Annotated in this window: 57 protein-coding genes and 1 riboswitch (1 of these 58 cut by a window edge); of the genes, 19 read left to right on the top strand and 38 right to left on the bottom strand. The window is 53.9% G+C overall.

The features are described 5' to 3' along the window. Positions 1–91: 91 nt before the first annotated feature. The 18 genes from A6R74_RS11195 to A6R74_RS11110 form a co-directional block, all read right to left on the bottom strand. Positions 92–493 (bottom strand): DUF6968 family protein, encoded by a 402-nt coding sequence (locus A6R74_RS11195; protein WP_064234570.1) that lies wholly within the window; start codon positions 491–493, stop codon positions 92–94. A 332-nt stretch (positions 494–825) separates the two neighbouring features. Then, complete coding sequence (locus A6R74_RS11190) at positions 826–1,212, bottom strand: DUF6559 family protein (RefSeq protein ID WP_064234569.1); 387 nt, start codon at positions 1,210–1,212, stop codon at positions 826–828. 275 nt (positions 1,213–1,487) lie between these two features. Beyond that, the gene (locus A6R74_RS11185) at positions 1,488–2,081 is read right to left on the bottom strand and encodes a hypothetical protein (protein ID WP_064234568.1); all 594 of its coding nucleotides are present in this window, start codon (positions 2,079–2,081) and stop codon (positions 1,488–1,490) included. A gap of 160 nt (positions 2,082–2,241) precedes the next feature. Next, positions 2,242–2,580: a low molecular weight protein tyrosine phosphatase family protein gene (locus A6R74_RS11180; RefSeq protein WP_064234567.1), complete on the bottom strand. Its 339-nt coding sequence runs from the start codon at positions 2,578–2,580 to the stop codon at positions 2,242–2,244. Positions 2,581–2,667: 87 nt separating this feature from the next. Next, positions 2,668–3,168: a hypothetical protein gene (locus tag A6R74_RS11175; RefSeq protein WP_064234566.1), complete on the bottom strand. Its 501-nt coding sequence runs from the start codon at positions 3,166–3,168 to the stop codon at positions 2,668–2,670. 10 nt (positions 3,169–3,178) lie between these two features. After that, positions 3,179–3,562, bottom strand: coding sequence for a hypothetical protein (locus tag A6R74_RS11170; RefSeq protein ID WP_064234565.1), 384 nt, complete (start codon positions 3,560–3,562; stop codon positions 3,179–3,181). Positions 3,563–3,629: 67 nt separating this feature from the next. After that, positions 3,630–4,097 (bottom strand): RDD family protein, encoded by a 468-nt coding sequence (locus A6R74_RS11165; RefSeq protein ID WP_064234564.1) that lies wholly within the window; start codon positions 4,095–4,097, stop codon positions 3,630–3,632. 228 nt (positions 4,098–4,325) lie between these two features. Further along, on the bottom strand, positions 4,326–5,339 hold the full coding sequence (locus A6R74_RS11160; protein ID WP_064234563.1) for an aromatic ring-hydroxylating oxygenase subunit alpha: 1,014 nt from the start codon (positions 5,337–5,339) through the stop codon (positions 4,326–4,328). Continuing rightward, positions 5,339–6,499 (bottom strand): ATP-grasp domain-containing protein, encoded by a 1,161-nt coding sequence (locus A6R74_RS11155; protein ID WP_064234562.1) that lies wholly within the window; start codon positions 6,497–6,499, stop codon positions 5,339–5,341. Before A6R74_RS11155 ends, A6R74_RS11160 begins: the two co-directional genes overlap by 1 nt. Then, a complete protein-coding gene (locus tag A6R74_RS11150; RefSeq protein WP_125410297.1) occupies positions 6,492–7,637 on the bottom strand; it encodes a cell division protein FtsA in 1,146 nt (381 codons plus the stop codon). Before A6R74_RS11150 ends, A6R74_RS11155 begins: the two co-directional genes overlap by 8 nt. Before the next feature lie 79 nt (positions 7,638–7,716). After that, positions 7,717–8,565 (bottom strand): MBL fold metallo-hydrolase, encoded by an 849-nt coding sequence (locus A6R74_RS11145; RefSeq protein ID WP_064234560.1) that lies wholly within the window; start codon positions 8,563–8,565, stop codon positions 7,717–7,719. Then, positions 8,562–9,572 (bottom strand): NAD-dependent epimerase/dehydratase family protein, encoded by a 1,011-nt coding sequence (locus A6R74_RS11140; RefSeq protein ID WP_064234559.1) that lies wholly within the window; start codon positions 9,570–9,572, stop codon positions 8,562–8,564. The genes A6R74_RS11145 and A6R74_RS11140 overlap by 4 nt, the downstream gene beginning before the upstream one ends. Beyond that, the gene (locus A6R74_RS11135) at positions 9,569–10,564 is read right to left on the bottom strand and encodes a 3-oxoacyl-[acyl-carrier-protein] synthase III C-terminal domain-containing protein (RefSeq protein WP_064234558.1); all 996 of its coding nucleotides are present in this window, start codon (positions 10,562–10,564) and stop codon (positions 9,569–9,571) included. The genes A6R74_RS11140 and A6R74_RS11135 overlap by 4 nt, the downstream gene beginning before the upstream one ends. Before the next feature lie 152 nt (positions 10,565–10,716). Continuing rightward, positions 10,717–11,004: a hypothetical protein gene (locus tag A6R74_RS11130; RefSeq protein WP_064234557.1), complete on the bottom strand. Its 288-nt coding sequence runs from the start codon at positions 11,002–11,004 to the stop codon at positions 10,717–10,719. Positions 11,005–11,258: 254 nt separating this feature from the next. Then, positions 11,259–11,681, bottom strand: a complete 423-nt coding sequence (locus A6R74_RS11125; RefSeq protein WP_064234556.1) for a hypothetical protein — start codon at positions 11,679–11,681, stop codon at positions 11,259–11,261. 327 nt (positions 11,682–12,008) lie between these two features. Further along, positions 12,009–13,514, bottom strand: a complete 1,506-nt coding sequence (locus tag A6R74_RS11120) for an FAD-binding oxidoreductase (RefSeq protein WP_165603376.1) — start codon at positions 13,512–13,514, stop codon at positions 12,009–12,011. A gap of 201 nt (positions 13,515–13,715) precedes the next feature. Then, positions 13,716–14,516 carry a signal peptidase I gene (gene lepB, locus A6R74_RS11115; protein ID WP_165603375.1) on the bottom strand — a complete coding sequence of 267 codons (801 nt, stop codon included), beginning with the start codon at positions 14,514–14,516 and terminating at the stop codon, positions 13,716–13,718. Positions 14,517–15,211: 695 nt separating this feature from the next. Beyond that, positions 15,212–15,739, bottom strand: coding sequence for a hypothetical protein (locus A6R74_RS11110; protein WP_125410296.1), 528 nt, complete (start codon positions 15,737–15,739; stop codon positions 15,212–15,214). A gap of 664 nt (positions 15,740–16,403) precedes the next feature. Between A6R74_RS11110 and A6R74_RS11105 the strand changes: the two genes are divergently transcribed. Genes A6R74_RS11105 through A6R74_RS22945 form a run of 3 tightly spaced genes read left to right on the top strand, consistent with a single transcriptional unit; the run spans position 16,404 to position 17,859 of the window. Further along, positions 16,404–17,225 carry an aldo/keto reductase gene (locus A6R74_RS11105; RefSeq protein WP_064234553.1) on the top strand — a complete coding sequence of 274 codons (822 nt, stop codon included), beginning with the start codon at positions 16,404–16,406 and terminating at the stop codon, positions 17,223–17,225. 38 nt (positions 17,226–17,263) lie between these two features. Continuing rightward, positions 17,264–17,677 (top strand): hypothetical protein, encoded by a 414-nt coding sequence (locus tag A6R74_RS11100; protein ID WP_064234552.1) that lies wholly within the window; start codon positions 17,264–17,266, stop codon positions 17,675–17,677. Then, positions 17,674–17,859 (top strand): hypothetical protein, encoded by a 186-nt coding sequence (locus A6R74_RS22945; RefSeq protein ID WP_064234551.1) that lies wholly within the window; start codon positions 17,674–17,676, stop codon positions 17,857–17,859. The genes A6R74_RS11100 and A6R74_RS22945 overlap by 4 nt, the downstream gene beginning before the upstream one ends. Positions 17,860–17,863: 4 nt before the next feature. Here A6R74_RS22945 and A6R74_RS11090 read toward each other — a convergent pair whose 3' ends face one another. Both A6R74_RS11090 and A6R74_RS11080 read right to left on the bottom strand, forming a co-directional pair. Continuing rightward, positions 17,864–18,346: a GNAT family N-acetyltransferase gene (locus tag A6R74_RS11090; protein ID WP_064234550.1), complete on the bottom strand. Its 483-nt coding sequence runs from the start codon at positions 18,344–18,346 to the stop codon at positions 17,864–17,866. Between the two features lie 942 nt (positions 18,347–19,288). Next, positions 19,289–19,882: a TetR/AcrR family transcriptional regulator gene (locus A6R74_RS11080; RefSeq protein WP_205634181.1), complete on the bottom strand. Its 594-nt coding sequence runs from the start codon at positions 19,880–19,882 to the stop codon at positions 19,289–19,291. Between the two features lie 161 nt (positions 19,883–20,043). Here A6R74_RS11080 and A6R74_RS11075 point away from each other — a divergent pair, with 161 nt between their 5' ends. Beyond that, complete coding sequence (locus A6R74_RS11075; RefSeq protein WP_064234549.1) at positions 20,044–21,072, top strand: aldo/keto reductase; 1,029 nt, start codon at positions 20,044–20,046, stop codon at positions 21,070–21,072. Positions 21,073–21,348: 276 nt separating this feature from the next. Here the strand turns inward: A6R74_RS11075 and A6R74_RS11070 are convergent, their stop codons facing one another. After that, on the bottom strand, positions 21,349–22,245 hold the full coding sequence (locus A6R74_RS11070; RefSeq protein WP_064234548.1) for a DMT family transporter: 897 nt from the start codon (positions 22,243–22,245) through the stop codon (positions 21,349–21,351). Positions 22,246–22,413: 168 nt separating this feature from the next. Between A6R74_RS11070 and A6R74_RS11065 the strand changes: the two genes are divergently transcribed. Continuing rightward, positions 22,414–23,295: a helix-turn-helix domain-containing protein gene (locus A6R74_RS11065; protein WP_165603374.1), complete on the top strand. Its 882-nt coding sequence runs from the start codon at positions 22,414–22,416 to the stop codon at positions 23,293–23,295. A gap of 33 nt (positions 23,296–23,328) precedes the next feature. Here A6R74_RS11065 and A6R74_RS11060 read toward each other — a convergent pair whose 3' ends face one another. Then, a complete protein-coding gene (locus A6R74_RS11060) occupies positions 23,329–24,537 on the bottom strand; it encodes an MFS transporter (RefSeq protein ID WP_240488214.1) in 1,209 nt (402 codons plus the stop codon). A 151-nt stretch (positions 24,538–24,688) separates the two neighbouring features. On the opposite strand from A6R74_RS11060, the gene A6R74_RS11055 reads away from it, so the two are divergent. Next, the gene (locus A6R74_RS11055) at positions 24,689–25,618 is read left to right on the top strand and encodes a LysR family transcriptional regulator (RefSeq protein ID WP_064234547.1); all 930 of its coding nucleotides are present in this window, start codon (positions 24,689–24,691) and stop codon (positions 25,616–25,618) included. Positions 25,619–25,937: 319 nt separating this feature from the next. On the opposite strand, the gene A6R74_RS22640 is transcribed toward A6R74_RS11055, so the two are convergent. Further along, positions 25,938–26,222 carry a hypothetical protein gene (locus A6R74_RS22640; RefSeq protein WP_125410295.1) on the bottom strand — a complete coding sequence of 95 codons (285 nt, stop codon included), beginning with the start codon at positions 26,220–26,222 and terminating at the stop codon, positions 25,938–25,940. 361 nt (positions 26,223–26,583) lie between these two features. Next, positions 26,584–26,743: riboswitch (TPP riboswitch) on the top strand. A gap of 90 nt (positions 26,744–26,833) precedes the next feature. Between A6R74_RS22640 and tenA the strand changes: the two genes are divergently transcribed. The 3 genes from tenA (at position 26,834) to A6R74_RS11040 (ending at position 31,421) form a co-directional block, all read left to right on the top strand. Then, positions 26,834–27,517 (top strand): thiaminase II, encoded by a 684-nt coding sequence (gene tenA / locus A6R74_RS11050; RefSeq protein ID WP_064234546.1) that lies wholly within the window; start codon positions 26,834–26,836, stop codon positions 27,515–27,517. A gap of 32 nt (positions 27,518–27,549) precedes the next feature. Continuing rightward, a complete protein-coding gene (thiC, locus tag A6R74_RS11045) occupies positions 27,550–29,439 on the top strand; it encodes a phosphomethylpyrimidine synthase ThiC (protein ID WP_064234545.1) in 1,890 nt (629 codons plus the stop codon). A 272-nt stretch (positions 29,440–29,711) separates the two neighbouring features. After that, positions 29,712–31,421: a hypothetical protein gene (locus tag A6R74_RS11040; RefSeq protein ID WP_064234544.1), complete on the top strand. Its 1,710-nt coding sequence runs from the start codon at positions 29,712–29,714 to the stop codon at positions 31,419–31,421. A 127-nt stretch (positions 31,422–31,548) separates the two neighbouring features. Here A6R74_RS11040 and A6R74_RS11035 read toward each other — a convergent pair whose 3' ends face one another. The 5 genes from A6R74_RS11035 to A6R74_RS11015 all read right to left on the bottom strand — a co-directional run bounded on the left by A6R74_RS11035 (position 31,549) and on the right by A6R74_RS11015 (position 35,863). Continuing rightward, positions 31,549–31,734, bottom strand: a complete 186-nt coding sequence (locus A6R74_RS11035) for a CsbD family protein (RefSeq protein WP_064234543.1) — start codon at positions 31,732–31,734, stop codon at positions 31,549–31,551. Positions 31,735–31,886: 152 nt separating this feature from the next. Continuing rightward, on the bottom strand, positions 31,887–32,930 hold the full coding sequence (locus tag A6R74_RS11030; protein WP_064234657.1) for a DUF2955 domain-containing protein: 1,044 nt from the start codon (positions 32,928–32,930) through the stop codon (positions 31,887–31,889). Between the two features lie 106 nt (positions 32,931–33,036). After that, positions 33,037–34,098, bottom strand: coding sequence for an HlyD family secretion protein (locus tag A6R74_RS11025; protein ID WP_064234542.1), 1,062 nt, complete (start codon positions 34,096–34,098; stop codon positions 33,037–33,039). A 193-nt stretch (positions 34,099–34,291) separates the two neighbouring features. Then, entirely contained in the window at positions 34,292–34,804 is a 513-nt protein-coding gene (locus A6R74_RS11020; protein ID WP_064234541.1) for a porin family protein, read from the bottom strand. Between the two features lie 138 nt (positions 34,805–34,942). Next, positions 34,943–35,863, bottom strand: coding sequence for an EamA family transporter (locus tag A6R74_RS11015; protein ID WP_064234540.1), 921 nt, complete (start codon positions 35,861–35,863; stop codon positions 34,943–34,945). A gap of 188 nt (positions 35,864–36,051) precedes the next feature. On the opposite strand from A6R74_RS11015, the gene A6R74_RS11010 reads away from it, so the two are divergent. Together A6R74_RS11010 and pta are read left to right on the top strand one after the other, a co-directional pair. After that, a complete protein-coding gene (locus A6R74_RS11010; RefSeq protein WP_064234539.1) occupies positions 36,052–37,236 on the top strand; it encodes an acetate/propionate family kinase in 1,185 nt (394 codons plus the stop codon). After that, entirely contained in the window at positions 37,233–39,416 is a 2,184-nt protein-coding gene (gene pta, locus A6R74_RS11005) for a phosphate acetyltransferase (RefSeq protein WP_064234538.1), read from the top strand. Before A6R74_RS11010 ends, pta begins: the two co-directional genes overlap by 4 nt. Positions 39,417–39,501: 85 nt before the next feature. Here pta and cyoE read toward each other — a convergent pair whose 3' ends face one another. The 6 genes from cyoE to A6R74_RS10975 all read right to left on the bottom strand — a co-directional run bounded on the left by cyoE (position 39,502) and on the right by A6R74_RS10975 (position 45,396). Continuing rightward, positions 39,502–40,425, bottom strand: coding sequence for a heme o synthase (cyoE, locus tag A6R74_RS11000; protein ID WP_064234537.1), 924 nt, complete (start codon positions 40,423–40,425; stop codon positions 39,502–39,504). Next, a complete protein-coding gene (gene cyoD / locus A6R74_RS10995; protein WP_064234536.1) occupies positions 40,383–40,703 on the bottom strand; it encodes a cytochrome o ubiquinol oxidase subunit IV in 321 nt (106 codons plus the stop codon). The genes cyoE and cyoD overlap by 43 nt, the downstream gene beginning before the upstream one ends. Position 40,704: 1 nt before the next feature. Next, positions 40,705–41,316: a cytochrome o ubiquinol oxidase subunit III gene (gene cyoC / locus A6R74_RS10990; protein WP_064234535.1), complete on the bottom strand. Its 612-nt coding sequence runs from the start codon at positions 41,314–41,316 to the stop codon at positions 40,705–40,707. Continuing rightward, positions 41,316–43,328, bottom strand: a complete 2,013-nt coding sequence (gene cyoB, locus A6R74_RS10985; protein WP_064234534.1) for a cytochrome o ubiquinol oxidase subunit I — start codon at positions 43,326–43,328, stop codon at positions 41,316–41,318. Before cyoB ends, cyoC begins: the two co-directional genes overlap by 1 nt. A 3-nt stretch (positions 43,329–43,331) precedes the next feature. Further along, positions 43,332–44,357, bottom strand: a complete 1,026-nt coding sequence (gene cyoA, locus A6R74_RS10980; protein ID WP_064234533.1) for a ubiquinol oxidase subunit II — start codon at positions 44,355–44,357, stop codon at positions 43,332–43,334. Positions 44,358–44,634: 277 nt separating this feature from the next. Next, positions 44,635–45,396: a DeoR/GlpR family DNA-binding transcription regulator gene (locus A6R74_RS10975; protein WP_064234532.1), complete on the bottom strand. Its 762-nt coding sequence runs from the start codon at positions 45,394–45,396 to the stop codon at positions 44,635–44,637. A 305-nt stretch (positions 45,397–45,701) separates the two neighbouring features. On the opposite strand from A6R74_RS10975, the gene A6R74_RS10970 reads away from it, so the two are divergent. The 7 genes from A6R74_RS10970 (at position 45,702) to cdd (ending at position 52,565) form a co-directional block, all read left to right on the top strand. Next, positions 45,702–46,565 (top strand): outer membrane protein OmpK, encoded by an 864-nt coding sequence (locus A6R74_RS10970; protein WP_082906651.1) that lies wholly within the window; start codon positions 45,702–45,704, stop codon positions 46,563–46,565. 53 nt (positions 46,566–46,618) lie between these two features. After that, positions 46,619–47,902 (top strand): NupC/NupG family nucleoside CNT transporter, encoded by a 1,284-nt coding sequence (locus A6R74_RS10965; RefSeq protein ID WP_064234530.1) that lies wholly within the window; start codon positions 46,619–46,621, stop codon positions 47,900–47,902. 85 nt (positions 47,903–47,987) lie between these two features. After that, on the top strand, positions 47,988–48,782 hold the full coding sequence (gene deoC, locus A6R74_RS10960) for a deoxyribose-phosphate aldolase (protein ID WP_064234529.1): 795 nt from the start codon (positions 47,988–47,990) through the stop codon (positions 48,780–48,782). Beyond that, complete coding sequence (gene deoA / locus A6R74_RS10955; protein WP_064234528.1) at positions 48,782–50,137, top strand: thymidine phosphorylase; 1,356 nt, start codon at positions 48,782–48,784, stop codon at positions 50,135–50,137. The genes deoC and deoA overlap by 1 nt, the downstream gene beginning before the upstream one ends. Next, entirely contained in the window at positions 50,134–51,378 is a 1,245-nt protein-coding gene (locus tag A6R74_RS10950) for a phosphopentomutase (protein ID WP_064234527.1), read from the top strand. The genes deoA and A6R74_RS10950 overlap by 4 nt, the downstream gene beginning before the upstream one ends. 29 nt (positions 51,379–51,407) lie before the next feature. Further along, positions 51,408–52,133 (top strand): purine-nucleoside phosphorylase, encoded by a 726-nt coding sequence (gene deoD / locus A6R74_RS10945; protein ID WP_064234526.1) that lies wholly within the window; start codon positions 51,408–51,410, stop codon positions 52,131–52,133. 12 nt (positions 52,134–52,145) lie between these two features. Next, positions 52,146–52,565, top strand: coding sequence for a cytidine deaminase (cdd, locus tag A6R74_RS10940; RefSeq protein ID WP_064234525.1), 420 nt, complete (start codon positions 52,146–52,148; stop codon positions 52,563–52,565). Here the strand turns inward: cdd and A6R74_RS10935 are convergent. The 3 genes from A6R74_RS10935 to A6R74_RS10925 form a co-directional block, all read right to left on the bottom strand. Then, the gene (locus A6R74_RS10935) at positions 52,562–53,551 is read right to left on the bottom strand and encodes a LacI family DNA-binding transcriptional regulator (RefSeq protein WP_064234524.1); all 990 of its coding nucleotides are present in this window, start codon (positions 53,549–53,551) and stop codon (positions 52,562–52,564) included. The two genes, cdd and A6R74_RS10935, sit on opposite strands and share 4 nt — an antisense overlap. 74 nt (positions 53,552–53,625) lie before the next feature. Beyond that, positions 53,626–54,675 (bottom strand): Gfo/Idh/MocA family protein, encoded by a 1,050-nt coding sequence (locus A6R74_RS10930; protein ID WP_064234523.1) that lies wholly within the window; start codon positions 54,673–54,675, stop codon positions 53,626–53,628. Then, the gene (locus A6R74_RS10925; RefSeq protein WP_064234522.1) at positions 54,672–55,451 is read right to left on the bottom strand and encodes a ThuA domain-containing protein; all 780 of its coding nucleotides are present in this window, start codon (positions 55,449–55,451) and stop codon (positions 54,672–54,674) included. Before A6R74_RS10925 ends, A6R74_RS10930 begins: the two co-directional genes overlap by 4 nt. Before the next feature lie 233 nt (positions 55,452–55,684). Here A6R74_RS10925 and A6R74_RS10920 point away from each other — a divergent pair, with 233 nt between their 5' ends. Beyond that, complete coding sequence (locus tag A6R74_RS10920) at positions 55,685–56,809, top strand: aminotransferase class V-fold PLP-dependent enzyme (protein ID WP_064234521.1); 1,125 nt, start codon at positions 55,685–55,687, stop codon at positions 56,807–56,809. 58 nt (positions 56,810–56,867) lie between these two features. On the opposite strand, the gene A6R74_RS10915 is transcribed toward A6R74_RS10920, so the two are convergent. Further along, positions 56,868–57,279: the 3' portion of a CBS domain-containing protein gene (locus A6R74_RS10915; RefSeq protein ID WP_064234520.1), read on the bottom strand. 278 nt of this gene lie beyond the right edge of the window; 412 of the gene's 690 nt are visible here — the last part of the coding sequence; the start codon falls outside the window, past its right edge; it ends in the stop codon at positions 56,868–56,870.

Below are 57,279 nucleotides of genomic sequence, written 5' to 3'. Positions count from 1 at the left end.
TAGCGGCTGTCTCCGCCAGCAGCGTAGGCAAAAGGAAATTGCTTACCCAATTTCCTCTCATCTATGTTTTACGATGAATTGCATACTCACCTCAACTATTTTTATAGTCATTGAGTACACCAACGCCCGTCAGGACGTCCGGTGCAGTACCTTGGTGGGTAATTTGTAGCAATGATTCAATCTTTATGGACTGCCCAAGAAACTCCAATATTTGACACCCAGATGCTGCCCGGTGAAGAGCAAAACCAGACAGCTGGTTGATTGCCAAAGCCAGCGCCTGGTAAGAATCTACTCCACATGCATTTTGAATATACACTTGGCTCTCGTTAATTAGTAAGCGAACAGGGCATCGCCAGTCTGTACCGCCGACTGTCTCAACATCCTGAATAGGCTGGCCAATTTCGAGGCGTATTTGTTGCCGTGAGCCATCAAAGACGGCATCAAATACACGCGAAGCAATTGTTTCGGTGTATGACGTTGAAATAGGATCCATACGCTTCCTTTACTCAGTACTGAAACCATGCGCTTAGTTAGACTATAATGTTAAGTACCCACTTTGATAACCAAGCATAAATCAATTCAGCTTGAAAAAAACACACTGTAAAAACTGCCTAAGTCCAAAAACGGCCAACCTTCTACCTAGAATCGAACAAAAAGGCCAAGCTCATCGAGAAAATAGCGCTCGGTGCTGGCGGTGACGTCGAGTACACACGTTTTTTCATTCGATTTTAGCTAGTTAAATGGTTATCGACTTGCTGGCGCAATCCATTGGCCGTCTTTATATATTGAGGGAATTCCATGGTCTTGCCATGGGCTGTTGCTGACTCAATTACTGCCACCATCTCCTCCGCCTCCCGAGCAATCGATGCTAGACGAGTCACCTCCAAAACTCGCTGACGCCGCGATTACGCTTGAACAGTTGAAATCTGTGCTACCAGAAAAGTAGGCACCGCCGACCTCTTCACGCAGCTCTTCATAGCTGAAATTTTCATGTATTTCGCTCTGATAAGCGATAAACTCTGGATGATTGGTATACATCGCCAGCGCGTAATGTTGATGCTGGCTATTTAGCCCCGCGCGCTCAATACTCCGCCTTACCTGCAGCTGCGTGTAATATTCCTGGCGGCCATAATCGTTTACCAAAACGTTAGGTAGTTTTTCTATGTAGCCTTTAATGGCACGCTTCTTCTTGAAGTTATCGAATAGTCCCACCCTTAACCTCCGTTCTTTAATAAATACCAGGGAACCTCTGGTTAATTATTACGCTTGGCCATACAGCGATAAGAATCGGTTCGTGCACGAGTCCAATCAAAGAACTCATTGACAATCCATAAACTCGCACGCGAATCCGATTCTTTTTAATAGATTGTGGCCTTGCCTGGCCTGCGCACACCGACTTTTCAGAAAAAGCCTAGGCATATTAGTCTGTCTCTACAGACAACTGTTTTTAAACTTTCCCTGTGCGCTCGTTAAGATCCTCTGCTTGCTCATGGTCCGGTCAAACCATAAGAGACTATAAAGAGTGCGAAGAGAGGAATCGCCACGACCGTCGCGGCTGCATCAAACGTAATGGCAACAGGCGTTGCGATAACACGCCCGGCTGTATCGATGGGGCCCCTGGGCATGCTCATACTGACTTGGTACTCGTTTTCTAGCTTTTCAAGCGGCAAACTTCCTTCAATGGTATATCGCTCACCCCTAATCTCGCGTATCAACAGGAAGTTATTCGTGACAGGATTTTTCGTAAAGCCCAATGCGGTTAATTGACTGACAAGCTCGGCTGAAGGGTTCTGTTCATGCAATGTGAGCTTAATGCTGCCGGTCACCACATTGGAGCTAGATAGCGAGAAGCCGCTAAATTCGGGAAGAAACTCAACTTCTCGGCTAAGCATCAGCGCCTGACCAAGTTGCTGCTGAGAGGGAAATAAAAAAGCTTCACGCCGCGTGGTGACCACTAAATCGTTCGTTTCTTTATTAACGTAGAAACCATTAACGGCCATCACTCTCTCAGGCTTGGGCTCCCACAGCTTTGTGGTGCAGCCTGCTAAAAAAATACATAGAACAATCAATATTCGATACATGCTTCTCTCCCGGTTATGGCTCTGGTTAATCAAGTAAACTTTACCTTACCATAGCTTTAAAAAACCAGGATTTTTATAAGTATAATTTCATATAAACCTGAAGTGAACGGTGTGCGACTCGTCGGCGCTACTATCAATCCTAAGGCGCACCGGCTCCTGGCTATGTCTCGACAGACGACAACCCCACATACTCCGGAACCCTTTCTTTGAGCAAGGTGATCAGTTCAGGCTGCATCAACTCGTAGTGGTCGGGAATATCCAGGCAGACTAGTCTCTTCCCCTTGAGTAACTCCCCGTACGTCTTGGCGACTTCATCCCGGTGGCTCTTTTCCATCACCAGGACGATATCAGCCCACTCAATTAAGCGCCAAGAAACGGGCGTTTTAGCACTCGAACTTGTTCCAGCTCCGATTGCTTGAATACCAGGATAAGCTGAAAAGACACGTTCAGCCGTCGGGCTCCGTAGCCTATTTTCGCTGCAAATAAACAGAAGATTCATAGATTTTCCTTGGTTTTCAGTGCCTCAGCTTTTAAGCCAACTAAACCATATCCATTTATTTTTTATCAACCACTTCTGCTCGCCGCTTTATTTTAACTTAGGCATAAAGTTCGCAACAGGAGATAGCAACCTCTTTTGATAATCAATATCATGTATAGCCATATACCTCCCCCCCTGACGATAGGAATTTAAAAACACTCCATATTGATCAGGATAAAAAACGATCCCTACAAACATCGCAAGAGCCGAATAAATGCTGCGCTTACCGTTACCCCAGAGCCAATATTGCATCGCAATTTCTTGAGCCACATCTGTAGAAAAACCAGTCAAAACATGAAAAACGTCATGATCCTCACAACGTGGCTGTGGCTCAAATTTGTTTTTCAATAAAAAACTCCCCAAATGAAAACCTAAACTATTTTTGGGATATAAGATCAATTGCCTTGCATGAACATTCCACACTGGCTCACTCTTAAAAAAGATATAAAATTGACTAGATAACTTAAACCCTACTCCTACAAATTGCTCCCTGGCCTTATAAAGAACCCCTTGCAACTCAAAGAAAAAAGATAAAAAAACACTTCTCATAGATACGACCTTAATTTTTCATTTTGACCAATAATTTAATAATAACAAGCAGCAACCACACTCCTAAAAAATAAAATATAGAAAATACTGCGCCGGTTATTGGTGCAAATGTTCTGCCTGTATCCGCTATCACCCGATGCATTGCTTTTTCTTGCTCTGGTGTTATCTCACTACCAGAGAAAACTCCATCCCCATTGATATCGAAAGCTGTCAGTTCGGCATCAAGCTTTAATTCAATGAATGTAACGCTACCGAGAATAAACAGATAAACAAATACTGCCGATATGGCAGATACTGACACACTTCTTAGCCTTCCAGAATAGAGATTATTACTCATTACGCAAATAATCACTGGAACCAAGAACAAGACAATCACAAAAACAACGATACTCATAGGCATAAAACTCAGCTACTTGTTTATAAATCCTCACATGTTACAACCATTATTAAATCATACTCGCTTAACGATCCACTTCATCACAGGCCATATCCTTAGATGCCGCTTGGCGTATAACCATCGTACCAGACAATTTGTCATGCCAGCCTTGTTTTCGCTCGTCACAAGCTACCCACAAAAATCCAAGGCCAAATGGAATACCTGAAATGGTGTAGGCAAAATACCTACCGAACAATTGTCCGCGACCTGCTGGTTCCCCTGAAGAAGCGTCAACTATTTTACAAGATACAGCCATTTTCCCTGGCGTCGCTTGCTTAGCACACCAGAAAACGATTACACCAACTGCAGGTAAAATCCACGATATAAAAATATCGGCTGTTATCAGATACAGGCTGTTCTGACTAACATTAGCAGTACCACTATAAAGAAAAGCTAACAGAGGATAAGTTATTAGCATTAATAAAATAGCATCAATGATGGATGCACCGACACGAGCCCAAAACCCTACATACTCAAAACTCTCTTTTTTCACTCTTTACTCCTCCCTTAAAAATCGACAGCTCATCTTCTTGACGAAGCATCTCTAATAAATTTGCTATATTTTATACAAAACAAACATTAAATCAAAGAAAAATTAGCACCATTATTCCCTTCTTAACTTCTTATATCGAGAACATTGAGTCTGAAGCACCGTTACATGCGAACTTGCAGACAAAAGCTTATGATAAAAATCCAACAACGGACTTCCATTGCGATCAAGCTAAAGCCTTACTTCAACGATTGGATCGATGCCAGGCTCTAACTGCTCGCCCACCCAAAGGCGATGTAATCGGGTTTTGAGAATGTCGCCAGGCCCAGAGATGAATTTAGGCTGGCCGAAGTGAGTCATCACTTCGTGCTGGCGCTCTAGTGCGCGACGATCTTGCGAGACCACTGGGGCCAGGAACAACCGAATGGCCGCCTGTTTAAGCCAGCTTGGCGCCATGCCTTTGGGTGTCGAAAAGCGCGCGAAAGGCGTGAAGCTGCTTCCCGTCGCTGGCGTAAAAATGGCGGTGACACACAGGGTCAGCTTGGTCTCACCTTCCCACCGCGCTTGAACCATAGTGGGCGGATAATAGCGCGAGACACTGCGCGAGCGATCACGCTCCAAAAAGCGCGACATCAGGCCATAATCGGGCTGGGTTTGCTCAATTGCCATATCGATTCCGTCACCGTAGCTGGTAACAATCAGCTCCACTGGCAAGCGTCGATCCCGGCGACGAATAAAACCATGATGCAGATGATTAGTGTGGAACGGATCCATCACGTTTTCGACCGCATCGTAGGCGCGTCCCACCCAGGTGCCTTGTTGCCACCAGAAATGATCGAGTTCAGGGTTACCGAAGTCAGGAGGTAACGCTGGCTCGGCGGGTGCCGCGTCAGAAAGCGCCACAAAGATTCCCCCGTGCCGCTCGACCACGCGCATTGCATCGGCCTTGAGCCGTTGATCATGGGTCGTATCGACCAGACAGCCGGGCACCTCGGTGCAGGTTCCATCGCTTGCGAAACGCCAGCCGTGGTATGGGCACTCGAGAGCCCCTTTGTGCACACGCCCTTCGGAAAGCGGGTAATTGCGGTGCGGGCAGCGATCGACCAAGGCACCAATCCCCTCTTCACTGCGAAAGAGCGCAATCGGTGTGCCGCAACACATGACTTTTTGCGCTTTGCCGCGTTTCAGATTTTTCGATAAGGCAACCAAGTGCCAGGCATCGCGGACTGACTGGGGAAATGTCATCAAGGCAGCTCCTCACCATTCCACTCAAGATCGTAAGTGGTAGCGGCGTTTGTCGAAATATTGTGTGTAAGGCCCGTCAGGGCAAAGGAGGCGGCATCGCAAAGCGCACCGACCAGCGGCCAACGATCGCCGGGGCGAGACACCACATCACGACCAGTAGCAACGCAGCGCCACCAATCACGCACTCGCGCCCCGCACAACGCCTGCGGCAGGCCAAATACGACCATCGCTGGGCCAAGATAAAGAGTGCCTGGCGTAGCCTCAGGTGCGGCTACACCGTCCCCTATGGCATGAGCAAGATGACCTGCGCCCGTAAGCAGATGCACACCGCTGGTCGCGCGTGGATTGCATTCGAGCAAGTAGGCAGCACCCGCTTCATCGAACATTGCATCGCAGGCAAACTGCCCGTGAATATTGGCACACTGCGCCAAGCGGGCGGCCATTTTGCGCAGCGTTTCGCGACGGTGGTCAGCGACAGGGTCGAAAGCATAGCCAGCTCCCCCGCTCAAGCGCCAGCTGGAGCGGTAGGCAGCAAAGGCGACCAACGCTCCCCGATGCGCCACGCCATGAAAGCAGACTTCTTCACCATGGATACGCGCTTGTGCCATCCAGGGTGCGTCGGGGCTGGGTGTAATAGCGGCTAACGCACACCGGTCAGGGGCGACCAGTGCGCTATCACCAAATCGGCTGAAGCGCGGTTTGAATACCCACTCGCGACTTCTGCTAGCGAAGCGTTCCAGCTCTTCTATGCAATCTATCGGATGGCTTTCCGGCACAGGTAGGCCCCATTCGCCGCAGTGGCGTGCAAAGGCGAACTTGTCGTGCAGTTGGCGCAGCGTGACAAGGTTAGGCACAAACAGGCGCTCACCCAATCGGCGCTGAAGGGCGGGCGCCGCAAGATGGAAAACCTCCTCACAGGTCGGCACTACCCGCTCGAAACCGAAGGTATCGACTAGCTCGACAATACGCGCGCGAAAGGCGGTACCCTGCTGTCGGGGCGCAGGATAGCGATGCACCTGGGCAGGGGTTTTCGACCAGCGCGCCATGCGCACCGGTACGCTGTCCGCCAGATGAGGCTCCCATCCCGCAGCGGCGAAATCACGGGCAAGATCCAACGCGGCAACCGCCCGAGCACCGGTAATAAGCACGCGTCTAGCCATCGCGCCACACCACTTTACGGCGTTTGGGGCCACTCCACGCGCTTAGATCATGGGCGACTTCAACCGGCACCGGCAAATCGCATGCCTGGCTCAGTGCCCGTGCAGCCATCGTCGAAGTGGTTGTTGAACAAAGCGGCGACAAATGCAGCACGACCCGCTCTGGCCCTGCTTCGGCCTGCCATATTTTGTCGCCCCCCAGCACCGCCTCAAGCGATGCAACTACCTCGGGCGGGGTGACGGTGCCATCGGCAAAGCGCCAGATATCGTTCACCCGGCCTTGTGGCGCATGGATAACCCGGCCCGCGAAACCGCACGGGCAGGGACAAGAGTCGAGCTCAAGATAATCGTCGCCGCGAATGCGAACAATCGGTTGGCTAGTGCGGCGAAGATCGGTAATGATCGGTCGATAGCCGGGCGTGCCGGGAACCGGCTCAAGCTCGATAGCCATCGCATGATCATTAAGATGCAGCCGGCCGTTCGCACACTCAGCGGCCAGAAACCCTTCAGTCGCTTGATATATTTGGCGTGGCCTTACCCCCAACCGCTCAGTAAAGAAGTGACGCTCAGCTTCACCGGCGGGTTCGCTGCCGCAAAACAGATGCTGAAGCGAGGGGAAATGCGCCCCTGCTGCTGCGAAAGCGGCCAGCCGATGCGGCGGTGCGATCAGGATCGTCGGCTCGAATTGCGCCAATTCTGCAACGCTCTGTTCAATCGACGCTTCGAGGGGGAAATGGGCAAACGTAAACCGCCCTCGCCCAACATCGCTGTAGAGCGCATTACTGGCGCGCAAATGCAGGGCGAGCCGTTGGCGCTTGAGCAAGGCACGCGCCGGTAGCAGTTGGGCCAGGCTCTGGCCGATGTAGTCGGCACGCTCTGCGGGGCTGGCGAGAAAGAGCCCTCGCGCACCGCCTCCCGTTCCGGTCGACCAGCCTGCCGACAATTCGCTAACGACTGTGCCTTGCTCCGCGGCAGCGGCCAACCCGCGCAGTTCCTCATCGCGCATGCCTAGGCTGTTCCAGGCGCCGTAATCAGCACGAAGATCCGCGATGTCAGTGACCGGAAACTCCGCCAGATCACGACCGTCATAGCGTGCTAGTGCGGGCGTACGGGCGATGACAGGCTGCAGCTTGCGCCACATGTTGGTTCGCCGCGTAGCCAGTTGCCCCGGCGGCATGCTCAGCGCACGCCGCGTTCGTATCCACGCGGCTAAGACCCGGTCAGCTCGCATCATGGCCGCCAAAACGCTTGGCGCTGGCAGCACAATGCGAAGGCAGGATCACCAAGTCGCCATTGCAGCACGCCGCCTCGCTCAACAGGTTGAGAGTTGCGCGGTAACGCTGGGTATTGCCGAGAAGTGCAGTGGTAAGCCGCGGCGGTGGCCGGCGTTGCGTGATTGACTTGCCAAGCCACACCGCATCGGCAGCCAGCAAGACCTGGCGATCGTCGCTGGTGCGCAGTGCCAGCCCCCAATGACCGACGCAATGGCCGGGCAGTTCGACGGCGATCAGACTACCGTCACCCAGGATGTCACGACCTTCGCTGAAGGGCGCAAATCCGCTGGGTAGCGCCACTGCTGGGGCATCTTCGAAAAAGCGAGCGTTAGCATCAGCCGCCTGAGGAACCAGCGCAGGCAGCAAGCCCTGGCGCACTCGGCCAAAGCGACCCGGCCGGCGCAATTCGGACAAGCCTGCCCGGGCGCAATAGACCGGCCGCTGAGCAAGGTGGCTCATTCCCGCAACGTGATCGCCATGAAAATGCGAGATGATGGTGCCAGCAATCGCACTGTCTTCAATCCCATGGGTCGCAAGCCAGGCGCTCCACGCCTGCTGTGCATCGATTTTGACCGGCGTTGTCCAGCGATAGAATCGCTCGGGAAACGTCTCGGTTGCATCGATAAAAGCAGGGTCATAGCCGGTATCAAACAACAAAATACCCCGTGTCGGGTGCTCTATCACCCCCACCATGGCGGGAAAATCAACCGCGCATAGGCTGCCGCCCGAAAGAGTGGCGACCTCGGGATGTCGGCATGAACCGCGCTCAAGCCAACGGAATCCGACGCGGATCATGGCTGTTTTTCCTGCGTGGCGAGCTGGCGCGCTTCGGCCAGCAGAGTAGCCAATGCATCATGCTGTGGCCGATAGCCCAGCAGCCGCTGGGCGGGCTCGAGATCAAAGGTTTGAGAATAGGCCAGCGTCGCCAGTTTATAGCGGGTCAGCATCGGCTCCCGTGAGGCACGCATCAGCAGCGCAACGTTTTCACTGAGCACAGCGATAGCTCGCGCGAAGCCAACCGGCAGTGAGACAAGCTGCGGTGTTTTGCCTAACGCATCAGCGAGCTTATAAGCCACTTCGCGTACCGTAATAAGGCTACCTCCCGATATATTGATCGCCTTTCCGGTAAGCTCCACCACCCGCTCCTCAGCGGCGCAGATAGCCCATGCGGCATCGCGCAGATCGGTCAACTCAATCAGCGCCCGACCGCCACGCGGAAGCGGCATCCGCTTGCGCCCCGCCAGTTCGGCCAACTTGGGTAGGATCACCCGATCCCCCGGCCCCACCAGCGCACGCGGGCGAATGGCGCAGCAGGCCATGGCGTCTTCCCGCGGCGCAAGCACGCTGCGTTCCGCCGCAAGCTTAGTGCGTGCATAGTAGTTGAGTGGCTGGAACGCGGGGGCTTCATGCTCACCGATGGCTAGCCGATCACGATAAGCAGCAAAAATTGACGGCGAAGAAATAAACACGAAACGCTCAACGCCAGAGCGGCTGGCCGCATCAAGCAGTTGTTCGGTCATATGAATATTGTGGAGTTCAAATGCACGCTGTGGCCCCCAGCTGGCCGATAATGCGGCGGCATGAATAACGCTATCGACGTCTTTCAAGAGCTCGCGAAAATCGATCTTTGAGTGGGTAAGATCCACCCTAACGAACTGCGCGCCGAGTAACGTTAGCGCTTCGCCTGCCGCCTGCGAACGACCCGTAGCACGCACAGCATGCCCGCGTTTTAGCGCCTCGCGCACCAGCGCCATGCCCAGCCCGCCGGTCGCCCCGGTTATCAGGATGCGCCGCTGGCTCATAGCTTGAGCACCATGGCACTGGCACTGATCCCCGCGGCGGTGCCTAGCAGCAAGATATAGCCACCCCGCTTGGCAATACCCATCGTCAGTGCGTGGGCGAGCACGGTCGGGATTGAGGCGGCTATCTGGTTACCGTTCGTCGGGAAGATATTAACCACGCGGTCACTGTTGGGCGCGAAAAGCCGTTTGATATGCTCTACCCCAGGTGCACTGGCTTGGTGGCAAATCACACAGGCGAGATCATCCTTACCTATTTCCGCCTGTTCGAGCGCACGTTGGATGATTCCAGGCAACACCTTGGCAGCAGCCTTAAAAATGCCAAAGGCATCCATCTCGAAATAGGCGCCGGCGACTAGCGCTTGGTAACCTTCAGTAATACGCAATTTTGTGCCGCCTGCGCGAAGCTGCGCCAATTCGTGGTGAGCTCCATAGGTAACCGACACGCTTGAGCGCATTCCGCAGGTTGTGTCTGACCTCGCCTCAATCGCCAGCGCCGCTGCGCCATCGCCAAAGATGGAGCGCGTTTTCGGCTCTTCGGGGTTAAGCCCAGCCGAGGCGATATCGCTCGCGAACACCAGCGCGCGCCGCCAGCGTCCACAGGCAATTCCCATGGCGGCGATATCCAATGCCACCATAAAGGATAAACAGGTCTGGTTGACGTCAAAGCTAGGCACGCCGGACTGGCCAAAGCCGAGACGGTTCTGGACTAAAGCGGCCGTGGACGGAATCGGTTGTTCCATAACGCCACAACCGCCGATGATGACGTCGGGAGGCGAGTTACCCCAGCCTGCGCGATCCAGCGCCTCACGAGCGGCCTCAGTCGCCATCATTGAGGTGGTTTCCTCCTCACCCGCAACATGACGCGCAGCGATGCCGAACTGGCGCTCAGTCCAGCCAGAAGGATGACCTTGACGCTCATCCAGTGAGCGCGAAGTTAGCAGGGTGCGGGGGCGATAGCTGCCCCACCCGGCAATCGTGAAGTTGCTAATCATATGTCCAATTCTAATCGATTCGCTCACATACTCTAATAAAGCTTAATATCAATCAATTAAAAATTAGACGATATTCATTTTATGGTTAACCTGGCAAGGTGCGTAAAGGAAGGCTAATTACGCGCTTAAAGTGCTTCGTGATGTGCGGATCGCTAAATTCCTGTTGCACCAGCGATGGCTAAACCCAAGTAGAGAGCCAACACCGTTAACAACCTAGCCCACCAAAGAGTGAACTGCTTGCGAAACAGGTTTATAACGAACAGCATACTCCCCACTACCCCAACTAAAACGCCTAATCCAACGACCATTGCCCCTGGCTCGCCACCGAGGAAATAGGTGCGCATTATTTCTGGGAACACACTCCAGATAAAAGGGATGAGCAAAGCTACTACAACACTTGCTAAACCAACGATTAATGCCGTGACTTCGAGCTTAAACACAGGCCTCCACTAGAATAGTTAACATTTATGAATGTAGATCTTAACTATACTAAGTAATAAATCACTATCTGTTAGCCAAACGATTAAGCAAGAAGGCGACTTATCAGCGCTATCCCGGTAGCATAATCGCGATGCTCATCAACAAAGACGGCATCGCGAAAAATATGTTACCAAACACTACAGAGATTTACGTCAGCACGTTCAACGTAACAAGGTGGATTTAAACTGCTCGCAATAAAAAGATTATCCTCCTACTACTCTAATGTAATCTCATACAGAAATACTTTTCCAGCTACACATTTAGCACTATCATGCAACTTTGGGAACTGATCTATGCTAATGATTTCCTGAACGACACGGGAACTTTCATTTGTATTATCGCCTACATCGTAACCAATGAGTCGTGCACTTTCATCAATTACCAAGGCAATGCGATACACCCCACTGTTTTCAGACTGCAACAAGCCGTGCTCTGCTAATCTCGAAGCAAATAACTGTGGCATAGCCGAAAGAAAATAGGGCCTAGCACTACCTGAAGCGCATATAAAACTCTCCTGATCAGTAGCACTTACCGAGGTATTGATGCTGCCCGATGAAGCTCTAACTTCATCGCCATAAGCTAAATCCAGAAAAGGAAAAATGACTAAGACAGCTATAATATATCTTACAAACTTCATAGACAGGCCTCTTTATAATCCAAAGTTATGGCATAGGATTTGCTAAGTTATACAACCACATAATTAACTTTACCTCACCGACCAGCTTAATGGCAAAGAAAAATTTGTTATTATTTAGCTTTTTTCAATACTCATTAATATCTATCCCCTTGCACTTCTCCCACTAGCCTTCGACAAGCAACCAACTAACAGCTTGATAGGGTGCCGGTAAAATCAGACGGGGGGCGATATACCGACACGAGAGGAGCAGCTTCTTAACTCTAAGGGCATAATTACTAACGTTCACACCAACCGGGCACTGGCGCGTCGACTTCATGTTTTTGGCGGTTATTCGTCGACGCCTAACCAACTCAAGTACTTGTCATAGAACTGGTTACTAAAAAGAGTACCAGGATCATATGCCCGCTTCAGTTCAACAAACTCTTCCGCCTGAGGGTAGGCCTGTAAAAATTGCTCTTCGGTGGCGTGCGGTCGGTAGGGAAGATAGTAGCGGCCTCCAACGCTTTGGCTGGCATCAATGAGCTCGCGAGTCATCTCCCGCATACTTGCCTCCGCCACCTCTGTGCGGCTCTGGCTGAAGAGCATCACTACCGCTAGCGCATTCTGATCGGCATAACGTAAGTAGGTGTCATTGTCCTCCCGAACATCACGCAGGGTAATGTTGAGTAAGTCAGTGCTGTGCCTAGGAATAATTTCCCTAGCAAGCATCAAGAAAGCTTCCAGCTGGTTTGGCGGTACGAAGTACTCATGAATGATGTCGGTTTGTTCCTCCACGCGATTAGCGTAAAGAGACACATCGGTATTGAGAAGCTGGTTGCGCGAAACAAAGTCCCCGCCGACTTTCTCACCAAAAGTCGTTTCTAGATTCCAGCGCAATCTCTTGCCGTAGTCGCTTTCGACTGAACCACGAAAGATGACTCGCCGCAGCGGATCAAGAGCGGACTCGGTTAGGGCTGGAAGCGGTTCGGAGACTTGGCTGGTCTTACGGTAGACGGTCAAGACCGCATCTTCGAGGAACGATTTTGGGGTTACACGTAGCCGACCAAATGCCATTTCAACAGCCTCATCGCCGTCTACCTGTTCTCGGAAAACTTCGGCGAATCGCTCTGCCGGTACCGAGTAACGCTCTACCTCATACCACTCGTTAGGAACAGTCCACAGCTCTGCTTCGAGGATAATGCCGAACAGACCGTATCCGCCGAGTACTAGCGAGAAGAGCTCCGCGTTTTCCTCCCGGCTACAGCGCAGAATGCTGCCGTCGGCCAAGAGCAGTCGAAATGACTTGACCGAGGATGAGATTGGAGGACGTTTAGCCTGCCAACCGTGCGCATTGACACTAAGCGTGCCTCCGACGGAGAAAGAGCTGTCCGACTGCATAATTGCTACGGAACGACCGTGCCGATCAAGGAAAGGAATAACATCCGACCAAAGAGCGCCAGCCTGAACCGTCAACACATCTCCGTCTTCACTAAGCGACATCTCATTGAACGGCAACATGTTGATAATAATGCCATCCGGAGCAATCGTGTGAGCCCCCATCGAGTGTCTAGCCCCTGCGATAGACACCGGCAACTGGTCTCGCCGCGCCCTGGCCAGAAGCTCGACTAATTGGAGCTCAGCATCATCAGGCGAATCGGGTACTGCCCAGATCTCTTGAACCCTTATCGCGTTGAGCCGACTTACATCATCTGCATAATCAGCAAGAACAGACTCAAGCGAGTCCTGATCACGGACAACAGTAGCAACTAGGTGGGATACAGGAAGGCTAAGCGCGACTAAGATCGCAGCAGCAATGGAGACTATAAGCAGTCGGCTTAACAGATTTTTTTTCACCATTGTATTCGTTCTCTATCGAACCCGAACATAGCGAGTAATTTGTACGGCAGCCTACACCTGCTGGTAGACAAGAGTGAGTTTGATTGGATAATCAAGAGGTTCGGCCACTGGCAATATGTTCGCTATTGCCTATATGGCGACTTTACACCTAACGCGGCTGTAGCAAATGGCCTTGATTTGCTACTTTGTAAAATGAAATTAGCGCACATGGTTTCCGATTCGCTCCAGGTCATTGGAAAACCACACGTATGTGACCTTGCCAACGAGGTTACCTACCGGAACTGTGCCCCAAAACCGGCTATCGTTGCTGTTATCTCGCCAATCACCAAGCACGAAAAACTCACCGTCAGGCACTTGCTGCACAGGCAATGTCAAAGAAAGCGCTTTCTTTTTGTTACCAGTAGGAACTAAGAGTTTTTCTTGCGCCAAACCGTTTACGACGACGTCTCCGTTTTCTATGGCAAGAAAATCATCTTCGACCGCAGCCACTCGGCTTACAAAGGGGACTTCAGGACTATCGGGATGCCGAAAAACGATGACATCACCAATTACCGGCTCTTGGTAGCGTGTGTCTACGGTAATAAAATCACCGGCCTGTAGGGTTGGCGCCATTGACGCAGATGAAACCTGGAACGTTTCATAACCAAGAACGGTGCCACGAGAAGCAAAGAGTGCCTGAAAAACAAAAGAAATAAATACAAAAACGGCTAAATACCAATACCAACGATTAAACCACTTGAGTTCATATTCCTTATTGAGTCGGGCCTGCCTTACAGCGCTGACAATCAAAACCACATAGAAAAATAGCACAATGAACGCATAAGCCAGGATGCCATAGAACGTCGAAAAAACTCCAAATGCGCCACCAACGAGCAAGACTGCGATGAAACCAGCCACAATAATCCAACCGACCACCGGAGAACCGGCGTATGTGTGGCCAAGCCCTGGGACAAACAATGAGGCAACTCCGGCTATCCATGCACTTCTCTTCTTTTTCACGATCCTTCACCTTGATTTATCTAATGCGGTGGTAGAAAACCCTATTTCGAGTCGTCTCTACCGCGTGCTGACTTAATGGACTTTCCTGAACATGAAATTGGTCAATTTTCTTAACGCTGTGCAGAGCTGCCATTGGCCTCGTACCTTCCTCTTACCCCGCAGACTGTAGATTTCTTTGCCTTGGGGCAGATCACACGGAACCTGATCATTAGGTTAAATCTGATTTTGGTAGTTGATAACCAACATGGTGTTCTGATCGTGGTAATAGGGCTTGAGGCGCGGCATGCTGATCACTCCTCGTCCGTTTTCTTGATCCTATCAAAACTTAGGTATCAGCGTACATAGTAAATAATCTCCTCCGAAGATCCTGGATTCATAGAATAAACTCGTCTAGAGCTCGGTCGACACATGAGTGAAACAAAATAACTGTTCGGCTCTCGATAGTTTTACTCTTATAACTAGGCATCAAAATAGGATTCTACAGCCTCAACTTTTGATCAATGGACTGACTATAACCTGTCTGAGCAAAGCTAACGGTACTAATTCCATTACTGCCACTCCCCCCCCACCGCCTGAGCAATAGATGCTAGATATGTCACCCCAAACTCGCTGAAGCCGCTATTACGCTTGAAAATTTTCACTTAGTGCTACTCCAAAAGCATCACGCAGTTACTCATAGCTAAAACTTCTTTAATTCACTCAGAGGATTTTGAGCGGTAGTGATCTAAGAGGCCGTGACGCACTCTTATCACTTCATCTTTCCCGGGTGAAAGATACAGTTTCCTCTCAACACCATTCTCTTCAAATCTAGCACGGCAGACCTTGGAGAACTGGTGACGACTGCTATGTTTGGTGCGATATTTTTTCACTTCACATTCGTCGAAAACGACATCCTTGATTACGGTTTCGGGATATGGAAAAAACATCTCACATAGGGATATAGCCAGTACCATTATAAAAATTATTGACTGAGCATGAACCTTAAAAGGAACAGAATTAGCCTTATCGTCCGGGACTTTAAACACCCACCATAAACCAAAAGCAAACGCACCAACAATCACCAAAATAAAAAGGTAAATGGCATAGTCGTGCGGTATCGATAAAATAGGCAGGGTATCTATCAAAGATGTGGCAAGGCATACTGGCCAGATCCCTATCATAAGCAGGAACATGGCCATTCTTTTAGCTTCACAAGTAGCACCAAAGAGCGACACCAGGATCATTGAAGAGATTGCCCATGAGAAAAAAATACCTAGGGGCACCCCGAAAGCTACCGCCATTATTAAAAAGATAATGTCCTCTAAAAATACATGAAAGACAATAAAAAAGACAATATCAAAGCAGCAAAACCTATAACAACCAGAAAGGGCAATAAGATAAGAGAACGTAAAAGCAACCAGTTGACAGGTCTGGTGACATACTTAATCGGCCCAGCTACAGACATGTCTACGTAGTTGTTAACCTTCTGACTTTCACTACCCATATACTTCCCCGCCTTAAACAACCCTCGCTTTAACTTAATTTTTCGAGCAACATTTTCGCTCAATCACTATACATACTCAAGTCATTATGGGTGTGGTTTTAAAGATAAAAAAACAAAAATTATAGTTAATATCCATTAGCATTTAGCCATACGTTAGCTTACTATTTCTATCCAATATTTAAATTCAAAGCGTTTTCGAGGGCGCATGTCGAATTCGGCACCCTCTGGCATACCGGCTTATGCGGTAAATCCCCCATACATGAATAAGTACCCGCAAGATCACCAACTAGCTTCTCAAATGGGGAGATCTTGCGATGGGGCCTTCTGCGATTTCTCCATGAACTACGCTTGCAACGGGCAGTCACAGCAGTATTGTAGCAAGAGATACAGTAGGAGATAGCAATATGCAGACAATTGAGCTAGGCGGCGTAAGCGTACCCCGCATAGGCCAGGGCACTTGGCATATGGGCGAAAGCGCCGGGCAGCGGCAAGCTGAGGTAAGAGCGCTGCGTGAAGGTCTGGATCTGGGCATGACCCTGATCGATACCGCAGAGATGTATGCCGAGGGCGGCGCTGAAGAAGTCGTTGGCCAAGCAATCGCCGGTCGGCGCGATGAGGTGTATCTGGTCAGCAAGGTCTACCCACACAACGCCAGCACCAAGGGTGTTCAAGCTGCCTGCGAGCGCAGCCTGCGTCGATTGGGCACCGACACTATCGATCTCTACCTGCTGCACTGGCGCGGCCAGTATCCGCTGATCGAAACAGTGGAAGCTTTTGAGCGGCTACGCGAGCAGGGCAAGATTCTACGCTGGGGTGTGTCGAACTTTGACGTTGACGACTTAACAGAACTCGACGAGCCCGCTTGCGCCATCAATCAGGTGCTCTACAACCCCGAAGCACGGGGCATTGAATACGACCTTTTACCCTGGCAAGCACAGCACAACATGCCACTTATGGCCTACTGCCCGATCGGGCAAGGCGGCGCACTACTGCATGACGCCACCTTGCAACGCATCGCTGATAAACACAGCGCCACCACCGCGCAAATCGCCCTCGCCTGGGCACTGCGCCACCCCGTTGTAATAGCGATTCCTAAAGCCGTGAATCTGGATCACATCAAACAGAACGCTGACGCAGATAAACTCAGACTCGACGAAGACGACTTGGCACACATCGACGCCGCTTATCCCCCGCCAACGCGCAAGCACTCTTTGAAGATAGTGTGACCAAACACCCATAAAAGGCCCAGCACCCGAGCGATGACATGACACTGCCCGCCCCATCACCCACTGCCTGGATCCGCTTTCTCGCCCACCTGCTGTTTATCCTCGCGGCGTGGACGCTGTTCATCAAATACCTATTTCCCGTTGGCTATGCGCTGGCATACGGGGAGCACTGGGCGCGGTATATCTATTGGGATCTATGGCCACTGGCGCACGTCTGGTTAGGCTGGGCGCTGCTTATGCGGCCCCACTATACGCGTGCTTTGGCGGTGAGCATGTCGGTTATTGAAATCCTCATCATCTGCACCCTGTTCGTGTTTTTCCTCGCCGACCCGGAGTGGTCGATCTGGCGCACCAACTGGTTTGTGAATAAGGTGTTTGTGCTGACATGCTTTGTGCTGGTGTTGGCTGCCACGGTGCCGATTCAAAAAAACCTGAAGGAGCGACCGCTATGAGCCATCTCATCAAACATCGCATCAAACATCGCATCACGCGCAGACAAAGCCTTACGCTCATGGGTGCTGCGCTCGCCGCCATGATGCAGCCAAGCGCACCACTGCTTGCCAACACCGATGCTCGCCTAATTAACGGTATCGTATTCATGTTCACACTATGTCTTTCTGCGAAGTCGCAATAAATTGCTAACCACCTGCAAACGCTTCAAGCGCTTTTCCTGTCAAACGGTAGGCCACCCATTCATTTTGCGGTTTTGCGCCTATTGACTCATAGAACTGAATCGCCGGTTCATTCCAGTCAAGTACGTTCCACTCGAAACGACCACACTCTTTCGACACTGCAATGTTAGCAAGGTGCTTCAGAAGCGCTTTACCGGCACCAACACCTCGATATTCAGGAGAAACATACAAATCTTCAAGATATAGCCCATGCTTACCGAGCCATGTTGAGAAATTGAAAAAATAAACGGCAAACCCGATAGGTTTATTATCAAAGTTACAAATTACGGCTTTTGTAGTCGTTTCAGCACCAAACAGAGCGTTTTCTATATCTGTAACTGTCGCTAATACTTCACTCTCAGCTTTTTCATAAATCGCAAGGTCTACAACAAACTGATGAATCAAGGACGCGTCTTCAATGGTCGCCTGACGGATTTCCACGCGTGACATTTTATACTCCTGTAGTTAGCAAAAACGGAACAAAAACAACTTCAGCGACGCAATCTCAACACGCGCAAACATTCGCTCATGGGGTTTATGTAGTCGCCTGTCTTGACTCTAACCCATTAATTCTATTTCAGGAAAAATAAAATTTGGCACCTTAGATACCAAGGTAATCGTCGCCGCACTTAGACTAGTCCCTGGCTATTTCTCGACGGAAGATAATCGCACATACTCCGGCGCTCTTTCCCTAAGCAGTTTGATTAGTTCGGGCTGCATGAACTCGTAGTGATCGGGAATATCCAGACAGAATAGCCGCTTCCACTTGAGCAGCTCCCCGTACGTCTTGGTTACCTCCTCCCGTTGGCTCTTCTCCATCACCTGGACGATGTCAGCCTACTCAATTAAGCGCCAAGACATGGGCGTTTTAGCACTCGAACTTGTCCCAGCTCCGATTGCTTGAATACCGGGATAAGCGGAAAAGACACGTTCAGCGGTCGGACTACGTAGCCTATTTTCGCTGCATATAAACAGAAGATTCACAGCGCCGCCGGCCGACTCTGCATCCAACGGGTGGGATTACTGTTCCTACCGCAATCCCATTGGCAATGGACGACCACTTTTTGGTGCACTGAGCGCGGATTCCTGAAAAGATCGATGACTCTGACCCTATTGTTTTCTATTGATTCCGAAAGTGCCTTTGGCGTTGCGTTCAAGCGCAGCTATGGTTGCTCTCCGCGTCATTATGCGACTCAACACAAGGGTGTGACGGCCCCATTTTGAGTAACCTACTTTTGTAACACCCAGGAGTCTGACGGATTTAGGATGAATTGGCTGCGGAAGCGGGACAACGGTCCAATACCCGTAAGTCCGACAGACTCCTGGTCTTTTAAGCGTCGGGACACCCGCAAGAATCATTGCCCTGACATACCTCCCGGGCCGTTTGTTTCTTCAGGCGCCGTAACGCATGCCATCGACCAGCAGAGTCACCATACGGCGTGCATAGTCGATGCGGTCTTCCTGGGCCGAAAGGCAGAGGTTACCAACAGCACGCAGTAGTTGATCCGGGTCGATATCCCCCCGTACTTGCCCGGCCGCGACGGCCGCATCGAGCAGCGATTGCAAAGCCGGTCGCAGCTTGGCATCGAAATACGCTGGCAAAGCACTGTAGGCCGGATCACCCGAGTGCAGGGCGCTGGCCAGGCCGCGTTTGGTCACGATGAAATCAGTGTAGCGCTGCATCCAGTGCGCCAGTGCATCGGCGGGCGCGTACTGAGCGGCTAATTGCGGAGCGGACTCGGCACAGGCGTCGACCTGCTGACGGAAGACGGCAACGATCAGATCGGAACGCTGCGGGAAATGCCGGTACAGGGTACCAACGCCGATACCGGCCCGAAGGGCGATTTCCCGCACCGGCGCTTCCACACCCGTCGTCGCAAACACTTCCAGCGAAGCCGCCAGGATGGCATCAATGCTGCGTTTGGCATCGGCGCGAACAGGTCGCATTGCCGATGCTTGCTGATCTTCGGGCCCGGATTGACTCACCTTCACTTCTCCTCAATTAGTAGGCCAAGCCTATCAAAATACGGAACACTGATCCATTTAATTGACAAGCGGAACATCGCTCCATATTATACGGAACATTGATCCGTTTAAGTGCTTGTTCGCGGCTCAATTCTCTTTCTACTCCAGTCAGGAACTGAATCATGAACTATCGCAATCTTGGCAAGACCGGCATCAAGGTCAGCCCCTACGCCCTCGGCACCATGATGTTGGGTGCTGCCGGCAACCCCGACCACGACGATGCGATCCGCATCATTCACCGGGCCTTGGATGCCGGTATCAACTTTATCGATACAGCCGATTTCTACAGCCAGGGTGAATCGGAACAGATCGTCGGCAAGGCGTTGCAGGGCCGACGCGACAAGGTGGTACTGACCACCAAGGCGCATCTGCCCATGGGTGAAGACCCCAACCAGCAGGGCAATTCACGCCGCTGGCTGACCCGGGCACTGGATGATTCATTGCACCGCCTGCAGACCGACTACATCGATGTTTATATGGTGCACCGACCATCACCGGAAACGGATATCGAAGAAACCCTCTCGGCCCTGACCGATCTGATGCGTGCCGGCAAAATCCGAGCGATTGGCAGCTCCACTTTTCCGGCCTCGCACATCGTCGAAGCCCAGTGGGTAGCCGAACGCCGCAATCTCGCCCGGATTCGGGTTGAACAACCGTCCTATTCCATTCTCAATCGCAGCATTGAACGCGAAGTGCTGCCGGTCTGTGAACAGTTTGGCATGGGCACCATGGTCTGGAGCCCCTTGCACATGGGCATGCTGACCGGCCGCATCCGCAAAAACCAACCGGCCGACTCCAAGCGCGCCGGGCGTTTACCGCACTTCTATGGTGATGAGCAAAAACTGGACGCTGTTGAACTACTGGTAGCGCTGGCTCAGGAAGCGGGCCTGTCGCTGACGCATCTGGCCATGGCCTTTGCCATCGCACACCCGGCAGTAACCGCAGCCAACCTGGGGCCACGCACCCAGACACAGCTTGAAGATTTACTGGCCGGTGCCAACGTCGAACTCAGTGACGAATTGCTTGATCGTATTGATGCCATCGTCCCGCCTGGCAGCAATGTTGGCCCGTTACACGCCCCCTACCAGCCGCCGGCGCTCGACAATCCTCGACTCAGACGTCGCCGCGCAGACGAACGCAGCGCTGCCTGATCGACACACGGCCGAAGCTCACTCCCGGCTTCAGCACCGACTTCTTTTCAACAACAGATGGATAAACAGATGATAAATGACAAACAAGAAACAGGGGTTTTAGCACTCGGATTTGTCCCAGCAGCGATTGCTTGAATACCGGGATAAGCGGAAAAGACACGTTCAGCGGTCGGACTAAGTAGTCTATTTTCGCTGCATATAAACAGAAGATTCACAGCGCCTCCTTGGATTCGGCTTTGTGGCGTGCCTGAAATGCAGTGCCCGCTTTACTAATCACTAAACAGGCTGCCGCCACCGCCAGACCAAGCGATGGGTGTTAAACATTAACAGGTTGCCACTCACAATCATGGCTAACCCTATAAGCGCATCCGCATGCCACTGGTAACCCTCGAACACTGTTGACAGCGCCAGCGCAACCAAAGGAAACAGTACCGTAGCGTAGGCTGCCTTACCGGCACCAATACGGCCAACCAGCATAAAGTAGGCACCAAAGCCTCCCACCGATCCTATTACTGCTAAATAAACCAGGGCGCCTAGATATCTCGGTTCCGCTGGCAGGCTGAAACTGGCTCCCTGAGCCCAGGCAATCAGCCCCATCAACATCCCCCCATACAGCATGGCAAAGGCGTTGGTGGTGTTGATTTGCAGGCCGCATCGCTGGTGCCTGACCGACACCATGTTACCCAGCGAAAACCCGTAGGTACCCAGCAACGTCAAGCCAATGGCGCCCAGCAGTTCCCAGGTAGCTTCAACGGTGACCAGATCCTGCCAGAAAATCAGCGCCATGCCCGGCAGACCAAGGGCCAAAGCCAGGTAAAATACCCGCGGCACCGGTGTGCGGAAGAACAGGTAACCATTGGCCGCATTAAACAGTATCGACATCGAAAACAGGATAGCAATCAGGCCGCTGGGTAGATAACCCGCAGCGGTATAGAAGCAGTAGAAATTCAGACCAAACACACAACCACCCTGCACCAGGCAGAAAAGATGATCTCTGGCCTGTAGAGCCTGGCGTCGGCGAAACAACGTAAGCCCAACCAACAACACCAGTGCTGCGATGAGAAAGCGATAGAATACCGAGACCGGCACCGCCACGTCGCCCACTTGCCAGGCAATCGCCAGCCAGGTCGACCCCCAGATCAGAACCGTTGAGATATACAAAAAGCTATTCATGGCTTGCCATTCCCAGAGGGGTGAGTGTCAGCCATAGTATCGGCTCACACTGACTGACTGGCTTGCCCGCCATTGCGCCTGTTTGCCTATTCTTGCGGTTGAATGGCTCGCTGTATTGAGTTTCGTACTGAGCCTAAGTACTGTTTACGCAGTTCCCAGGAGCCGCCCATGTTCAATGATACGTTGAGCCACTATCCCAGAATGAAACAGACGCAGGCGCGTCTAGTCAGTAGCACCCAGCTAAAAAATGGCATGGCACTGGCGCGTTGGAGTAACCAGGAAGATCGTATTGAGAAGATTCATTCAAGCCATCACACGCTGAGCGTCTATCTAAACGGTGCGGAAAACTCCTTACGCAGGCAGGGCTCACAGACCATTGCCAGCAAGACCAGCAACAGCATGTGCTTGATGCCTGCCAACCTGGTTACTGACTGGGACGTTCATGGGCCTGTCTCACTACTGCATTTCTATTTCAGCGACACTCACCTAAGTCAATTGATCGAACAGGTATGGGATAAAGATGGTCGGAGTGTGCAGCTGGACGAAATTGACTTTGCCCAGGACGCCCTGCTCACTCAGCTGTTTTGCACCACCCTTGGACAAAGCAACTGGCAAGACCCGCTAGATCAATTAGCGCTGGATTCCGCCACCCAAACGGCATTGATACACACCCTGCGCCACTACAGCCAGCGCCGCCTGCCGACTCTGCGCCCGACGGGTGGGCTGCCTGCGTGGCAATTAAAACGAGTGGTGGAGTTTATTGAGCATCACCTAAGCCAACCGCTCACGCTGGCAGACATGGCGAACGTCACTGGCCTGAGTGACTACCACTTCGCGCGGATGTTCAAACAGGCCACCGGCTACCCGCCACATCGTTACGTGTTGCGCCGTCGCCTTACCCGGGCACGACACTTGTTGGCGGAAACTTCGCAAAATATGACTGAGATCGCGCTGCGCTGCGGTTTTGGCTCCAGCAGCCACTTCAGTAAACGCTTTCGTGCAGAGACAGGGGTCAGTCCTACAGAGTATCGGACGCAACAACGCCGCTAGGATGCTTACCAAGACAGCCGTCCTGTGTACGTATTACGAAACAGGGAAACCATGCCGCCGTGCACCCAACACCACCAACAGTGTTGCCGTAAGCAGCACCAGCAGCGCGGGCGAAAATGAGCTGGCGCCCAAACGATCCAGCAAGACACCTCCGACGATGCCGCCACCCGCAATGGCCACATTCCAGGCAGTCACCAGCATGGACTGTGCGACATCCGCGGCTTCCCCGGCGGTTTTGGCAAGCGCTGTTTGAAACAGCGTGGCTGAGCCGCCAAATGCTATCCCCCAAGCACCTACTGCGCCATAAACAGCTAGGGGCATATCGCCCGCTACGCCAAGCACTAACGCCGCTAATCCAAAAAGGACGGTACTAACGAGCATCAGTACACGGAGGTAACGGTCGATCAACATACCGATGACCCAGATACCTACCAACGCAGCAATACCGAAGACCAACAGAACAAGGTCAGTTCGCTCGGCCAGATTGGCATTGGCCAGAAACGGTGCAATATAGGTATAAAGAATATTGTGTGCGAGCACAAAGGCCAACACCGCAAACAGCACCGAGCGAATCCCCGGAAGGACGAATACTTGTTTAAGCGTCAACCGTTTGCCTGAGGATTGGCCTGCGAAGTCAGGCACCTTCACTCGAACCCAGACGACCAGAATCAGCGCTAATAGACTCATGATGCCGAAACAGATTCGCCAGCCCACCAACACACCGAGGAACGTCCCGGCAGGAACACCCAGCGAAAGCGCCAATGGTGTCCCCACCATCGCAATCGCGATGGCACGCCCCTTAAGATGTTCAGGCACCATGCGAGCGGCATAACCCGCCAATAGTGCCCAAAGCAAGCCTGCCGCTACACCAGCAAGAAAGCGGGCTGCTATCGTCAAAACGTAACTCGTAGAGAGCGTTGTGATCGTATTGGCGATAGCAAAACCTATAATAGCGGCAAGAAGTAAGGGTCTACGCCGCACTCCTTGCGTGGCGGCCATCAATGGAATAGCGGCTAGCAGTGATCCGATGGCATAGACAGTAACAAGCTGACCCGCAAGCGATTCTGAAACTTCTAGCCCTGCTCCGATTTGAGGTAGCAAGCCCGCTGGCAGCGCCTCAGTCAAGATCGTAACGAACCCCGCCAACGCCAGTGCCAGCAAAGCCGTAATCGGCAGCCGATCTGATTGCGCAGTTTCACCTCTGCCTCTGTTTAAACTACCCATTTCCGACGTGGTCATCATTATTTCGCCTATTTAAAGCGCAGGTTTAAGCCGCAAAACAGGGTTACCTGCTGCATGTGAGAATAGGCACTCACGTTAGGTACATTGAGCAGTTAAGACAATAATGCTAAATTTCTGAACATATCGGAATAAAAGTCTTTAATGGATAAACATGGATTCATTAAGTGGTATTGAGTACTTCGTGCAGGCAGCAGAAACCCGCAGTTTCTCCGTCGCTGGGCGTAACCTTGGCGTTTCTTCTTCGGCAATCGGAAAAAGTGTGGCTCGTTTGGAATCCCGCCTTGGTATCCGCTTACTGCATCGAAGCACCCGCAGCATCACGCTGACGGCAGAGGGTGCACTCTTTCTTGAACGCTGCCGCCGTATATTAAGCGAGGTTGAAGCAGCAGAATTAGAGCTGTCAGAAATACATCAAGAGCCCAAGGGAAAACTTCGGGTAAGCTTTCCGCTTGTTGGTCAACTTGTGATGCCGGTGCTGACTTCCTTGATGCACCGTTACCCTTTGATAGAGCTAGACGTGGATTTTTCGGATCGGATGGTCGATGTGATTGAGGAAGGATTCGATGCCGTTATCCGCACTGGCGAGCCAGCAGATTCACGTTTAATGTCACGCTCATTAGGGAACTACAGCCTGGTGCTTGTAGCATCCCCGAACTACTTATCCCAGCATGGTCATCCACTAACGCCTGCTGATTTAGTTAATCACGCTTGTTTGCAGCACAAGTTTCCCAGTACCGGTAAATATGAAGCGTGGCCACTTCGGCCAATTAGCAACGAGACCACTCCCACGTTAAATACAGCCATGGTGTGCAACACCTCTGAAGCGTTGATCGAAGTGGCCCGAGCAGGATTGGGCATCGCTTGCCTGCCGGACTTTATGGTGCGTGAAGCTATCGGGAAGGGAGAGCTAGTGACGGTCTTGAATGATCATATTGAGCATCAGGGAACATTTCGTATGTTATGGCCCTCAAGTAAGCACTTAGCCCCCAAGCTTCGGGTGTTTATTGACTTTATGGTGGAAGAGTTATTCCAAGACCAGGATGCTGCCCATTATTTTGCGCCTGTTAAGGAGCAGAGCTAGGGCTTGCGACACAACAACGCGGGGGTTCAGGCCGTTGAGGAGGTCGGACTGAACGTCCAGTAGATAGCCAGCCCCGCCCTCATCAAGTCGACGATTACCCATTTTTCATCGGGCATATCGTACGGAATATTAAACGTGATCCGGCACATCTCTTTACTCATCTAAAATATAGCCGAACCCAATTATAAAAACACTACGACATACTCGAAGATAACTTGCTTCGCTTCAGCCCGCACTTTAATAACCCTATGAAGAACTAGCTCCTATTTTAGCGTGTGTAGTTATGGAACTGATCACGCGATTAATCTTGAAGAAGCACTTACCTCGTTTTGTATACTCGTTTAAAATTCACGCGTTTTTTGAATGCTTTAGTTAATAGAACGCCACCTAATATAATTCCACCTACACCAACCACCCAGCCCGCGAAAGACAAAGATTCAGGAAGAGCTTCAGATGTTTTATAACCTAAATATACAGAAAATATCACTAGAACTACAAAGAGCATTGGAGGACACCCATATTCTATTTCGGCTTGACAGCCACGGCATACTCTTGCTCCATGTGAAACCTCTCCATGGCAATGCGGGCATACAATTTCACTCATTTCTATCTCCTACCTGAATGGTTAATCTCATCGTCTAATAGACACTAGACGACGTATTCTATTACTAAATCAATGATCTGGCATAGGTGTTTGAGCGCTTTTCAAACTAAATCCGCTTGATTATTTCACTCGTGTTAGATTCGTAGATACTACGTCTATCAAGCTAGCCAGCTACGCGTTAAAGATCTCGTTTTTTCACAGCCAGTAATCAACCTTTATAAACCTCACGACTCTTTCATTGTGGTTACGTAGGCCACTAGTTTAACTTTAACCCATTTACCAACACCCAGGCAAAGCCTAATTCGGCATCATCTACTCTCCACTTGCATCTCCCCCACCTGCCTTCTACACTCCACCAACGAACAGCTTGACGGGGTGCCGGTGATATCCGGCTGAGATGGCGCAGGGTCTGTCCTTTTAGGGATGCCGAGCGCTGGTCCCGCTGAACCTGATCCGGCTAATGCGTTGCTCATATAAAGAGTGGCGCGGGTACCGGCGTAGGGATCAAGCGATGGCCATGGCTAGCTCTCTCTCACGATCGCACGCCACCTTCCGCGCCATTTCCTCGATCTCTCCCGCCTTACCTCCGGATCATTAACACCGGAGGCATCATGGGCTACCGCTTTACTGATCTCACCACCGCCTGCCAGCAAGATTGGCGCGCCTATATTGAGCACGATTTTGTGCGTCAGTTGGGCAACGCCACGCTGCCTGAAGCGTCGTTTCGTCACTACCTGAAACAGGACTACCTGTTTTTGATTCACTTCGCCCGCGCCTACGCGCTGGCGGCCTATAAAAGCCCCACCCTTGCCGATCTTCGCCAGGCCCATGAAGGCTTAAAAGCCATTGTGGATGTGGAGTTGGGCCTGCACGTGGGCTTTTGCCAAGAGTGGGGGATTTCCGAGCAGGAGCTGGAAGCGTTGCCCGAAGCCAGGGCGACGCTTGCTTACACCCGCTATGTGTTGGATACCGGCAACCGCGGTGACCTGCTTGATCTACACGTGGCGCTGGCCCCCTGCCTGGTGGGCTATGGCGAAATCGCCAACTGGTTGAATGCCCAGCCTTCCACCCTGCGCGGCGCGCAGAACCCTTTTGATGCCTGGATTGCCATGTACGAAGGCGAGGAGTTTCAGGCCGCTATGCAGGCGGAGCTTGAATGGCTCAACACCCGCCTTGCCGATGTGACCCCCGCCCGCTTTGTCGAACTGAGCAAGATCTTCCGCGATGCCACCCGCCTTGAAATCGACTTCTGGCAGATGGGCTTAGCGCTGATAGACGCCGACCTAACCAACTAACCCAGCAAAACAATAATCTCACGGAGACTACAATGAGCAAGACTAGCCACTTTTTAGCCGAAACCGCCCAGGTGGATGCCGCCGCCATTGCGCCGCTGCCCGGCTCGCGTAAGGTCTATATCGAAGGCTCACGGCCGGATATCCGCGTACCGTTCCGGGAAATCTCGCTGTCGCCCACCAAAACCACCGGCATTGATGAAGAGAACCCGCCGCTGCTGGTGTACGACACCTCTGGCCCCTACACCGATCCTGACGCTATCAACGATTTACGCAAAGGCTTGCCCGCCCTACGTCGTGCCTGGATTGAAGAGCGCGATGACACCGAGTTTCTGGAGGGCCACACCTCTGAGTACGGTAAGCGCCGCGCTAACGATCCCACCCTTGCCCAGTTGCGCTTTGATTTAACCCGCACTCCGCGCAGGGCCAAGCCTGGGAAAAACGTTACTCAGCTGCACTACGCCCGCCAGGGGATTATCACCCCGGAAATGGAGTTTATTGCCATTCGCGAAAACCAGCGTCGCCAAGCGTTGGGTACCGCAGAAGTAGAGCGCATTCTGGGTCACCAGCATCCTGGCCAGAGCTTTGGTGCCAGCCTACCGGAAGAGATCACCCCAGAGTTTGTGCGCGATGAGGTGGCCCGTGGCCGGGCGATTATTCCCAATAACATCAACCACCCGGAAAGTGAGCCGATGATTATTGGCCGTAACTTCCTGGTCAAGATTAACGGCAACCTGGGCAACTCCGCGGTGACTTCTTCGATAGAAGAGGAGGTGGATAAGATGACCTGGGGTATCCGCTGGGGCGCGGATACCATTATGGATCTCTCCACTGGGCAGAATATCCACGAAACCCGCGAGTGGATTCTGCGCAACTCGCCGGTGCCGATTGGCACGGTGCCCATCTATCAGGCGCTGGAGAAGGTCAAAGGCGTGGCCGAAGACCTCACCTGGGAAGTGTTCCGGGATACGTTGATTGAGCAGGCTGAACAGGGCGTGGACTACTTCACCATTCACGCGGGCGTGCTGCTGCGCTATGTGCCTCTCACCGCCAAGCGAGTGACCGGTATTGTGAGTCGCGGCGGTTCCATTATGGCCAAGTGGTGCCTGTTCCATCACCAGGAGAGCTTCCTGTACACCCACTTCGAGGAGATCTGCGAGATCTGCAAGCAGTACGATGTGGCGTTCTCCCTCGGCGATGGCCTGCGCCCCGGTTCAGTGGCCGATGCCAACGACGAAGCGCAAATGGCGGAGCTTAAAACCCTTGGAGAGCTGACTCACATTGCTTGGAAGCACGATGTGCAGGTGATGATTGAAGGCCCCGGCCATGTGCCTATGCATCTGGTGAAAGAGAACATGGATAAGCAGTTGGAGTACTGCGACGAGGCACCGTTCTATACCCTCGGGCCACTAGTGACCGATATCGCCCCTGGCTACGACCACATTACCTCGGGCATTGGGGCAGCGATGATTGGTTGGTTTGGCTGCGCGATGCTCTGCTATGTAACGCCTAAAGAGCATTTGGGGCTGCCCAATAAAGACGACGTTAAAACCGGCATTATTACTTACAAAATTGCCGCTCACGCGGCGGACTTGGCCAAAGGGCATCCGGCGGCTCAACGGCGCGACAATGCGCTTTCTAAGGCGCGTTTTGAGTTCCGCTGGGAAGACCAGTTCAACTTGGGCCTAGACCCGGACACCGCCCGAGAATACCACGATGAAACCCTACCCAAGGACTCTGCTAAGGTAGCCCACTTCTGCTCCATGTGCGGGCCGAAGTTCTGCTCTATGAAGATCAGCCAGGAAGTGCGTGACTATGCTAATGAGCACGGCCTGAACGGTGATCAGGAAGCGGTGATGAAAGGCATGGAAGAGCAAGCGGAGAAGTTTCGGAATAAAGGCAGCGAGCTGTATCAGGAAGTTTAAAATAGCGACCTATTGAACAGTTTCGTTACTAAACATGGCTCTTGAGTATTAGGCAAACTCAAGAGTCACCGCCACTAGCTACTCACTGCTGCTGTCCTGATCTTGCAGTTTATCAATACGATATATAACTAACATTGGTTACACCTGCTTTATAAATATTTCCCCTGGCAAGTAGATTAATTATATATTGCTCGTGTATGATTATCATTTACGCAGTGCGTTGTTCATAACGATCAATTTAAAACCTTCAACTTGCAAAGAACTGATTACAGATGAAAACCAAACTGTCTTTGGCGGTATCCCTGGCTCTTCTCAGCGCTGGCTTACTAACCGGCTGTAGCGATGATAACGAGCCGACAGCCGCAGATGCACAGCAGGAAGCGACGAAAAATCTCGCAGCTCCCATGCTGAAGTATATCCCGGCTAATTCTCCTTACTTTATGGCCTCGCGCGAGTCACTTCCTGAACAAGATGTATTTGATCTTTATCAGCGCACACAGCCCATGGCTGGCCTTGACTCTGACCTGGATGAACTGCGCGACTTGCTGCCCGATATCGATGATGAAGCGCTACGTTCGATGATAACGCTTTTAATCGCCGCGAGTGAAGAAGCACTCGAGGTTGAAACGCTGGAAGACGTCCATGCACTAGGCCTGAAAATAAATCCTCAGGTCGCTATCTACGGGCTGGGTGTGCTGCCTGTTATGCGCATGCAACTGCAGGATGAAGATGCCTTTCGCGAAACGCTGCAGCGTATCCTGACTAAGGCAGACATCACCCCAAACACGGCCACCACCAACGGCACCGACTACTGGGTGTTGACGCCTGAGGCTCCGGTCAAGGCAATCCTAGCTATCGTCGATCAACAGCTAGTGTTATCGATGGTGCCGCAGGATGCCAGTGACGAGCTGCTCGCACAGGTGCTGGGTAACACCCTGCCCGACAGCAACATCGGAGAAACCGGAGAACTTGAGGAGCTTGAACAGCGCCATGGTTTCACCCCTTACGGTGCCGGGCAGCTCTCCTTTGCACGCCTGCTTAATGAACTGAGCGAACCCTCGCATGCAGGGACTCAGGCACTGCTGGAAGCGACAGATTCCGAGCAGCCGGATCTGTCCAACTGCCAGGCAGATATTGACCGTATAACCAGCCGCTTCCCCGGTGTTGTTATCGGGTCTCGCGAGTACAAACTCGACCGCATGGAAATGAATTTCATCCTGGAAACCGACGAGGAGATTGTCAGCGACCTTCGTGCTCTGACCACTCAGGTGCCAGGCCTTGGCAGCACAGAGGGCATGGCCAGCATTGGCTTGGGCCTGGATCTACCGATGCTGGTTCAGACCGTACAGAAATATGCCCAGCAAGTGCGTGACAACCCCTTCAGCTGTAATGAAATGCAGGAGCTAAACAGCGCTTGGGACGAAGCCAACCTGGCGATCAACAACCCGATTACCATGATGGTTGGACAGTCTCTCTCTGGCTTCAACGCGCGTATTAACAGCCTGACAATGAAAAACGGCGAACCCTTTGTGACGGGCATCCTCACCCTCGCCTCACAAAACCCGCTAACACTACTGACGACAGCAAGCTCCTTCGCGCCAGAGTTAGGGGCTCTTGGACTTAAACCCGGCGGTGAAGCCAAGCAAATCGAGAGCATGATGCTGCCGCCAGATGCACCGGCGCTCTACGCCGCTATGTCGGAAACGGCCATTGCGCTGGGGGCCGGCATTAGCGATTCGGCGACACTGCAGAAAGAGCTAGAAGCCCCTGCATCAGATCGTGACCTGCTGCTTTATGGCCACATAACAGGTGAGTTTTATAATTCACTGGCCAATGTTATTGAACAGACACCAAGCGATGAAATATCAGCATCTGATATTGAGATGATCAAGCAATTTGGCGAAGCCTACGAGAATATGGAGTACTGGTTCCGAGTCGATGACGCAGGCGTTGAAATGAGCTTCTCGCTGGAATTGAACTGATACCCGATAGTTCTTTCAGTATGAAGAACCCGCTGATATGAACGATTTATCAATTTTAGCGGGGGTTTGAAAGCCGCATAACGCCAACAGGGGGCCAAAGCCCCCTGTTGGAGTCAATGTAATATTCTTAGCGCTGTTTTTTCTGGCTCTCCTTGGCGTCACCTTTGCCTTTTTGCAGCTCGCCTTTTACCTGCTGGGCCTTACCTTTAGCTTCAGTTTTGGTGCTACCTGTCGCCTTGCCCGCGGCTTCTTTCACTTTGCCTGCAGTTTTGTTGGCCGTTCCTTTTGCTTTATCTTCTTTACCTGTTGCCATGACGAACACCTCTAATCCGTTAGTAGGGAAAACGCCGTGTGTGAAATGTGCCATTAGCACAGCTAATCACACGTCGGCACACTCATCAGAGTAGCCTGTATTAAAAAGTTGCGCTGATTTATTTATGCCAGCTTTATTGATGGCAGCTCTATCTATGGAAGACTCCTTTCTGGTAAGCGCGTTGGCGTCCAACGGTTCAACACAACGTGTAGGCAGGCCATAACCAGCAGCGTAAGCGCCAGCGCGACACTCATTGAAGAGAACCGGTAGAGGGCGCTGTACACCAGATCCTGCTGCGGGCCCAGCGACTGGCCAAACAGAATTCCCAGGGTGGTCATCCCGCCAAAGCCAATCCCCGAACCGCCGCCTTCATGAATATGCTCGCGAGCAAAAAGCATTAGCCCCAGCCAGTAGAGCAACACCACCAGCAGAAAATGGTGGCTCTGGGTATATAGAAGTAGCTGCATGAGCAGCGCTAAGTTACACCCCAGCAGCGTGCCTACCGCTCGCTTGGCGGCTGATACCCGCGCACCGGCGTACCCCAGCGTAAACAACACCAAAATGGTCGCCATCTGCGCGGAAAGCGAGCCCTGCAAGTCAAACACTTGAAACACCACAAACGACAGCGTCGCCGTTAGGCCACCGATTAAGGTTTCATGACGAATCTGGGAGGAAGACTTAGTAACTCTGGGTGGCGGCTTACGCGCTTCCACGTCAGGGAACAGCGTATGCATCAGCATGGCGATAAATACGGCCAATAGACTGGCAACCAGATTGCAGGCCAGTAGATCGCTCAAGTCTACATTGGGGTAGCTGGCAAAGTGGAGTAGGATGCTGAGCGTTAACACCCCGTTGGCACCGAATAGAAACAGCGGCCCTTTCGCCATCAGGTTAAAGCGAAACAGAAATATGCCCATCACCACCAGGGTCATGACTACCGGCATATGCTTGAGCAGTCCGACCACTAGGCTCACTTCAAGCACATTGATCGATACGTTGGCCAAAAACTGGCGCACGATATGGCCGTTCAAGATAGGCACCATACCCAGTAAGAACATTGGAAAAACAGTAAAAAACACCCCGTAATTCCAGCCCATCAATTGGCTAACCACAAACCCCAGCATACCGCCCCCGGCCACTCGCAGGCACTGACGCAGGCCATTCCTTGAGAGTTCGGGCTTGCGCTTAGTGGCCACTGCGCTAGAAGATTGCGCGCTGGCAGGCCTTTTTTTAATAAATCTGGCAGCCCTTTTTTTAATAAACTTGGCAGACCTGTATTTAATAAACCTGGCAGACCTCTTTTTAATAAACATAGTGCAACCAACTGATCAGATGTGCCTGTAGCCACACAAAGGGTTTGGTCAAGGCAGCATCGCCGGGTTGAAGCTGCACCGTAGCCCGGGCACCGCTGGGCAATAAGTTTGCGACTGGCTGGGTTAGCGCTAGGTGAACGCGCATGCGCTGGGCGTCCCGTACCCAGCGGTCGGTGGTAGGAATATCGGCAAGCTGTCCATCGGCAGCCAACTGGCCTTCACGCACCCCGGCATCTATGGCGAAGACGTTTGCATCAAATACCTGCCCCGGCCAGGCATCAAACACTACTTTCGCTGCATCGCCGGGCGCCACATGGCGCAGGCTCTTTTCACGAAAATCGGCAATAATATCGATTGTATCCGCCACTACCGCTACCGCTGGCTGGCCCGCCTGAACGTAGTCACCTACCTCTAGTTGAAGATTGGAGACGCTCCCATCTTGAGCGGCGCGCACCTGAGTATGGGCCAGATCCAATTGTGCCTGGGAAAGCGCGTTTTCCGCTTGGCGCAAACGCAGGTTCGTCTCACCTGCATCGCCCAACTGCACTTCCAGACTAACAATGTTAGCCCTGGCCGCCGCCACGCTGGCCTGTGCCGTGCGCTCAGCAGCCACCTGCTGTTCGTACTGTTGGCGAGATACGCTCTGCTGCGCCACCAGGGTTTCCGCACGCTGCAGTTCACCGCGCCGCTCCGCCGCCGTGGCTTCAGCGGATGCCAACGCCGCCTGCGCGGAAGCTAGCTCTGCTTCCAGCTGGGCATTCTCCCGCTCGGCTTGCTCACGATTAAGCTGTGCCTGCTCAACGGCTAACTGAAACGGCGCGGGGTCTAACTGAAACAGCACATCGCCTTTGCTAATGTGTTGGTGATCACGCACCCACACCTCGCTCACGGGACCACTGAGTTCGGGCGCGATACGGGTTACCGGCCGCATCACCCGAGCCTCAGGCGTCATGGGCATAAAGCTATCGGCCACCAGAAAATAAATGAAAAGCAGTACAAAGGCAGCCAGGGCTACCTTCACCCAGCGGGCAAATGTTTGATCGGGGGTCATGCAGAGCTCACTTGTTAGCCACCAGGTAACCACCTGGCCAGCGCCTCTCAACGGGCGCGTGTTGTTTAGGGGATGGCATTAGAGACTTTAGTCTAACAATTAATTAGCGCGCTAACAATATTGTCATTAAAAAACCCCCATGGCTTTTCACCATGGGGGTTTTAGTTAAGCGATTCTATATCAAGCCATCACATTAAAACCGGTAGCGCAGACCAACGCTGGCCGCATCAAAGGTGTAAGCAGATTTATCCAGGTAGCGCATATAGTCCGCGTTGAGAGACAGGTTTCTGGCGACATCCATCTCAGCGCCTGCGCCGTAGGAGAAGTCACTTTCGCTGTCGCCGCGGTCAAACTCTACTTCAGTGAAACCCGCCAGTCCGTAGAGACGCACTTCAGGTGCTATAGGAATAATACCTTTCGCGTAAGCACCCGCAACATAATCTAATTCGGCACCACCGTCGGAACCGCCCGTGCCTAAATGTCCCTCAATGGCAAAGTAGTCATTGAACTGGGCACCACCACGCAGGCGTAAGCCTACGTCATCACGGGATGAGCCTCTGTCTGGGTCAAGACTCCAAAACATAGCATCAGCGCCCAAGTAAGCTTGCGGGGAGCCGAAAGACTGTTGAGCTTGGGCAGACGTTGCAAAAGCGCCTGCACCCACCAGGAATACTGCTGATGTAAGTGACAATAGAGACATTTTCATAGCTTGCACCTCAGTTAAAAAACAGTGTTTCCTTACATCTTTGTATTGTGATCCATCGCTATGAAGAACGCAAATATTTACCGCCCCTAGTTTAATGCCCCCTTAGTTTAACGCCCCCTTAGTTTGCCACCACTTATCTTACCGCCCTTTAGATAAGCTCAGCACGATAATGCCGCCGACTACTACGGCGCCGCCAACTAGCTGCCCTGGACTAAGCATTTGCCCCAGCACGAAATAACCCAATACCAGGGAGGCCACCGGCTCGATATTCATCACCGGCGCATTGCGCGCCATATCAAGTCGCGGCACAAAAATAAACAGCGTCGAAAACGCTGAACCATATAGCAGCCCGAGCAGCGTCAGACCCAACCAGCCAGTACTGTTGTCCGGTAAGCTCATCCCCCCTGGCACCACACCCGCGATGCCACCGATGATCATGACGATAAACACCGTTTGCATGGTCAAAAGGCTGCGCAGCGTGCTGCCCACTCCGGCTAGGCGGTGCTCGGTAACCCACAGCGCACAGGCAAATACGAAAGCCGCCATTAAGCCAAAACCAATCCCCGCGATCCAGCCTGGCCCCATACCATCAGCACTGGCAATCCATGAAGGGATGTCCAGCACTACCAGCAAGCCGATCAGAATAGTGCCCATAATCAAACAGCTACGCAGCGTCGGCCGTGGGCCGCCCAGCGCCCAACTGAGCAGCGCCAGTTGAATAGGGAAGGTATTGACCAATAGCAGCGCAATCACCACCGGTAACCTTGCCACTGCCGAGTAGAGGCTAACGCTTTGGATCGCGATCAGTAGACCTACGGTGAGTTGCCACGGCCAGGAACCCGCGGGCAGCCACAGCCGCTTGCGTTGAACAATGACAAGCGCCAGCAGAATCAGGCAGGCAACCCCGGAGCGGGTTAATACCGCCAGCAATAACCCGGTACCGTTATCAAACGCCAACCGTGCGGAGACGTGATTGGCGGCGAACATGGTGGCCACGGTCATCATTAACACAATGGCTAAATGGCGCGGCAGTAGTTTTGGCAGAGAAGGCGCTGACATAAGAACGAAACGGCTCGTTGTAGTGATGAAGGTGTAAGATGGGTGGCGGTTGTGCAGGTCGCAATAGCCCAGCATGCCTAGCTTTTACATAGAAGGCTAACGAAATTCAGGCACTGCTTTTCCGCAATGCAGCATGTTATACTAAAGTCTATCCCTTTGCTCACTAACCTCCTAGCGAAAAGGTTTTTATGAACGCTCCGGTGCTGGTAATTAACTGCGGTTCCTCCTCTATTAAATACGCGTTGATTGACTCAGATCCTCAGGCACCGCGACTTGAAGGCATCGCTGAACGCCTGAGTAGCGATGAAGCACGTCTAAAGGGTAAAAACAGTGCCGGTGAACGTTTTACTCAGCCACTACCGGGAGCCGACCATACCCAGGCACTTAACGCCATTCTTGAGTGCATGGAAGGCCGGTTACCGGCGGCGGTAGGCCATCGCATCGTGCACGGTGGAGAGCACTTTACCCAAGCCGCGTTAATCGACGATAGCGTTATCACAGCGATCGAAACCACCGCAGCGCTCGCCCCCCTCCACAACCCAGCGAACTTAGCGGGTATTGCAGCGACCCAAAACGTCTTCCCGGAGCTCCCGCAAGTGGCTGTTTTTGATACAGCTTTCCATCAAACCATGCCACCGCGTGCTTATCGTTACGCGCTGCCTGAAACCCTCTACGCCGAACACGGTATTCGTCGCTATGGCTTTCATGGCACCAGCCACGCTTACGTTAGCCAGCGGGCGGGCGAACTAAGTAGCCGTGGCACAGGTGGTTGGCTAACCGCCCACTTGGGCAATGGCTGCTCGACCAGCGCGGTGTGGAACAATCAAAGCCAGGATACCAGCATGGGCCTGACCCCGTTGGAAGGCTTGGTGATGGGTACCCGCAGTGGCGATGTTGACCCAGGCCTGCACGCCCACCTGCATCGCCAACTGGGCTGGTCGTTAGACAAAATCGACGACGTACTCAATAAACAGAGTGGCCTGCTGGGGCTTTCAGGCTTAACCAACGACATGCGCGAAATTGAAGAGGCAGCCGAACAAGGGCACGCCACCGCACAGTTAGCCATGGAGGTGTTCTGTTACCGTATCGCCAAGTCGTTAGCGGCGCTCTCTTGCGCTCTACCCCAGTTAGACGGGGTTATTTTCACCGGTGGGATCGGCGAAAACTCGCCCATCGTGCGCCGCAATGTGTTGTCACTGATGCCCCACTTCGGCTTTGCGTTGGATAACGATGCTAATGAAGCCACCATTCGCGGCAAAGAGGGCAAGCTGGATAGCGCTGACCATCAAGGCCCTCAGGTGTGGGTGATCCCTACCGACGAAGAGGGCCGCATTGCCATGGAAACCCGCCACTGCTTAGAGGCCCGTGTATGACACCCCACCCCGACCAGCCACAAGCCATTCTATTAGTGCCTACCAGCCAGGGCGCCGGGCTTACCTCCGCCTGCCTGGGGTTAATTCAAGCGCTGGATACCATCGGCCTGAAAGCCGGCTTTTTAAAGCCGTTTATGCAGAACGAACTCAACGGCCCAGGTCTGGACCGCTCCACCGCGTTAGTTTCGCGGGCGCTTAACCAGCGCCCGCCTTCGCCGATTTCCCAAGCGCGCATGGAACGCTTGCTGCGCGACGACCAAACCGATGAGCTGATGGAAAACGCCGTTGAGCTCTATGAGCAGGTTGTCCAGCAGGCCCACCGCGATGGCAGCACCCTCGACCTTGTCGTGGTAGAAGGCGTAGTGCCCACCCAGCACACTACCTACGCGACCCAAACTAACGCCCAACTCGCCAACGCACTGAATGCGCGGATTATTCTTGTCGGCACCGGTGATTTAAACGAGCCCCAGGCCTTAGCCGAGCAGTTGGATATGCATGCCCGTAGTTTTGGGGGAGTTAGCTCCAGCCGCACCCTGGGCGGCATTTTGATGCGCATGAAGAACCTGCCCTACGCTCAGGAAGATGATCTTTCTGCCGCACCGGGCACCTTCAAACCGCAGTTGGAAGAGTCGGTGCTCACTGAGCTACGCCAATACTCCCCAGCCCTGGCGACCGATAAGTTTCACCTGATCGGCGTGGTGCCTTACAGTAAAACACTCAGTGCGCCGCGCACCCTGGATGTGGCGCGGGCGCTCAATGCCAAGCTGCTGAACGAAGGCGAGGCGTCCAGCCGCCGAGTGCTTTCTACCAGCCTTTGCGCCCGCAGCGCTGCCAACGCGCTGCATATTTTCACCCCAGGGAGCCTGGTAGTGGCTTCCGGCGACCGCGACGATGTAGTGCTGGCCTCGGCATTGGCCACCATGAACGGCATTCAATTAGCGGGCGTACTGCTGACCAACGGCTTTATGCCTAACGACAATATGATTGAGATGTGTCGCCCCGCGCTCAAAACCGGCCTGCCTGTTTTGGCGGTAGAGACTGACAGCCTGACCACCGCCCAGCACCTCAGCCAGTTAAGCAGCGAAATCCCCATGGACGACTTCGAGCGCGCCGAGCAGGTGGCGCGTTACGTTGCGGCCCATATGGATCTTGAATGGCTGAAAGCCCACCTAAGCAGCGGTTATACCCGTCGGCTGTCACCTTCGGCGTTTCGCCACCAGTTGGTTAAACTCGCCCAGTTGGCTAAAAAACGCGTGGTGCTGCCGGAAGGCGATGAGCCGCGCACCGTTGAAGCGGCGATTATCTGCCAGCGCCGTGGCATAGCCGACTGCGTACTGTTGGGTAAACGCGATGATATCGAAAATGTAGCGCGAAACCGCGGGCTGACGCTGCCTAAAGCGCTGACGATTATCGATCCCGAAAGCAGCCGCGCACGCTATATCGGCCCCATGGTCGAGCGTCGCCGTGGCAAGCTCAACGAACTCACCGCCGAAGCCCAGCTACAAGATAACGTGGTGCTCGGCACCATGATGCTGCAGCTGGATGAAGTCGACGGACTTGTCTCCGGGGCGGTGCACACCACCGCCAACACCGTGCGGCCCGCGTTCCAGTTGATCAAGACCGCACCGGAATACAGCCAGGTATCGTCGATCTTCTTTATGCTGTTGCCCGAACAAGTGGTGGTCTACGGTGACTGCGCGGTAAATCCCGACCCGGACGCCGAAACCCTGGCCGAAATCGCCCTGCAAAGCGCCCGCTCCGCGGAAGCCTTTGGCATTGAGCCGCGGGTCGCCATGATCAGCTACTCCACCGGCGACTCCGGCACCGGTGCCGATGTGGATAAAGTCCGCGAAGCCACCCGGATTGCTAAACAGCGCGCCCCGCACTTAGCCATTGACGGCCCGCTCCAATACGATGCTGCCGCCATTGAGAGCGTAGGCATGCAGAAAGCGCCCGATTCTCCGGTTGCCGGTAAGGCGACAGTGTTTATTTTTCCCGACCTCAACACCGGCAATACCACCTACAAAGCGGTGCAGCGCAGCGCCCGCGTGGTCAGCGTCGGCCCGATGCTGCAGGGGTTGAACAAGCCGGTCAATGATCTTTCCCGCGGCGCGCTGGTAGACGACATCGTTTACACCATCGCCCTCACCGCCATCCAGGCTAGCCAGCGGGAAGAGTAAACAATCGGTTTCACGACCCAAAAAAACGCCCCGAGCAGTTACCTGCTCGGGGCGTTTTGTTTGACTGCTTAACAGCGTGAGGGGGCTAAACCCACATCGGCACCATTGACTCCAACACCATGACTAAGCTCATCGCAGTGATGGTCAGAATGGAAACGCCAAACACTTTCTTGGCCCAGCGCACATCGTCCTCTAAACGGTAGCCGCGCAGCGCCAAGTAGAGCCAGTAGCCGCCCATGGTCAGCGCCACGCACAGATACCCCGCACCCGCCTGGCTGGCTAACCCCAGCGCCAGCGAAGCGGGAATAAACGCCACGATGTAGCCAAGAATATGATGCTTGGCCATTTTCACCCCGCGCACTACCGGCAGCACCGGAATCGACGCGCGGCGGTAATCGGCATAGCGGAAGATCGCAATCGCGTAGGAGTGCGGCATCTGCCACAGGCAGAAAATCACCAGCAGCATAATCGCACCGCTGTCGAACTGCCCGGTCACTGCACAGTAGCCCACCACCGGCGGCATGGCCCCGGAGAGGCTGCCTACCAAGGTGCCGTACTCCGAGCGGCGCTTCATATAAAGGCTATAGAGCCCCACATACACGCCCCAGCCAATCACCGCCAAGGCAACGGTTAGCCCATTGGTGCCCAGCGCCAAGCACACCACCCCCGACACACCCAGCAGCGCCGAAACGCCCAGTGCCTGAGTAATAGAGATGCTGCCTCTTACCAGGGGGCGATGGCGCGTACGCGCCATCAATGCATCAATATCGCGGTCGATGACGTTGTTACACGCACAGCCTGACGCGATGATTAACGCAATCCCCACCATGACCGAGACAAAGCTGAGCCACTCGAACTGGCCCTGGGCGGCGAGAAAGTAGCCGCCCAGGGTGGCAATCAAGTTGCCGCCGATTATGCCCGGCTTGGTCAGCTCAAGCAGATCCCGCCAGCGGCTGGGCGCTGAGATTAGCCGATCATCATGTTGAGATGCAGATGCTGCATGATCCACAGCGAGCCTCCTACCACTAAGACGAGAACCGTCAGTGTGAAGACGAAGGACATCAGATTCCAGCCTTCGTCGGCTTTGGTACTCATATGCATAAACATGACCAGTTGCACCAATATCTGCAACACTGCGGTCACGGCTATCACAATCACGCTAGCCAGTACGCTAAAAGCGCCACTCATTACTACCGCAAAAGGGATAATGGTCAGTATCAGCGACAATACCAGTCCTGTCACATACGACTTAACGCTGCCATGGGCATTGGTTGAACTTGCACTCATCTCACAACACTCCCATCAGATAGACGAATGAGAAGACACAGATCCAGACAATATCAAGGAAGTGCCAGAACAGGCTTAGGCACAAAATCCTCGGCCGGGTCATATCGTTCAACCCTTTGGTCGACAGCTGTACCAGCATCACCAGAATCCAGATCATGCCGAACGTAACGTGCAACCCGTGAGTACCTACCAGGGTAAAGAAGGCCGACAAAAAGCCGCTCCGATCCGGGCCAAACCCTTCATGGATCAGATGCTGGAACTCATAGATTTCCATCCCCAGGAAGCACAAGCCCAGCAGAAAGGTAATGATCAGCCATACTTTCACCTGACCAACACGGTTGGCATGCATTGCCAAAACGCCCATGCCGAAGGTAAAGCTACTGATCAGCAGTGCAAAGGTACCGAAAAGAATCAACGGTAATTCAAAAATATCAGCGCCGGTTGGCCCACCTGCCGTGCCTCTCATCAGCACGGCGTAAGTGGCGAACAGTGATCCGAAGATCACCAAATCGCTCATTAAGTAGACCCAAAAACCAAACAGCTTCGTGCCCGAGGCATCATGATGCTCGTGGGGCTCAGCCGTTGCGCCGTGTTGTAACGTATCGGTTGCCATTACGCTTGCGCCTCCACGCCTAGTTGTTGTTCACGTTCGAGTTGTTGCTCACGTTTAAGTTGATGCTCACGTTCGATGCGCTCAACTTCAGCAGCGGGAACGTAGTAGTCGATGTCGTCGTTGAACACCCGTGCCATAAAGCTCACAAAAACACCCACGGCGCCGACGCCGGCTAACCACCAGATATGCCATACCAGCGCAAAGCCGATAACCAGCGCAAAGAAGCTGATAACGGGCCCGGCCACGGTATTACGCGGCATATGAATATCGGTATAGGGGGCTGCTTCAAGCTGCTCTTCGCTACGCTGTTTTTGCGACCAGAAGCTGTCGATATCGCCCACTTCCGGCAAACGTGCAAAGTTGTAGAACGGTGCAGGAGAAGAGGTCGACCACTCCAGGGTGCGGCCATGCCAAGGGTCACCGGTGACATCGGCGTTCTGTTTGCGATCGCGAATACTCACCCAGAACTGAATGATGGTGCAGACAATGCCCAGCATAATGATCACTGCGCCTACCCAGGCCAGAATCATCCACGGCTGCCATTCAGTGTTGGCGTAAGACTGCATGCGGCGTACAGCACCAAAGAAGGCCAGCACGTAGAGCGGCATAAAGGCGACGTAGAAGCCGATAAACCAGCACCAGAAGGAGCGCTTGCCCCACTTCTCGTCCAGCGTGAAGCCAAACGCTTTGGGGAACCAGTAGGTGAGACCCGCCATCATGCCGAACACCACGCCGCCGATAATGACGTTGTGGAAGTGAGCAATAACGAACAGGCTGTTATGCAGCACAAAGTTGGCCGCAGGCACCGCCAGCATAACGCCGGTCATACCGCCTAAAGTAAAGGTGATAATAAAGCCCAGCGTCCAGAGCACCGGTGACGTCAGTTCCAGGCTGCCGCGGTACATGGTAAACAGCCAGTTGAACACTTTCACCCCGGTAGGAATGGCGATGATCATCGTCATAATGCCGAAGAAGGCGTTGACGTTGGCGCCCGCCCCCATGGTGAAAAAGTGGTGCAACCAAACGACAAACGAAAGCAAGGTGATCGAAATGGTCGCCCACACCATGGTGGCGTAGCCAAATAGCCGCTTACGGGCAAAGGTCGCAATCACTTCAGAGAATACGCCGAAGGCAGGCAGAATCAGGATATAAACTTCCGGGTGGCCCCAGGCCCAGATGAGATTGACGTACATCATCATGTTGCCGCCAAAATCATTGGTAAAGAAGTGCATACCTAAATAGCGGTCCAGCGTTAACAGTGCGATGGTCGCGGTCAAAATCGGGAAGGAAGCGATGATCAGCACGTTGGCGCACAGCGAGGTCCAGGTGAAGATCGGCATGCGGAACATCGTCATGCCTTTGGTGCGCATTTTAATGATGGTCACAAAGAAGTTAATACCGGTGAGCGTGGTGCCTATACCGGATATCTGCAACGCCCATATCCAGTAATCGACCCCCACCCCGGGACTAAACTCTATCCCCGATAACGGCGCGTAAGCGAGCCAGCCGGTAGCTGCGAATTCGCCCACTACCAGCGAAATATTGACCAGTATCGCGGAGACCGCAAACAGCCAAAAACTTAAGTTATTCAGGAAAGGGAAGGCAACGTCGCGGGCACCAATTTGCAGCGGCACCACCAGATTCATAAGACCGATGACCATGGGCATGGCGACAAAGAAGATCATGATCACGCCGTGGGCGGTAAAGATCTGATCGTAGTGGTGAGGCGGCAAATAGCCCGCTGCATCCCCGGCGGCCATCGCCAACTGGGTACGCATCATAATCGCATCCGAGAAGCCACGCAGCAGCATGACCAGGGCGACAATGAAGTACATGATACCGAGCTTTTTATGGTCGACGGAGGTAAACCACTCGTTCCATAGCCAGCCCCATTTGCGGTAATAGGTAATCAAACCAAACAGCGCGATCCCACCAATGGCCATAAAGGCCGCGACGACCATGATGATCGGCTCGTGGTAGGGAATTGACTCTAACGTGAGTTTTCCAAACACGGCTTAACCTCCCACTTCTACGCTAGAGGAATGGCTGCGCATGGCATTATCCTGACTAGCATGGTTGTTAGTGACATGACCTGATTCGGCCGCGTGATCGGCAGCGTTTTCATTTTCGCCATCGTAGGAGTCAGCATGATCGCCGCTCATCTGATGTTCGCCGCCCATACCGTGCTCACCGCCGGTATGGAAGCTTTTCAGGATGCTTTCATATAGCGATGGCGAGATGGCTGAGAAGTACTCCACCGGATTCGATTCGCTGGGTTCTGCCAACGCTTCATACCCTTCGGGGTAGGTCAGCGTTTGCGGGGCACCGCGTACCGTTTCAACCCAGGCGTCAAAATCGGCGTCGTTGGTCACCTTGGCCTCAAACGTCATGCCAGAGAAGCCCGCGCCACTGTAGTTAGTGGAACGACCCGGGTAGCTGCCAATTTCATCGGCAATGAGATGGACATCGTTATCCATACCCGCCATGGCATAAATCTGACTGCCAAGATGGGGGATAAAGAAGGCGTTCATCACGGAGCCGGAACTGACCCGAAAGCGCACTGGCGTATCTACTGGGAAGGCCACTTCGTTAACGCTGGCAATGCCCTGCTCGGGGTAGATGAACAGCCACTTCCAATCCAGCGCCACCGCCTGTATTTCAATTGGTGCCACATCGCTTTCCAGCGGCTTGTGCGGGTCAAGGCTATGGGAGGTCTTCCAGGTCAACAGGGCGAGCACGGCGATAATCGCACAAGGCACGATCCACACCACTGCTTCAATCACGTTGGAGTGCGCCCAATCAGGCGTGTATTTAGCCAAGCTATTACTACGCCGATAACGCCAGCCAAACAGCAGCGTCATGACAATCACAGGAATAACTACAATCAACATTAGGCCAAAGGCGGTCAGAATCAGCGTGCGCTGCTCAGCGCCAATCTGCCCTTTTGGGTCTAGCAGCGCTGAACTACAGCCCGCTAGAAACAGACACAGCGCAAGTAGCACTAGCGTGCCTCGCCTGCGCCAAAGTGAGCGTCGTTGCATGGTGTGATCTCGTCAGAGGTTGTTTAAAACACTAGCTAGCCATGCTGTCCAGCTACATAGCAGGCTAACTACCACCCCATACTCTTCCCAAAACATGCTCTGAAGGACGCTCTCGAAAACGCTCTAAAACGTATTCAAGGTCAGTGCACACGTGGCGCCAGGCGCCATTGCTCCGGGAAAAATATGCGCCGCCGAGTGGGAGTTGGCGACGAGCCTCGCTGGCTGAAGCACTAAAGACTTAAGCAGCTAAGACTAAAGTATTTTCTATTGATCGAGATCATGAAAGAAGTGGCGCATTGCCGCACCCAAGGTATTGACTGCTATGAGCACCCTCTCCATCGGTGACCACCACATCAAAATCATCCAGGGCGGCGAAATAGGCCGGGCGAACTACGCCGAACTTACTGGCATCTACTACTAACAGGCGCTGCATAGCGGTGGCAATGGCCGCTTGTTTTGGCGCCACTTCGTGAAAGTGGAAACAGCTAACGCCCCGCTCTAAATCCACCCCTGCAGCGGAGATCAGCGCTTTGTTAATGCCTAACCGCTCAATGGAGGCAGCCATATTATCGCTTCCAAACGACTGCGAGGCGGCATAAAACAGCCCGCCGAGTAGCACTAAGCGTACGTTGGGGAGTGCGGCGACGGCATTGGCGACGTTAAGCGCATAAGTCACGACCGTCAGCTCATTAAAATGGCTTAATTGGCTCAATAGCGGCATCAACGTTGAGCCGCAGTCAATAAACAGCGTGTCCCCCTCTTCAATAAAAGCGAGTGCCCGCTGGCACAGCCGATACTTGGCCTGGTAATGGCTAGCCTGCTGCTCAGTTAAGTCATAAATAGGCGTAACGCCGGGGTAATTCGCCATCACTAGACGCCCTCCCAGCAGGCTAATGGCGCTGACCTGCGTGGTTAGATCGCGGCGGATGGTCATTTCGGAAACATCGCACAGCTCTGCGGCATCGCGCAGATGAAGAGTACCGCCACTGGCAAGCGCTTCCTGAAGTTTGGCAAGGCGCTGAGCGCTACGGCCATTCATGGTGGGCATCTCCTGGCAAACCCCTCTTGTTGTGATTTTCGCAGCGGGAGTATCGGTGTTGCGTCACTTTCTATGCTGAGCGAGCTGCGGCGTAATTTCCACTGCTACGGCGGCTCTTGACGCTATTAAGTGCCACAGTGAGAGCCATATGACATTTAAATAGCGTTGATGTGACAGTACTTGCAAATCAACGTTAGAAAAATAACACTAAATGTTATAATTTTAACATTAACGCCAGCCCGCACAATTACAACCCACGGATAGCCACACCCAAATGGCTCCGCGATAACCTTGTTGAGGCTCCTATGACAGTTCGTACACACGCTCACTCTTCTTCTTGCTCCTCGTCTGTTGTCGCGCTTGGCGCTGGCGTAGTGGGTGTAATAGCGGCAACGATCGCTACGCCGCTAATGGCAGATGAGGCAGCTCAGCCGCATCCCCTTGATCGGCTGTGGTCATTCGCTAACGTCTCGGTTAATTACCTGGACTGGTCGAACGGCACCGAAGCGCGCACCGCATCTAACGCCGCTAAAGGCGATTTTACGTTTGTTGAAATCGAAGGCGGCGCTGGCTTTAGCTGGGGCGAGTTTTATGGCTTCTTTGATTTCGAGAACCCTACCAACGACCAGTTTGATGAATCAAGCGGCGGCAAGGACAACTTCCGCACCGCGGGTAAAGTGACCTCGCATATTTACCTGGGTGATAGCCCGCTATCGATTTACGCCCACCTGTATGACTTCCGCGATTATGGTTATAACAGCCGCGAGCAGGATCAGATTCTGGGCCTGGGCTACCGCACGACGTTCGATAACGGCCTGTGGTTTAAACCGTTTATTGGTGCGGCGCGGGTGCAAAGTAACAGCTATACCGGCATGAACGGCTATATGGCTGGCTGGGTCGCGGGTTATGATTTCACTGCGCTCAACCAGAACTTCAGCGTCACCAACTGGCACGAGCAAACCTTTGGCCGTGACGATGAGTATCTGGAACAGAACTACGTGGGCGATACAGCGGGCAGTGTAGGCACCAACGGTGCACTGAGCCTGTGGTGGCACCCCAGCGACTTGATCACTACCGGCATTCAGTATCGCTACTCTGAGAATAAGTTGGGCACTCCCAACGACTATCAGAATGCGATGATCTACTCCGTCAAGCTCAACTTACTCTAATCGCGAGCTAACGATAAAAACGTTACTTACGCGCTGACGCGAAGGATCTCCCTATGACACTCCTTATGAGCTTGGTGGGTATGGTCACTCTGGTGGCCATTGCCCTGATCTTCTCCTACGACCGTAAGTCGATTCGGCTACGCACCGTTCTGGGTGCCTTTGCTATCCAAGCGGGCATTGGTGCTTTTGTACTTTATGTGCCGTTTGGTCAAGCGGTGCTGCAGGCCATCTCCTCCGGCGTTAGCCAAATATTGGTGTATGCCAACGACGGAATCGGCTTTCTGTTCGGCGGCTTAGCCGATGTGGATAACGTCGGCTTTGTATTCGCCATCAAAGTACTGCCGGTCATTATCTTCTTCTCCTCGCTCATCGCCGTGCTCTACTACATCGGCATTATGCAGTGGGTTATTCGCATCCTGGGTGGTGCCCTGCAGAAAGCCCTGGGTACCTCGCGGACTGAATCACTCTCTGCCACGGCGAATATTTTCGTCGGCCAAACCGAAGCGCCGCTGGTGGTGCGTCCGTTTATTGCCCGCATGACGCCTTCGCAGCTGTTTGCCGTTATGTGTGGTGGTTTGGCCTCGGTCGCTGGTTCGGTATTGGCAGGTTACGCTGCACTGGGCATTCCCATGGAGTACCTGGTAGCGGCCTCCTTTATGGCAGCACCCGGCGGCTTGCTATTTGCCAAACTGATCATGCCGGAAACCCAAGACGTTACCGACAGCGACAGCGTTTCCAAAGTGGAAGAAGAGATTGAAGCCCAGGAAGACAAGCCTGCCAACGTACTCGATGCCGCGGCATCCGGCGCCACCTCCGGCTTAATGCTCGCCGCCAACGTGGGCGCCATGCTGCTGGCATTCATCGCCCTAATCGCACTGGTAAACGGCATTTTAGGCGGCATTGGCGGCTGGGTGGGCTTTGACTCGCTGAGCCTGGAGCTGATCCTGGGCTGGCTGTTTGCCCCGCTGGCCTTCCTCTTGGGTGTACCTTGGGAAGAGGCTACTCTGGCTGGCTCCTTCATCGGCCAAAAATTAGTGGTCAACGAATTTGTCGCCTATATCAACCTTGCGCCCTACATTGATGGGGAACAGGTGGTGGCTGCGACGGGTCAAATGATGACACCGCACACCATGGCGATCCTCTCTTTTGCGCTGTGTGGCTTTGCCAATCTCTCCTCCATTGCGATTCTGCTTGGCGGCTTGGGCAGCATCGCCCCAACTCGTCGCAAAGAGATTGCCCGTTTTGGCGTCAAAGCCGTGTTGGCCGGTACACTGTCCAACTTGATGTCGGCCTCGATTGCTGGCTTCTTCATCGCCTTAAGTAACGCCACTGCTTAACGCAGCGGGTTTTACTGAAGGCGGCGGGCGCTGCGGTTTTATCCGCAGTGCCCGTTTTTATCTTTTACTGATTTGTGAGAATTCCATGACTGCGACTGCTTCCCCCCATATCGTCCAAGCCGCCCGCCAAGCGCTTACCCTCATGGATATGACGAGCCTGAACGACAGCGACACTGACAGCACCATTGAAGCGCTCTGCCAGCAGGTAAAAACGCCTTTCGGCAATCCAGCCGCCGTCTGCGTCTACCCGCAGTTTATTGTTACAGCACAACGCGCGCTAACCGCCCATAAACTCGATAACCAAGTTAAAATTGCCACGGTCACCAACTTCCCCAACGGCGGCGATGACATTATGGCCGCCGCCCGGGAAACCCGCGACGCAGTTGCCTCCGGCGCTCATGAAGTCGACGTAGTGTTCCCCTATCGCGCGCTGATGGCGGGCGATGAAGAGACTGGCCTTGAGCTAGTCGAAATGTGCAAAGCCGCCTGCGCGGGCCAAGCGCTGCTCAAAGTGATCATTGAGTCCGGCGAGCTGAAAGAGCCTGCGTTAATCAAACGCGCCAGCGAACTCGCCATTGAAGGCGGCGCTGATTTTATTAAAACGTCGACCGGTAAAGTGGCCGTCAACGCCACCCTGGAAGCCGCCGAGATCATGCTCAAGGCGATTAAAGCCAGCGGCCAGGATGTTGGTTTTAAAGCAGCAGGTGGCGTTAAAACCGCCGAAGACGCGGCCGAGTATCTAGCCCTTGCCAACGATATTATGGGCCCAGGCTGGGCGACCCCTGCGCACTTCCGCTTTGGGGCCTCTAGCCTGTTGGGTAATCTGCTGGATACGTTGACTGGCAGCACCAGCGCTGCCGCCACAGACGGAGGTTACTAATGTCTGCCAACGCAACGAAACACACCCTGCTCCCCCAGGAGCTGATTCGCCTTAAGCGTGATAACCAGCCGCTGCCCGCGGAAGAGATCAAGGCGTTTGTGCAGGGCATTGCCGATGACCGCATTAGCGACGCCCAGATTGGCGCCTTCACCATGGCGGTGTTTCTTAATGGCATGAGCCGTGAAGAAGTCGTCGCCCTGACCACCGCGACCCGTGATTCAGGCCACGTGATGCAGTGGAGCGATCTGAACCTACCCGGCCCGATCGTCGATAAACACTCCACCGGCGGTGTAGGCGATTTGGTCTCGCTGGTGCTCGGCCCTTGGGTCGCCGCCTGCGGTGCCTTTGTACCGATGATTTCCGGTCGCGGCTTAGGTCACACTGGTGGCACCCTGGATAAGCTCGAATCTATCCCTGGCTACGATCCATATCCTGCCCCGGAGCGTTTCCGCAACGTCGTGAAATCCACCGGCGTGGCAATTATCGGCCAGACCGGCGATCTCGCCCCCGCCGATAAGCGCATCTACGGCGTGCGCGATGTCACCGCCACTGTAGAATCGATCCCGCTGATTACCGCATCTATCCTGGGCAAGAAGCTGGCCTCAGGGCTGGATGCGCTGGTGATGGACGTTAAAGTCGGCAGCGGCGCCTTTATGCCCACCCCGGAAAAATCCCGCGAGCTGGCCAAAAGCATCGCTAACGTCGCGACCCAAGCGGGCACACCCACGACTGCCCTGCTCACCGATATGAGCCAACCGCTGGCCCCCTGCGCCGGTAACGCCGTGGAAATCGTCGAGACGTTGGCGCTACTGCGTGGTGACCGCCCCAACAGCCGCATCATGCAAGTCACCCGCGAACTGGCCGTGGAGATGCTCATCGCTGGCAAGCTCGCAGGCTCTCGCGAAGAAGCGCTAACGAAACTTGAAAAGGCGCTGACCTCTGGCGCAGCGGCTGAAGTATTCGCCCGCATGGTGCGCGAACTGGGTGGCCCCAGCGACTTTATGGAGCGCTCCGAGCACTACCTGGCCAAGGCCGAGGTAATCAAGCCCGTGTACGCTGACCAATCAGGTATCGTGCAACGCATTGATACCCGCGCCGTGGGCATGAGCGTGGTCGAACTGGGCGGTGGCCGCCTGCGCAACGACGCCAGCGTCGATCACAGCGTCGGCTTCACCGACATCGTCGAAATCGGCGATAGCGTCGATAGCCAACGTCCCATCGCCATGGTTCACGCCCGCAGTGACGCCGCCGCCGAGCGCGCCGCGGAACAGCTCCGCGCCGCGTTCACCATTGGCGAAGCGGCGGCCAGCGCCGACACCCTGCTGCAAGACACCTTCCGTGGAGAAGCCTTATGAGCCGCGCGATTGTAATCGTCCTCGATTCATTTGGAATTGGCGCCGCCCCAGATGCCGCGACCTTCGGCGATGAAGGCTCCGATACCCTGGGCCATATCGCCGCCGCCTGCGCCCGTGGCGAAGCGGATACCGCCCACCGTTCAGGCCCGCTCAAGCTACCCAACATGGCCAAGCTGGGGCTGTTTCACGCCCACCGCGATGCCACCGGCAGCGTGGCCGAAGGCGTTACGCTGCCGGAAAGTTTGGAAGGTGCTTACGCCCACGCCAAAGAGATTTCCAGCGGCAAAGACACCCCTTCCGGCCACTGGGAAATAGCCGGTGTACCGGTGCGCTTTGACTGGGGCTACTTTCTGGATAAAACCGACAGCTTCCCCCTTGAGTTGCTCGATGCCATCGTCCAGGAAGCGGATCTAACCGGCGTGATAGGCAACTGCCACGCCTCCGGCACCGAGATTATTGCCCGCTTGGGTGAAGAGCATATCGCCACCGACAAGCCGATTGTTTACACCTCAGCAGATTCAGTGTTTCAGATCGCCGCTCACGAAGAGTATTTCGGACTTGAACGGCTCTATAAGCTGTGCGAAACCGTCCGCGAACTGCTTGAGCCATACAATATTGGCCGCGTGATTGCGCGTCCGTTTATCGGCGAGGACAGCAAAACGTTTGCCCGCACCGGCAATCGTCGCGACTACAGCGTTGAGCCACCGGCACCGACCGTGCTGCAAAAGCTTGATGATGCCGGCGGTGAAGTCGTCTCGATTGGTAAAATCGCCGATATCTACGCCCACTGCGGGATTACCCACAAGGTAAAAGCCAGCGGCCACGATGCATTGATGGACGCTACGCTCAAAGAGATCGAGCGCACCAGCCAACGTGACGAAGGCGAGCGCGCGATGATCATGACCAACTTTGTCGATTTCGACTCGGTTTACGGTCACCGCCGCGACGTACCCGGTTACGCTGCAGCGCTGGAAGACTTTGATGCCAAGCTGCCAGCTTTATTGGCCGCGTTAAGCGAAGACGATCTGCTGATTCTGACCGCCGATCACGGCTGTGACCCCAGCTGGCACGGCACCGAACACACCCGCGAGTACATCCCCATTCTGGTACACGGCCCCGGTTTTACTCCCGGCTCGCTAGGTGAGCGTGGCACCTTTGCCGATATTGGCCAAACCCTCGCCGACTTTTTCCTGCTTCCGGCCATGGCCGATGGCAAAAGCTTTCTTCCCGAAGCCGCTTAAAGGCTAGCGCTGTTTAAAGGAGATATTTGATGGCTACACCGCATATTAATGCTGATATGGGCGATTTCGCCGATACTGTACTGATGCCCGGCGACCCGCTGCGCGCCAAATACATCGCTGACACCTACCTGGAGAACGTGCGCCAGGTCAACGATGTACGCAATATGTTCGGCTACACCGGCACTTATAAAGGCCGCGAGATTTCTGTGATGGGGCACGGCATGGGCATTCCCTCGGTCTCTATCTATGCCAAAGAGCTGATCACCGACTACGGCGTTAAATCGCTGATTCGCGTGGGTTCCTGCGGTGCGGTACGCGACGATGTCAACGTCCGCGATGTGGTCATCGGCATGGGCGCCAGCACCGACTCCAAGGTCAACCGCATGCGCTTTAACGACCACGACTTCGCCGCGATTGCTGATTTTGAACTGACCCAGCACGCCGTCGCTGCCGCCAAAGCCAAAGGCGTGCCGGTAAAGGTCGGCAATATCTTCTCAGCCGACTTGTTCTACAACCCGCAAACCGAGATGGCCGAAATGCTCAAGCGCTACGGCATTGTTGGTGTAGAGATGGAAGCCGCTGGCCTATACGGCGTCGCCGCCGAGTTTGGCGCCCGCGCCATGACCATCTGCACGGTGTCGGATCACATTCTAAAAGGCGACTCGCTCTCCAGCGCTGATCGTCAAACCACCTTTGACGACATGATGCTGATTGCTTTAGACACCGTGTTACGCGACGACGCAGCCCGCGCTTAAGAGGAAGTTGTGATGAGTCAGCAAACGGATGAAGTATCAGCAGAGATCGTTGAGCAGCTATTCAGCGCGCGGGCTAACGCTTATGTGCCCTACTCAGCACACCCGGTGGCATCAGTAATGGTGACGCCGGATGGCCAGCAGTTTGCGGGCACTAACGTAGAAGTCGCGCACTACAAAGGCCTATGCGCCGAAGCCTCGGCCATCTCCGCCATGATCACCGCGGGTCAGCGACAGCTGGCCACCGTCTACGTCATGGGCCCTGGCGATCACCTGTGCACACCTTGCGGCGACTGCCGCCAGCGCATCCGCGAGTTCGCCACGCCCGAGACACAGATCAAGGTGCTCTCCGGCAGCGGTAAGTTGATGAAAACCTACTCCATGGAAGCCCTGCTGCCCGATGGTTTTGGGCCTGAACAACTGCCGCCGCGTTAACTCGTTTCCCGTACTACCAGCGCCACCGGCAGCGATACGTGCCGGGGCGCTTCTCCCGCCCGCGCTTCTGCCAGCAATGCCATGCTCGTTGCGGCAATCTCGGCAATATCCTGACGTACCGTGGTTAGCCCAGTGGCTAGGGTGGGCAGATCATCAAAACCGGTGACTGCCACTTGGCCCGGCACCTCAATCCCGCGATCTTCCAGTGCGGCCACACAGCCCAGCGCTAGCTCGTCGGTGGCACATACCAGCGCATCAAACGGCAGTGTTTGAGCGCCCATCTTGTCCAAGTAACTATTCAGATAGCGATAGCTGTTTAAGGAATCCGATGCAAAGCGGTGCGGCAAGCTGATCAACTGCTCATTGAGTCCCGCCTCAGCCAACGCCTGACGATAGCCCTCCAAACGGCTATGGGGGCGCGGAACCTCTAGCTCACCGCCCATAAAGGCTAGCCGCTGGCGCCCATGACCAATCAGATAAGCGGTGATTTCATACAGCCCCTGTCGATCGTCAGGAGCAACGGAAAAACCCTCCCCAGCGTCGCCAATGCGCACAAAGGGAATCGCCGCAGCCTTTAGCAGTGCGGGGCGTTCATCATCCGGCGCTTCACCGAGTAAAATAGCTGCCCCCGCGCGTTCGGGTAACTCACCCGTTTGCTGGTGATTAAAAAACACTGGCACCATCCCCTGCTGATGAAGCGCCACCGTAAGGTGCTGGTAGAGCAAGATATAGTAAGGTCGCAGCTCAATATCCTGACGACCCAGGGAGATACCCACCACCGCCGATTTGCCACTGATTAACTGGCGAGCAGCGGCGCTGGGCTGGTAGGCCACCTCGCGGCTAATCGCCAAAATCTTTTCACGTAGGGCGTCGCTTAGCCCAGGCTTGCTATTCAACGCCCGGCTGACCGAGGCAATCGACACCTCGGCCCGCCGGGCTATTTCGCGAATGGTGGCCGTTTGGGCGCCTTGTTTACTCTCTCTCACTGACTATTTCTCGCCCTATCTCTCACCTGGAATGCTTCCAGTGTGCCGAAAAACGCCCGGCGTTGCGACGCTGATTACACTCCAATTTCCAGACTGCGATCTTCCTGACTGGATATAACGCAGGCATCAAGAACGGTTTGGATCGCCGCGCCGCGGGCGAAATCCGGTTGGTCGTTTTGGCCACTGCGGATGCTTTCCACAAAGCGCTGATAGATACTCGCCGTGGGCGGAGCCTTCACTGTGCTCCACCGTGCAGGATGAACGTCCTCATCCAGGCATACCTGCACCTCGTCTCTTGAGGTATCTAAATCGACCCGAATAGCGCCTTTATCGCCGTGTACACTCAGGGTTAACGAGTTGTGATGCCCGGTCGCCCAGCGGGTAGCCTGAAGGGTGCCCTTGGCTCCATTGGCAAAGGTCACACGCATTAGGGCGGTATCGTTGGCGTCCAGCAGGTAATCTCCGATGCGGTTATCCGGCGCTTTCTCAAAGCAGGTCAGCTCGCAGTTTACGTGGGTAATATCGCCAACGGGGAAGCTGGCGAAATCGACAATATGCACGCCCACATCGCCCAGCACGCCTTTGCTGCCATGGGCTTCTGAGAGCCGCCAAAGCCACTGGCTATCCTGATCCCAACGCCCCCAGGCATGGCTGACCAGCCAACTCTGTCGGTAGCTGGCGTCTACGTGACGAACCTGCCCAATGGCCCCGGCGGTAATGAGTGCACGGGCGTGCTGTATGGCTGGCGCATCGCGATAGCTAAAGTTGACCATGTTGATGACGTTGGCAGCCTGGGCCGCTTGGGCCATCTCACGAGCATCTTGCGCATTAGTGGCCAGCGGTTTTTCACACAGGATATGCTTACCTGCAGCAATCGCGGCCAGAGAGGTTAGTTTATGAACGCCATCCGGCGTGACGTTGCTAACGGCCTGAATATCCTCCCGCGCTAACATGGCTTCCAGGTCATCATACACATCGGCAATGCCATAGCGGCCAGCAAAATCGCGCGCCTTGGCCAAATCTATATCACACACCGCGACGACTTCCACTCCCTCAATGCGGCCAAAGTGCTTGGCGTGCTCGCCCGCCATGCTACCGGCGCCAATAATCGCTAAATGGATCATTTGAAGCCCCCTTCGCCGGGTTTATGCAGCCCTTCGCCTTTTATTTCCACCGGGTTGGGCGCCTGATCAGCAGGGATATTGGGGCAGCTATCGATCCACCGGGAGCCTTCCGGGCGCGCCCAATGCACTGCGTTTTTCAGTACCGTTTTAACCTGTTCGTTGTAGTAGATTGGGTAGGTTTCGTGGCCAGGGCGGAAGTAGAAAATTTTGCCGTTGCCGCGCTTGTAAGTCAGCCCTGAACGGAAGACCTCTCCGCCTTCAAAGGCACTGATAAAGATCACCTCGTCAGGGTTGGGTACCGCAAACGGCTCGCCGTACATTTCGGTATGCGGTAGTTCGATATAGTCGCCCAGCCCCTGCACAATCGGATGCCCGGGGTTCACCACCCATAGCCGCTCGCGCTCCCCCGCTTCCCGCCACTTGAGAGAGCAGGTGGTGCCCATCAAGCGTTTGAAGATTTTTGCGTAGTGCCCAGAGTGCAGCACAATCAACCCCATGCCCTGCAGCACGCGTTTCTGTACGCGATCAACCGTTTCCTCCAGCACATCGCCATGGGCAGCGTGGCCCCACCACAGCAGCACATCAGTATTTTCGAGGATCGCTTCGCTTAGCCCTTGCTTGTGGTCTTGCAAGGTGACGGCGGTTGCATTGAGCTCTTCCGCTTCATTGAGGCCTTCGGCGATGCAGTGGTGCATGCCGTCTGGGTAGATTCGCGCCACAACTTCATTGGTTTGTTCGTGGACGTTTTCCCCCCATACCGTGACATTAATGGTCATCTTCTCTCCTCAGCTAGACTGGTAGTAGCGCCCAAAAAGCGTCTTTGAAGCGCTTAGCCGCTAAAGTAAACGTTTACTATCAAAACGTAAACGTTTACTCGAATACACCTTTAGTCGCGATCACGCCGTCCAACGCTGCCTCAAACGCTATTGGCATCGCTACTGAGTTATCCGTATTCTTACCCATGATCTCGCGCCTAAACGCAGCGCATACCCAATCACAGGAGAACGCCATGGCTGGTTTACTGCCCAACGTCGACCCCGAAGGCTTGCTTGAGTACTCAGTGGTTTATACAGACCGCTCCTTGAATCACATGTCACAGCAGTTTCAAGGCGTGATGCGCGACATTTCTGCCACGCTGAAAGAGGTGTACAACGCCCAAGCGGCCGTTATCGTGCCCGGTAGCGGCACCTTTGGCATGGAAGCCGTCGCGCGCCAGTTTGCCGTCGATCAAAACACCCTGGTCATTCGGAACGGCTGGTTCAGCTACCGCTGGACACAAATTATTGAGATGGGCCGCTTAACCGATCAGCACAGTGTGCTGAAAGCACGGCGTCTGAATGCCGATGACCCGCGCTCGCCCTTTCAGCCGGTGCCTGTTGATGAGGCCGTGGCGCAGATTCGCAGAGGCAAACCTGCCGTGGTGTTCGCCCCGCAAGTCGAAACCTCTGCTGGTTTGCTACTTCCTGATGACTATATTCAAGCGCTCGCCGAGGCCACTCACGAGGTAGGCGGTCTGTTTGTGTTAGACGCCATTGCCGCTGGCACCCTGTGGGTGGATATGCAGGCACTCGGGATTGACGTGGTAGTAAGTGCACCGCAAAAAGGCTGGAGCGGCTCGCCCTGCTGCGCCATGGTCATGCTCTCAGAACGTGCTACCCAGCGCTTAAGTGAGACTCAGAGCAATAGCTTTGCCTGCGATTTGGGCAAGTGGCACAGCATTATGCAGGCCTATGAAAATGGCGGACACGCCTACCACGCCACTATGCCTACCGATGCACTGCGGCAGTTACGGGATATTATGCAGGAGACCCGTGCTTACGGCTTTGCCAAGGTAAAACAGGAGCAGCAAACGATTGGTCGGGAAGTCCGCTCCATGCTTAAACGCCATGGTTTTGTCAGCGTTGCGGCGGAAGGCTTTGAAGCCCCCGGCGTGGTGGTGTGCTATAGCGACGATAGCGGCTTAGTGGCCAAACTGGCCCAGGCGGGCGTTCAAGTGGCGGGCGGTGTGCCGCTAATGTGCGATGAAGGCGACAACTTCCAAACCTTCCGCATAGGTCTATTTGGCCTCGATAAACTGCATCACACAGAGCGCAGCGTAAACAGCTTGGAGCAGGCGATTAAAGCAGTGGTTTAAGAGCGTGTTTAAGAGAGCAAGGAAGGAACAGCCCGCTATTAACATAGCGGGCTTGATGTCACATATATCCCACGCCACGCGGCATCATACCCAGGTGGTTTTCGACCTTAGTGACCCCAGGTACGTTTTCTGCGGCCACTGCTACTGCCTGCTTCTGCTCAAGGGATTCGACCAGCCCCCAGACTTCTACCGCACCGCCATCCACAATCACACTAATGCCTTCGACCTGTACGCCGGTATTATTCTCCACCTCTTTGAGAATAGCCTCGCGAATCTGCCTGTCATCCGTGGGTGACTGGGTCGGTGCCACCGCCGCATTGGCAATACCTTGTAGCAGGTTAGCGCGGCTGACAATGCCCACCAGCTTGCCGTCACGCAGCACTGGCACCCGCTTGATATGGTGTTTTTCCAACATTCGCGCAATGGTATGCAGCGGTGTGTTCTCTTCCACGGTCATTGGATTCGGGGTC

The sequence above is a fragment of the Halomonas sp. ALS9 genome, assembly GCF_001651035.1.
Lineage (GTDB): Bacteria > Pseudomonadota > Gammaproteobacteria > Pseudomonadales > Halomonadaceae > Vreelandella.
This window is presented reverse-complemented; position numbering and strand designations above follow the sequence as displayed.

Excerpts from the sequence above, each read along its gene's own strand:
- A6R74_RS11195 (WP_064234570.1), bottom strand. The coding sequence starts at position 493 with ATGGATCCTATTTCAACGTCATACACCGAAACAATTGCTTCGCGTGTA.
- A6R74_RS11185 (WP_064234568.1), bottom strand. The coding sequence starts at position 2,081 with ATGTATCGAATATTGATTGTTCTATGTATTTTTTTAGCAGGCTGCACC.
- A6R74_RS11180 (WP_064234567.1), bottom strand. The coding sequence starts at position 2,580 with ATGAATCTTCTGTTTATTTGCAGCGAAAATAGGCTACGGAGCCCGACG.
- A6R74_RS11175 (WP_064234566.1), bottom strand. The coding sequence starts at position 3,168 with ATGAGAAGTGTTTTTTTATCTTTTTTCTTTGAGTTGCAAGGGGTTCTT.
- A6R74_RS11170 (WP_064234565.1), bottom strand. The coding sequence starts at position 3,562 with ATGAGTATCGTTGTTTTTGTGATTGTCTTGTTCTTGGTTCCAGTGATT.
- A6R74_RS11160 (WP_064234563.1), bottom strand. The coding sequence starts at position 5,339 with ATGACATTTCCCCAGTCAGTCCGCGATGCCTGGCACTTGGTTGCCTTA.
- A6R74_RS11155 (WP_064234562.1), bottom strand. The coding sequence starts at position 6,499 with ATGGCTAGACGCGTGCTTATTACCGGTGCTCGGGCGGTTGCCGCGTTG.
- A6R74_RS11150 (WP_125410297.1), bottom strand. The coding sequence starts at position 7,637 with ATGTGGCGCAAGCTGCAGCCTGTCATCGCCCGTACGCCCGCACTAGCA.
- A6R74_RS11145 (WP_064234560.1), bottom strand. The coding sequence starts at position 8,565 with ATGATCCGCGTCGGATTCCGTTGGCTTGAGCGCGGTTCATGCCGACAT.
- A6R74_RS11140 (WP_064234559.1), bottom strand. The coding sequence starts at position 9,572 with ATGAGCCAGCGGCGCATCCTGATAACCGGGGCGACCGGCGGGCTGGGC.
- A6R74_RS11135 (WP_064234558.1), bottom strand. The coding sequence starts at position 10,564 with ATGATTAGCAACTTCACGATTGCCGGGTGGGGCAGCTATCGCCCCCGC.
- A6R74_RS11125 (WP_064234556.1), bottom strand. The coding sequence starts at position 11,681 with ATGAAGTTTGTAAGATATATTATAGCTGTCTTAGTCATTTTTCCTTTT.
- A6R74_RS11110 (WP_125410296.1), bottom strand. The coding sequence starts at position 15,739 with ATGATCCTGGTGTCGCTCTTTGGTGCTACTTGTGAAGCTAAAAGAATG.
- A6R74_RS11105 (WP_064234553.1), top strand. The coding sequence starts at position 16,404 with ATGCAGACAATTGAGCTAGGCGGCGTAAGCGTACCCCGCATAGGCCAG.
- A6R74_RS11100 (WP_064234552.1), top strand. The coding sequence starts at position 17,264 with ATGACACTGCCCGCCCCATCACCCACTGCCTGGATCCGCTTTCTCGCC.
- A6R74_RS22945 (WP_064234551.1), top strand. The coding sequence starts at position 17,674 with ATGAGCCATCTCATCAAACATCGCATCAAACATCGCATCACGCGCAGA.
- A6R74_RS11090 (WP_064234550.1), bottom strand. The coding sequence starts at position 18,346 with ATGTCACGCGTGGAAATCCGTCAGGCGACCATTGAAGACGCGTCCTTG.
- A6R74_RS11075 (WP_064234549.1), top strand. The coding sequence starts at position 20,044 with ATGAACTATCGCAATCTTGGCAAGACCGGCATCAAGGTCAGCCCCTAC.
- A6R74_RS11070 (WP_064234548.1), bottom strand. The coding sequence starts at position 22,245 with ATGAATAGCTTTTTGTATATCTCAACGGTTCTGATCTGGGGGTCGACC.
- A6R74_RS11065 (WP_165603374.1), top strand. The coding sequence starts at position 22,414 with ATGTTCAATGATACGTTGAGCCACTATCCCAGAATGAAACAGACGCAG.
- A6R74_RS11060 (WP_240488214.1), bottom strand. The coding sequence starts at position 24,537 with ATGATGACCACGTCGGAAATGGGTAGTTTAAACAGAGGCAGAGGTGAA.
- A6R74_RS11055 (WP_064234547.1), top strand. The coding sequence starts at position 24,689 with ATGGATTCATTAAGTGGTATTGAGTACTTCGTGCAGGCAGCAGAAACC.
- A6R74_RS22640 (WP_125410295.1), bottom strand. The coding sequence starts at position 26,222 with ATGAGTGAAATTGTATGCCCGCATTGCCATGGAGAGGTTTCACATGGA.
- tenA (WP_064234546.1), top strand. The coding sequence starts at position 26,834 with ATGGGCTACCGCTTTACTGATCTCACCACCGCCTGCCAGCAAGATTGG.
- thiC (WP_064234545.1), top strand. The coding sequence starts at position 27,550 with ATGAGCAAGACTAGCCACTTTTTAGCCGAAACCGCCCAGGTGGATGCC.
- A6R74_RS11040 (WP_064234544.1), top strand. The coding sequence starts at position 29,712 with ATGAAAACCAAACTGTCTTTGGCGGTATCCCTGGCTCTTCTCAGCGCT.
- A6R74_RS11035 (WP_064234543.1), bottom strand. The coding sequence starts at position 31,734 with ATGGCAACAGGTAAAGAAGATAAAGCAAAAGGAACGGCCAACAAAACT.
- A6R74_RS11025 (WP_064234542.1), bottom strand. The coding sequence starts at position 34,098 with ATGACCCCCGATCAAACATTTGCCCGCTGGGTGAAGGTAGCCCTGGCT.
- A6R74_RS11020 (WP_064234541.1), bottom strand. The coding sequence starts at position 34,804 with ATGAAAATGTCTCTATTGTCACTTACATCAGCAGTATTCCTGGTGGGT.
- A6R74_RS11015 (WP_064234540.1), bottom strand. The coding sequence starts at position 35,863 with ATGTCAGCGCCTTCTCTGCCAAAACTACTGCCGCGCCATTTAGCCATT.
- A6R74_RS11010 (WP_064234539.1), top strand. The coding sequence starts at position 36,052 with ATGAACGCTCCGGTGCTGGTAATTAACTGCGGTTCCTCCTCTATTAAA.
- pta (WP_064234538.1), top strand. The coding sequence starts at position 37,233 with ATGACACCCCACCCCGACCAGCCACAAGCCATTCTATTAGTGCCTACC.
- cyoD (WP_064234536.1), bottom strand. The coding sequence starts at position 40,703 with ATGAGTGCAAGTTCAACCAATGCCCATGGCAGCGTTAAGTCGTATGTG.
- cyoC (WP_064234535.1), bottom strand. The coding sequence starts at position 41,316 with ATGGCAACCGATACGTTACAACACGGCGCAACGGCTGAGCCCCACGAG.
- cyoA (WP_064234533.1), bottom strand. The coding sequence starts at position 44,357 with ATGCAACGACGCTCACTTTGGCGCAGGCGAGGCACGCTAGTGCTACTT.
- A6R74_RS10975 (WP_064234532.1), bottom strand. The coding sequence starts at position 45,396 with ATGAATGGCCGTAGCGCTCAGCGCCTTGCCAAACTTCAGGAAGCGCTT.
- A6R74_RS10970 (WP_082906651.1), top strand. The coding sequence starts at position 45,702 with ATGACAGTTCGTACACACGCTCACTCTTCTTCTTGCTCCTCGTCTGTT.
- A6R74_RS10965 (WP_064234530.1), top strand. The coding sequence starts at position 46,619 with ATGACACTCCTTATGAGCTTGGTGGGTATGGTCACTCTGGTGGCCATT.
- deoC (WP_064234529.1), top strand. The coding sequence starts at position 47,988 with ATGACTGCGACTGCTTCCCCCCATATCGTCCAAGCCGCCCGCCAAGCG.
- deoA (WP_064234528.1), top strand. The coding sequence starts at position 48,782 with ATGTCTGCCAACGCAACGAAACACACCCTGCTCCCCCAGGAGCTGATT.
- A6R74_RS10950 (WP_064234527.1), top strand. The coding sequence starts at position 50,134 with ATGAGCCGCGCGATTGTAATCGTCCTCGATTCATTTGGAATTGGCGCC.
- deoD (WP_064234526.1), top strand. The coding sequence starts at position 51,408 with ATGGCTACACCGCATATTAATGCTGATATGGGCGATTTCGCCGATACT.
- cdd (WP_064234525.1), top strand. The coding sequence starts at position 52,146 with ATGAGTCAGCAAACGGATGAAGTATCAGCAGAGATCGTTGAGCAGCTA.
- A6R74_RS10930 (WP_064234523.1), bottom strand. The coding sequence starts at position 54,675 with ATGATCCATTTAGCGATTATTGGCGCCGGTAGCATGGCGGGCGAGCAC.
- A6R74_RS10925 (WP_064234522.1), bottom strand. The coding sequence starts at position 55,451 with ATGACCATTAATGTCACGGTATGGGGGGAAAACGTCCACGAACAAACC.
- A6R74_RS10920 (WP_064234521.1), top strand. The coding sequence starts at position 55,685 with ATGGCTGGTTTACTGCCCAACGTCGACCCCGAAGGCTTGCTTGAGTAC.